Source organism: Reyranella sp. GW821-FHT14A01 (assembly GCF_058803965.1).
On sequence record NZ_JBXAPM010000007.1, the window covers coordinates 1 to 53,954 of the forward strand.

Sequence of the window (53,954 nt, forward strand, 5' to 3'; positions counted from 1 at the left end):
ATCGGTCAGCAGTTTGAATCACAGTCCTCTCGATTTGGGAATCCCTTCCGATTCAATCAGCCTCGGAAAGACTCTAGCGTTCCATGACAAGCATTTACCTCTCTTAACCCTCCGCCGTAACGGCACCCAAGTATCGTCTGCGAGCGAATCACCCATCATTGGAGAAACGAACCATGGCAAAGGCTCTGGAGCGCAAAGCGCTGATCTCAATCAGCAGCTACAACGGCGTCATCTATCCCGATGGCACAAGAACAGGCCTCTTCTTCACGGAAGGGCTGCACCCATTTGAAGTACTGACGCTGGCCGGCTTTGAAGTTGATCTCGCCACGGAAACTGGAACCTACGGTTTGGACGACCTCTCGCTCACGAGCCAATTCCTGGCAGGCGACGACAAGGCTGCGTTCGAAAACCCGAAGCACCCGTTCAATGTGAAGCTGAAGTCGCAATTGAAGAAGGCATCTGATCTGAAGAAAGGGGAATACGGTTTGTTCTTCGGTTCAGCCGGCCATGCCGCTCTCTGGGACTATCCGACCGCGCGAGGACTTCAGGCCATTGCAAGCGACGTTTGGGATCGGGGCGGCATCGTCGCGGCCGTCTGCCACGGACCAGTGCTCCTTCCGGGGGTTGTCGATTCCAAGACGGGCAAGTCGGTTATCGAAGGGAAATCCGTTACCGGGTTCACCATTGAAGGCGAGGTTGTCCTGGAGGTCTGGGATAAAATGAACTCGGACAAGATCCTTCCGGTCGTCGACGCAGTTACCAAAGCCGGAGCGCACTACAGCTCTCCTATGCACCCCTTTGACGATTACTCGATTACCGTGGGGCGCTTGGTCACCGGAGCCAATCCCGCCAGCGCACGCAGCGCGGCTGAAAGAGCCCTGTGGGCGTTCAACGATCTTCGCGAGTGGAAAGAGAGGAAGTTAACCATCGCCACTCCGTAGATGCATGGCGTGATGATCTCGTAACAGCTGGTGCTGAGCTCGAGTCCGCATTCGTCAACGGTTGAGCGACATGTTGCACGCCATCATCAAGACAGACGAGGGCCGAGACCGCCAACGCCTCGCGATGCACGTTGCTTGCGAGGATCCACGTGATTGGTTTGGCCGCCACTCGATGCCCTGGGCGGTCGTCCAGCGGCGACAGCCGAACTGGCGACGAACAGTCGCCAGAGCACGCAGGCGCTCAGCGTCCTATGGCGGCAGCTCACGACGGGCCAAGCTTTGCTTCCTCAGGTTGCGCCATTCTCCTGGAGCGGCGCTTATGACAGAAAGCGCCTGTTTTCCCGCTTGGAAAACTCTCATGGAAAACTCGTTCGTTCTCGAACGAGTTGAAGCAGCTAAGCCATTGGAAAGGAATGGTGCCCAGGGGCGGAGTCGAACCACCGACACTGCGATTTTCAGGCGGACGGCCGGGCCAATAGATTCAGCAGGTTAACCTGCGCGGGCCATGTCTAAAATCCTGTGGAAAACTGGCCAATTGTCTAAATCAAAGCGTCACCGCTTCTTGAAGCCGCCCATCGATTGAATGAGCGCCGCAGCCTGCTCTTCGGGTGTCATCTTGGCCAGTCGTGCCGCTGCTTCCCGCGCGGCGGCGCGCCTGGTCTCGGCCGTGCTCTTGGCCACTGGCGGAATAACGAGGCCGGGATCTATCGCGGCCTTGTGCTTGGCCTGCTCCGGCCCTGCTTGCTTGCGTGAAGTCATGGCCCTCTCCCCTGACGAGATCACCATACTCCAATTACACTTTTGGTTTGTACGAAATCAAACCAAACGCGAGATAGGCCACCCGTTGGAATGAGGCGGACCCGGATGCCAACCGATCCGACTATCCTCGTGTTGGCAAGGTGAGGCGGGTCCTACCGGTGGATGAAGGCGGGCCCGTCTCCATCAGCCACCATCTTGGGAGGATGCCAACCGACGAAGTCCAACGCCAGTGTGATCAATTAGGTTACATCGGCCGCTCCCGGACTAGCCATGGTGTAGACTGCATCGCAAGCCGCGGACGACCTGCGGTCCACTCACCCCGCCAATGCACAGAACCCGGCTCCTCACCCGGCCGGACCGGCGGTAGGACTCGCCTCGAGACAGAACCGGGTGGCGGGGCGAGATGCGCGCGGGCTAGGTCCTGGGCTGCGGACGCCCCCCTTTTTTTCAAGCTGCGGGCGTGTTTGAGACTCCGCTTCGAATCGGAGGAGATGTGTCACAGCGGATCAGCCATTCACGCGCACTAGCCAAATCATCAAAGGCCTGGTGCATCAGTTCTACTGCCCGTGACTGAATATTCGCTGTCACCATTCGTCCAGAATACTCTACTGGTCTCTTGCTCGCGGCGGCCCTCAATCCTGCCCTGAACGCTCGCGGCAGCCAATCCTTCAGGATCCATTCCTGATCCTGGTGATGGATCACCGACAAGACAGTGTCGTCCCCCAAGACCTTTTGCGCCCCATGCTCGGCCATCAACTCAAGCAGCTTCTCATGCACAAAGCGTAGCTGGAGGCTTGTGGCATAACGCTTCCAAACGACAACAATGCCGGGGATTCTCGCGTCGAAATTTACAGTACATATTGGGTTGTCGTGAATGTTCGCCGCGAGAAGATGGCCGTCACCCGACTCTTCGGTGAGGCGTCTCTCAAGCTCAACGAGAGAGACCGGTGTTTCCGGCAGAAGTTTCTCTCTGGTCGGCGAGGAGATACCACGGATCAGCTCGCCGATTACCCCAGCCGGGAAGGACTGTGGCAACTTCGGTACCCAACTGTCAGTGCTCTCGTAGCCGAGCGACCGCAGGATGTCCGGGTATCTCATCAGAAACGCATAACCGAGAGCTTTGGTGAACTCTCGCTTCCACTGGCCGACATCTCCCGATCTGACGTGCTTGTTGCCAAGGCGCAATAGGCCGCCGAAGAGACTGTTTCGCCAGAAGCACTGGCAGCAGATCTGAAGTTCCTTCTGATCGAAGCCCAGGAAAGTGGCGATCCGGCGCCAATGTGTCAGATCCACATCTTGCCGTAATTCCTCGTAGCGCGCCTCGAAACAATTGGCCCGGCCGTAGTGCCAGCTAAACATCTCGCGCAGCGTACCGGCCGTCGAATGCTCCAGCTCGAATATGTATTGATCAAGCTTTGTCGGCAACGCCCTCAGTCTGCGCTGGTAGGTGGAGTTGTCGTAGCCTGGGATCGGCTCGTGCAACCAGCGTTCATTCGACTTCTTATGGTAGTGCATTGCCGAGATCAGGACGTCGCGGGGATCGCGAATGATGTGAAGCACCCGCACATCGGGGCGATCGAGGAAGTGCTCGTACTCGCGGAAATCCGAATTGTAGTTGAGGAGTATGAATGGCTGTCTCGAGATCTCGTTGAGACGTCCATGCTGCGACTTGAAGTCGATATACTTGACGCCGAGGCCACGCGCGATGGCCTTGAATACGCCGTCCATCCAGACGGTGCCCGTCTTGTGGTGTGTGACGACGATCACGTTGTACTTCATTGCAAAGACTCTCGTGGAAGGATGGCACCTGGTATCGCCTCCGGTCGGAAGGAGGCTTTGCCTGTTCAGGACCGTGTTCGATTCACCTGCCTTTCAGCATCAAGAGCGAAATAGCCGCGGGAGAGAAGCCAAGCACATTTCGTTCCAGGCGCAGACATACCATTGAGCCCCGCGTTGACACGAGGAATCATCGTCATTCAACGCCATGCAGCGTTTGTTACGTCTATTGCATAGTGCGTGTGTGCAGCAAGGATCTCAATGAGCCCTGTGCCATTGGCACAAGCGACCGACCGCCATGTCTGCTACGGTTCTCACCACATGAGTGGCCGGAAGTTCTGTTGGCTCGCGAGCCATGTCTAATATGGGTCCTCGCCCTCGATCTCATGATTGAGGCCGAGCTCAATGTCATAGACCAGGTCGCCGATGGAATCCTCTACCGACAACATCGCAAGATCGACGTCCCGCGACGGCACGCCGTGCTTGTCGGCCAGCCGGTCCAAGGCGAGGCGCATTTCGGCTTTGGTATCGTCCCGATCGCGCAGCAGGGCATCGAGCCTGTCGCGGGGATCGGGCATGCTGACGAAGTTGCGGGCCCAAGCGGCAGGCAACGGAAGTTGCACACTCATGCCGCTCGCCCCTTGCGACGGTTCGTGTTCGCCGCCTTCTTGGTCCCCGCCGCCGTGGATTTCCTGCGCTCGACCGGGCCGTCGCCTTGGAGGCTCTTCTTAAGCGCGGCCATCAAGTCGATGACGTTCGTATCATCCGCCTCGCGCAGCTTGGCCGACTTGGCTGGCTTGCCCTTCTTCTTCTCCTCAATCAGGGCACGCAGGGCATCCTCGTAGCGGTCGGTGAATTCGGAGGGATCGAAGTTGCCGGACTGCTGAGCCACGATCTTCTCCGCGATGTCGAGCATCTGGGCATCTGGCTTGGGCAAATCGGGATGGCCGATCTCGTCGAGGGTGCGGACCTCCTCGGCGGTTCGCAGCGTCGTCAGCACCAGGCCGTCCTCCTCGATCTCGATGGCGCAGACCCGCTCGCGCGTGCTCATGACGAGGCGGCCGATCGCCACCATGGCCTTTTTCTTCATCGCCTCCCGAATGACGGCAAAAGCCTCAATGCCGGTCTTGCCATTCGGGACGAGGTGATAGGGCGAATCCCAGTAGAGCCGATCAATTGTCGTCCGCGGCACGAACTTCTCAATGTCGATAATGCGCGTCGATTCGAGCTTCACGCTCTCGAAGTCTTCCTTGTCGAGCAGGACGTACTCGTCCTTTGCGATCGCGAAGCCCTTCACAAGATCGCCGCGCGCCAGCTCTTCGCCGGTGCCGGCGTCGACGGTCTTCATCCGGATACGGTTGTTCGTCTTCGGATTTATCAGGTTAAAGCGGACTGTTTCCGCTTCAGTCGTTGCCGGCCAAAGCGCGACAGGACAAGTCACGAGGGAAAGGCGCAGGTGCCCTTCCCAGCTCGGTCTTGCAGCCATTTTTAACCCCTCTATGGCACCCAGGACCCTCCCGTGCCGCGGACTCAATGGCTCAACTGCACTGTTGTTGCGGTGCGGGCGGGCGGGCGAAGCGATTTCAATTAGCGGCGTGGCGTTCTAAGTTTGATCCCACCACGCGTAGCGTGCCGGAGAGCGTTTCGGTCTTCCGCGCTGGCCTCACTCCCTGAATCCGCCGTGATTCGGACGTGCAAAACACTCACAGCCCATGCACCATTGCTTTGGTCGCGCCGATGTGGCGCGGGCCGTTGTGGGGAAACTTCCATGTCCATCAAGTCGCTTTACGCCGCCCTCAGTGCGCTGCCGCTCCTCACCCTGTCGGCCACGCCGGTCCTGTCACAGGGCGCCATGACACCAGGCGGTGGCGCGATGGCCCCTCAACCTCGCACGGCGGCACCCGCGCCCGTGGTAGCGCCGCCTGCGCCAGTCGCTGCGCCGCAGATGCCTGTCGCGATCCCCAATGCTCCAGGTCCAGTGCCGGGTGATGCTGGCAAACTCACTGTTCGGAAAGCGGGCTCACCGCAGACCGAGTATCTGAAGACGCCGGACGCCAATAGTGGCGTTGTTGGTGGCTCCCCTCAGGCAACAGTCGGGCCCATCTCAGGCATCGAGGTTGGGCTTGAAGGTGATGTATACAACCGTGGCGTGACAAACCGCGATGGGACAGTGAATTTCAAGGATCTGAAGCCTGGAAATTATAGAGTCCAACTGCCGAAGCCTGCTCAGGGATACGACCCTGCGATTGGAGGCGTTGTTCAAATAACGACCTTCGTGAACGGCAAGGTGCAGTCGCGTGCCGAGTTCCCGGTCGGCAGCTCGGTCGGCACCTTTGCGGTCGCCAGCGCCAGGGACACCATCACTCTCAAGTTCGAGAGCATAGGCGGCTCAACACCAGTCAACGGCATCGGCGGTACGGGTGGCGGCCGTTAGACCGGCAATTCCCAGCCCAAGGCTAATGCCCGGGGGCTGAACACGGCGCCGCGGTCACCGATCCAGTCTCACGACTTGCGGGACCTCGGCTTCTTCGGCTGCAGGGCCGCCGTCCAGGTCACGCCTTCCATCCTCTTGAGCAACGCCTTCGCTGCGGCGGGGTCATTCCCGGTCTCGCCCAGCCATGTCGCCCACACGTCGAAATCTTCGAGGATGGCCGGCATGCGCGGATCTTCTTCCCGAGCCTTGATCGTGCGACGGATCAGCTCGTTGGCCGGCACGGTGACCATGACGCAGGCCCGCATCGGCATCGGCTGATCGGCGATCTCGAACCGGCGCCAGATGAAGGCGAAGCCGCGGGGCTGGCCGTCGCCCGGCGTGACGGTCCATTGCTGCACGGCCGTGGCGCCCGAGGCCTTGGTGACTTCCTCACCTTCGTTGAACGTCTCGAAAACGACGATACCGCGCTGGCCGTCGATGAAGGCATCCCGGAACGTTCGCAGCTCGTCGACCGTCTCGGCTCGGGCGTGCATTGGCCGGGGACGCCTCCAATCTTTGGGGTCCGGGAAACCCCATCGCATCGGCACGATACGGCGCTTACCGAGTTCGGCGTCCCAGATGATGACCGGCACCATGCCGTTCACCCTGTAGGTGTAGACCTCGCCGTCGCCGCCCCCCTCATCGCCGCCACCACCCTCGCCAGTCAGCGGCTGGGAGAAGTCGACTACCTGCTGCCATGTCGCCTGAGCAGTGAATTTTCCGCACATGCCGGGACGCTAGCGCGCCAGTATGCTGCTCGCCACCGACGAGCCAACGTGTGTGCTCCCGCCGAGGTGGGAGCACCGGATGCCAGGCCTGACCGATAGGGCTGGTTCAAAGTCGACCGGAAAAGGAATCGCGGAAGTCGAGGTACGAGGCGGGCCCGCCATGCGCAGTCAGGAGGAGCCTTGGAAGACCCGCCTCGCCCGCCGGCGCGATGGGAACGCGCAGGCAAGTTTCTGAATGCACTGACCTTTCGATAGTTCCCGTCCCGAGATCGTCGCGGCTTGTCTGGCACGTGCCGACGTTCTGAGCTGTTCAGAAGGCGGCCCCACGCCGGAATTGGGAGCCAGCGCGGGGCCTAACCGATGGCCATGAGTGTGGGTTGGCGAGCGGCTATTCGAAGTACACCTCGCCTATGGATTTTGGTCTGTGCAATTTCGAACCGTAGTGATGCTCTTAAGTGGTTTGTCCGGTTTAGGGCATTTTGATTCGACACGACACGCCTGCCGTGACCTGATGACCTGTCGGCATTCGCCGTCGGGCTGGGAGCCGCTGCAGCCTTAAACGAAGTGATCCTTGCGCGACCGAAGTCGCATCATCGGCCATACACGCCGGATTGGTCATGTCGCATGAACAGCCAAAGTCTCGCGGAGCATGCCGCACGCCTCTACGATCTATGCGAAGCATTACACTCGCGTATTGATGACGCCAGCCCGCATGAGGGTTTTCTCGCGGCTCTGGCTGACCTTGGGGAATACACTTCCGCTGGAGAAAGTACTTTTGTCGTCGGTTTCTTCAACCAGGCCCACTCGCTCGGGGAGATAGTCCAGTTTCGGCTCAGCGTGAGCATCAGGCTGCCAACGCCGCAAGCCCAAGACTCCCTGAGGCGTGCACTGCTCGAGTTAATGTCGTCGCTCGATAATCTCCGCCAAGCAATTCCCGTTAATCGCCGCAGACCTTGGACGCACTAAACGCCCGGAGAAGTGTCTGCTTGTAGACAGAGGCCAGAGGCATAATTTTGCAATAAAGGCCGTCCTATCAGCCGGAAACACGATGAGAAAAACGCCGTGGCCTGAAATCGAAGCCGGACAGGCTTCTTTCCACCTCTTGGTTGGCCGCCTGCATTCCAGTTTCGCGGACGGCCCGCAGGGCGAATTCGACGGTCCGCGATTACGCTTCGCCGCCGACCTGATGAAGCGATGCTGCCGGAAATCTGCCTTGCGGGGCGGCGTCGCTGTTCAATGCCGGCGTGACGGGCACCAGCCTCTTGTCCTAGTCGCCTTTGAGGAAGCCGCCGACTTCGTAAAGCTCGCAGCGCAGACTGGCAGCACGCCCCAGGTGGCCCCACCCTGGAAAGCGCAAAGCCACTTCATTCTGGATGAGGATCTGCACAGCCACCTTTTGGAGATAGGGGGGCCGCCGGATGAAAAAGGCTCGGGTCGCCGGCTTCGGGAAAAGCGGGCTGCAGAGCTTGAAGACAGAAGTCTTCGTTGGAAGATATCTGGGCGCGAGAGCAGAGACTAGACTACCACTGAGTGACCCACCAGAGACCGCGCGGCGCAGACGATTCTTACCGATCTGGAGGAGCCGCTACGTGTGAGGTTTCGCGAGGCATGGGCTCAACAGGGCGAATCTCGCAGTGACCAAGACAGACGGCAAGACCAAGGCCTTTGCCGAAAAGATGATCAAGGATCACACCGAGACCTCGACCGAACTCAAGGGTTTGGTGACGGGCGGCAAGGTGAGGGCGAACCTGCCCGGAGCTGGATTCCGCGCATCAGTCCAAAATCTACACGCTTAAAGGCTTGAGCGGGGCCAGCTTCACCAAGGAATACGACGACATGCAGGTCGCGGCGCACAAGGATGCCGTCTCCCTGTTTGAGCGCTATGCCAAGAGCGGCGAGAATGCCGACCTCAAGGCCTTCGCCGCCAAGACCCTCCCGCACCTCCAGATGCATCTAAAGATGGCGGAAGACCTTAAGAAACAGAGCCCCGACCGCAGCCGGTCTGGGCTCTCTGTACTCAAAAAGGCTACTTCTTCGTGCCCGAGCCCGGCTCGGCCTGCTTGGCGTGCTGCCCGGCCATCATGGTCTCCGGCAATACCTTCGCCAGCGCCACCTGCAGCTTGTTCTGCCAGCCGCTGACCACCCCGCTGTCGCCCGCCATCATCGCCTTGAAGCCGTTCTCCGCCACGTCGGCGGGATCGTCCTTTTCGGCCTGCCCTACCTTGGTGTCCATCATGTCGGCGCGTTCGAAGAACTCGGTCTCGGTGGCGCCGGGCATCAGGCAGGTCACCGTGACGCCGCGGCCTTGGACTTCCGCCCTCAACGCGTAGGCGAACATGTCGATGAAGGCCTTGGTGCCGTTGTAGACGGCCTGATAGGTACCCGGCATAAAGCCGGCGATCGAGCCGGTGATCAGGATGCGGCCGTTTCCGCGATTGGCCATCTCTCGCCCGATCTTATGCAGCAAATAGACCGTACCCGTGACGTTGGTGTCGATCACGTGCCGTATCTCGTCCCATTCCTGATCGAGGAAGGCCTTGCCCAGCCCATGACCCGCATTGGCCAGCAGCGCATCGACGGGCCGATCCCTGACAGCCGCCAGCAGCTTGTCGACGCCCTCTGGCGTAGAAAGATCGACCTGCAGCGCCTCAACGCTGCCGCCGGCCTGGCCCAAGGTGCGGGCAGCCTCGTCGATCCGCGGATCGTCGGCCGCAACCATCAAGTCGAAACCCTCGGCGGCGCATCGCTTGGCGAGTTCGAAGCCGATGCCGGAGGACGCGCCGGTGACGATGGCAAGCGGGCGCGCCGCGCGGTTCCGGTCCTTGGTGGACAGGCTCGTATCGAGTGTCTTTTCGCTCGTGTTCATGGTGTTCATGGCTTCAGGACCACCTTGATGCAGCCGTCCTTCTTGTCGCGGAACGTCTTATAGAGTTCCGGTCCCTCTTCGAGGGTCGCGGTGTGCGTGATCACGAAGGAAGGATCGATCTCGCCGCGTTCGATGCGCTCCAGCAGCTTCGGCAGATAGTGCTGCACGGGCGTCTGGGCCATGCGGAAAGTGAGTCCGCGGTTGATCGCAGACCCCATCGGGATGTTGTCGAGGAAGCCGCCGTAGACGCCGACGATCGAGACGATGCCGAAGTTGCGACAGCTCTGAATGGCCTGGCGCAGCACGTGTGGGCGGTCGGTGCCCATGAAGGTCGCGACCTTCACGCGGTCGACCAGCGAATCGAAGCTCGCGCGCGTCTCGGCCTCGGTGCCGACCGCGTCGATACAGGCATCTGCGCCGCGACCGTGCGTCAGGGCCTGGATGCGGTCGTAAACATCCTCGTTCATGAAATCGATGGTGATCGCCCCCGAGGCGGCCGCGAGCGCGAGCCGCTCCGGCACCGTGTCGATGGCTACGACTCGGGCCGCTCCCAGCAGAAACGCGCTCTTGATGGCGAATTGGCCCACCGGACCGCAGCCCCAGATGGCGATCGTGTCTCCAGGCTGGATGTCGCAGAAATCCGCGGCCATATAGCCGGTCGGGAAGATGTCGGACAGGAAAAGAACCTGCTCGTCGGTCAAACCGTTGGGGATTTTGATCGGTCCTACGTCGGCAAACGGCACGCGCAGATATTCCGCCTGACCGCCGGCATAACCGCCCAGCAGATGGGTATAGCCGAACAGGCCAGCCGGAGAGTGGCCCCAGAGCTTGGCCGCCTTGGCCTTGTCGGGATTGCTGCGCTCGCAGCCTGAGAAGTGGCCCTTCTTGCAGAAGAAGCAGTCGCCGCAGGCGATGGTAAACGGCACGACGACCCGGTCGCCGACCTTGAGCGCCTTGTTCTCCGTGCCCACTTCGACGACCTCGCCCATCGTCTCATGGCCGAGCACGTCGCCGCTCTCCATGCCGGGCATGATGCCGTTGAAGATGTGGAGATCGGAGCCGCAGATGGCGCAGGCGGTCACCTTGATGATGGCATCGCGGGGATGCTGGATCTTGGGATCGGGCACGCTCTCGCAGCGCATATCGTGCTTGCCGTGCCAGGTGAGTGCCTTCATGGGTATCTCCTAAGCTTTGGCAGAAGGTTCAGGTGCTGGCACCGCGCGGGCCGCGGGGCGTGCGGCCCTTCACATCCTCGTTCTGGCTCCGCGGGATGGCTGCGCCGCCATCGTCACGCGTCGTGTTCGGATTGGCCTTGCCGCGCTCCTGTTGCTGCGATGGCGAACCGCCGCCGCCGGGATTGAGGCGCTCATACTCACGCTCGGGTGACATTGAGGAAGTGCCGGGCGGCGAAACCTTGGGTTCAGTCGTCATCGGATCCTCATCTTCAAACGGCAGCTGCCGGGTACCGGCGTTGAGCAATGCCACTTTTGAGGATTAGTTGCCCGTTGTTAAAGAAAGAGATTTGCCGGCGAGTATTTGGAGAATGCCAATCGCTCGAGCTTCCACCTGGCCGCCATCGGCGGCCATACCTGCCGCGCCTTCCCAATGGCATCCGATATCCTGCATTATGCCCGCAGATGACTTGGGCTGCGGGGGACTCCTCATGAGGAGATGGTTCGCATTTATTCTTTGCCTAGGAGTCGCCGGAGCCGCGTGGTCACCCTCCATTGCCACGGCCCAAGAACGCATCGCCCGTATTGTCTATGTGACCGGTGGTGATCCGGCGACCCGAACCAAATGGTTGGATCAGTTCCGCAAGGGCATGCGCGAGCGCGGCGGACGCGAGGGCACGACCTACACTCTGGATGCCGTGGGCGCCAAGGGCAGGTTCACCGACCTGCCGGCATTGATGCGAACGGTTCTGGAGCGAAAGCCGGACGTTCTGCTGGTCTCCACCACCCCCGCTAGTCTCGCCGCCAAAGCGGCGACCACGACGGTACCGGTCGTCATCGTTGCAGTAGGTGATCCCACTGGCATCGGCCTCGTCGGCGACATGGCCCGTCCGGGTGGCAACGTCACCGGCCTCAGCAACGCGACTGTCGAGCTGCCGGGCAAACGGCTTCAACTGCTAGCGGAACTGGTTCCGAACCTGCGCCGGGTCGCCGTCCTGGTGAATCCCGACGACGGGAACGCTCAGCTGCAGATCGACCGGACACGTGAAGCCGCGGGACGGCTCGGTATCGAACTGGACCCGATTGCGGCAATCCGAAACGCGGACGAGATGGAGCCGGCCTATCGTTCGGCGATCGCGCGAGGCGCACAGGCCGCGGTGAGGCTGACCGATCCAGTGGCGACACAGCTGCGTCCGCGGACCATACAGCTCGCGTCAGCCTATCGTCTGCCGACCATCTATGCCTTTCGCGAGGACGTCGATGCCGGCGGACTGATCGCCTACGGCACGGACCAGGGCGCAAGTTATCGCCGGGCCGCTTACTTCGTGACCAAGATCCTGCGCGGCACGCCGCCGGGCATATTGCCGGTGGAGCATCCCACGACATTCGAACTTCTGGTGAACGTGAGGGCAGCCCGCGAACTCGGGCTGACGGTGCCCGACGCCATTCTCGCCCGCAGCGACGAGATCGTCGAATGACGGCGCCGTCGGCGGCCCGGCTGGACGCGGCGGCTGCCCCTTCGACGATCGTGCCGCCAGCCCGCCGCGTCCTCTTCCGTAAGTATTTTGCGGCGCTGTTCGTCGCCGTGCTGCTGCCACTTCTGGCGAGCGGCATCGTCGAAGCGTGGTTCGGCTATCGGGACCAGCGCGCAAGCCTCAACCAGCTGCTGCGAGTCGAAGCCGAATCGGCTGCCTCCAAGATCGAGGGATTCATCGATGGCATTCAAGGCCAGATGGGCTGGGTCGCCCAGCTGCCGTGGACGGCCGGACGCGACGAGCGTCACCGCCTGGATGCGCTACGCCTGCTGAAGCAGGTGCCCGCCATCAACGACATAGCCCTGCTGGATGCGAGCGGCCACGAACGTCTCTATGTATCGCGGCTCAATCTCGATCGCGTGGGCCAAGGTGACGACCGGTCCGGAGAACTCGCCTTCAGGGAGGCCCGGGCTTCAGGCACCTGGTACGGCCCGGTGACATACTTCCGCAACACCGAGCCGCACATGTCGATCGCTGTTTCCAGCACCCGGGCGGCAGACGGCGTTGCGGTCGCCGAGATCAACCTCAAGCACATATGGGACGTCATCTCAGCCATCCATGTCGGCGAAACGGGACGGGCTTTCGTGCTCGATGACCGTGGCCGGCTACTGGCCCATCCCGACATAAGCCTGGTGCTGCGCGGTGCCGACCATCCGGGCCTCGGGCCGCTACGGCAGCTCCGGGGCGATATCGTCGCGAGCGGCAGCCATGCCGCGATCGGCCGCAACAACGAGGGCTGGGTCATGGCCGCGATGGCGCCGATCGCGGATGTGAACTGGTCCCTCCTCGTGGAGATGCCGCTTTCAGAAGCCTTCGCGCCGATCTACGGTGCCCTTTGGCGCACGGCTATCCTGCTCGTGCTGGGCGCATGCCTCGCGGGAGCGTTGGCCTACGTGCTGGCGCATCGCGCCGTCGGACCGATCGCCCAATTGGGAATTGCCGCGGCGCATATCGGTGCCCGCAGGTTTGAACACCGCATCGCGATCTGCACTGGCGACGAGTTCGAGTTGCTCGGCAATACGTTCAATCGCATGGCGATGGAGCTTGCGGCGTCCCAGGAACATGCGGAGCGCATCGCCCGTCTGCGCCGCTTCCTGGCCCCGCAGGTCGCCGAACTCGTCGACCGCGTCGGCGACGACAGTGTGCTCGACGGCCAGCGGCGGGAGATCGTTGCCCTGTTCTGCGACCTGCGCGGCTTCACGGCATTTGCCGCCGCCTCCGGGCCCGAAACCATCATGGGTGTGCTCGGAGCCTATCATCGGGCGGTCGGCGCCATCATCGTCGAATTCGGGGCGACCCTGACCAGCTTTGCGGGCGATGGGATGATGGTGCTCGTGAACGCGCCCCTGCCCGTCGCAGATCCGGCGTTCCACGCCGTCCGCATGGCCGCACGCATGCAAGACGATGTGCAGGTACTGGTGACCCAGTGGCGGCGGGAGGGCCATGCGCTCGGCTTCGGCGTCGGCCTCGCGATGGGCGACGCCATCGTCGGGCGCATCGGCTACGAAGGCCGGCTCGACTACACGGCCATTGGCAATGCCGTGAATCTCGGCGCCAGGCTCTGTGCCTCGGCGGAGGATGGCCAGGTGCTGGTCGACGAAGCCATCGCGAAAGTGATCGGCGACCGTGAAAGACTCCATCCGCTAGAATCGCGACAAATGAAGGGCTTCAGTCGAGAAGTAAGAGTTTTTTGCCTCCAGCGCTGTGCCGATTAGCATTGACGGGTGACCCCTACCCACTCGCCGCTGCAAGCGTTCTTACGGGAGTTTACTCCATCGGCGCATGAGGACAGCGCTCTCTCGACTTTGCAGACCGAGTGTATGGAGCGCGCGGTCCTTTGTGACGTTCCTGTGTCATGGCAATTGTACTGCTCGACCGCGATGGGGTGGTCGTCGTCAACCGCCCCACCAACATCAAACGCTTAGACCAGCTCGAACTGATCCCTCGGGCCGCAGAAGCTATTGCTCGACTGAATGCCAATGGCTTTCTCGTAGTGATATGCACGAATCAGCAGGAGGTCGGACGGGGCGTGATGACTGATACGCAATTGGAGCAGGTGCACGACGGCCTCAGGCGAATGCTCAGCGATCAAGGTGCGCTCGTTGAGACAATCGTCTGCTCTGAAAGCAATCATAAGTCGCCCCGATTAAAACCGTCCGGTGCGATGCTTCGACAAGTCATGCATCGATATGGCGCAAATCCGGCAATGACTCCGTATATCGGGGACCAGGTCGTCGATCTCAAAGCTGCGTTCCACGCGGGCTGTAAGCGTATACTGGTGCGAACAGGCCTAGGGCGCAAGACACTGGCGAAGCCGCTTCCGCAATATGTTGAGCCAGTAGCTGTTTACGACGATCTCTTCGAGGCTGCGTCTCACATCGCGAGTTCGAGCCAATGACTGCACTACTTCATAAGGAGAGTCTTGAAGAGGAAGCCACCCACGCGACGGATGAGGCGCGTATGATTTTGCCGGGTGTTCAAGCGATAATGGGTTTTCAGCTCATCGCGGTCTTTAATCAGCGGTTCGAGGTGCTGTCGGACCTAGAGCAAGCGCTTCACCTCGTGGCCTTTTTTCTGGTGACATGCGCCATGGGGTTGATCATGGCCCCAGCAGCGTACCATCGGCAGATGGAAAGAGGTTGGGTCACTAGGCGTTTCGTGGACTTGACCTCGCGGTTGCTCACGCTTTCCTTGCCGCCTCTTATTCTGGGCCTGGGATGCGACGCCTTTATTTTGGTGAGACTGGCTGGCGGATCTATCGTTGTGGCATTGATGGGTCTTGCCGGAGTGCTTTCAGTCCTAATCGCTCTCTGGTTCATCATGCCGCGCCTCGTCGGAAAGCAACCGCCCGCAGAGCCATTACTCAAGCGCGAGAAGCGGGACCTTCGGAAGGCTACAGCAGAGGGTCATCGTGCGGAGTAAGCAAGCATACCCTACTAACAGTCCTATGCCCAATAGGCAGTGGGAGCTCCACGGTCATGCTGCCCGCCCCCCTTACGACGAATGGTATTCGCGGCCTTCTTCGCCTGAGCTGTCGTCGATTTGCGACGCTCTACCGTTTGGCTGCCGGTCGTCTGGATGCTGCATTGGGTGCTGTCCTGGCAATCTTCTGGCCCCATAACCAAGCCATCCTTCACCCGGGTCTAGCGCGCGAGACGCGCAGGCACCGCAGGAGTTCCTCGACATAAGGCACCACGCCCATCGCAACGACGCAAACTATGACGGCCGCCAGATATCCAGACGGAAGCGGCTGCTTTTTTGGTGCGAGAGAAATAGAGAGATGACCCTGCATCAGGTCGATGACGGAAGGCCAGTTAAGGATCGCCAGCCCGGCGAAGACCATGATGGGCGCCATCTCCAGGATGCTATGAACGTGCTGCTCCACCGGCAGGACGGCGCGTGTAGAGTTGGCCCAGCGAACGTCCCAGATCGCCGTCGCATGATGGAGCACGACGGCGACGACCATGGCGCCGATCACGAAAGCGTTTACCTCGAAGAATAGGCCGGCCAGCAGCGGCAAGCCAACCTCACTCAGTTGCGCAATATGAAGCACTGATTCTTTCGTGCCGCTGGTCGTCTCGATTTGCGAGGCGCGATGGCAAGCCCAGTCCGCGAGGCCGGCACAGAGCCACGCCGGTATGACCAAGTAAAGCAAAAATACTTGTAGAAGAGACTCTACATCCATGGATAACCGCGATCTTTGTCGGCGTTGGGGCAACGATTTCGGACTATGTCCGTTCCGCAAAAGTTTCTATCGGGAGCCCGACAATGCCACCCACGCGGAACGCCAGTGCCGAGCACACAGAATCTCTTTGGCTGAAAGACGCGCGGGACAAGCGGTTCTGGCCGATTGCCGCGCCGCCGCTCCAGACCGATCAGCGCTGCGATGTGGCAGTGGTCGGGGGAGGGATTGCCGGTCTGTCCGCTGCCTTCGAGCTTGCCGAGGCGGGAAAATCTGTCGTGCTGGTCGACCGCGGTCCGCTAGGTGGCGGCATGACCGGCCGGACTACGGCCCACTTGGCACCACCTTGCGACGATCTTCTTTCCGAACTGATCAGCCTGCGCGGCGAGGAGCTTGCGCGGTTGCATCATCGCAGTCACGCGGCGGCAGTCGACCGCATCGAGGAGATTACGCGTGAACACGCAATCGAATGTGGTTTTCGGAGGCTGGATGGCTTCCTCTTTCCCGCATTGGGAACGCCCGAAAAGGAGGCTAGCGAGCAGATCGACAAGGAGGTCGATGCGGCGAAGACGCTTGGCGTGGACGTAGAGCGCACGCGGGGCGTGCCGTTCAATGGGCTCGAGAGCCTCCCCGTCCTGCGGTACGGGCAGCAGGCGAGCTTTCATCCTCTGCAATATCTTGAGGGTCTTGCGCGTCTTACGACAGAGCGAGGCGCGAGGCTGCACGCGAATTCGCCCGTTACCAAGATCGATGAGGACAAAGACGAGGTGACCGTGACCCTTGAGAACGGCGTCCGCATCGCCGCGGCAGACGTGATCGTCGCGACAAACTCGCCGATTAATGATCTCGTGGCGATCCACAGCAAGACGGCACCCTATCGCACTTACGCCATGGCCTTTGACTTGCCGGCGGGTTCGCTGCCCGATGCGCTCTACTGGGACATGGAAGATCCTTACCACTATGTTCGCCTGCAACAGGTATCCGAAAGCGGGGGCTGGTGGCTAATAGCCGGCGGCGAGGACCATAAGTCGGGCGAGGCGGACAATGGCGAAGAACGCTTCGCGAAAATCGAGGCTTGGCTGAGGCCTCTCGTTCCCAATCTCGGAGCCGAGGTGGCGCGCTGGTCGGGGCAGGTTCTTGAGACAATCGACCGGTGCGGCTTTATCGGCCTCAACCCCGGCAACAGGCATATCTGGATCACGACCGGCGATTCCGGCCAGGGGATAACCCAAGGTGCACTGGCCGGCATCCTGCTGCGTAAGCTGCTCTTTGACGAAGAGACTCCGTGGGCAAAAGTCTATGAACCGGGCCGTACGCCACTCGCCGGTGCCGTAAATTACCTCGAAGAGAACATGACCGCGGTCAAGAACTTCACCGAATATCTCACGGGCGGCGATCTCGACTCCGAGGAGGAGCTGGAACCGGGCGAAGGAGGTATCATGCGCTCAGGGCTCCATAAGATCGCCGTTGCGCGGGACCTGGACGGAACATTGCATCGTGTTTCCGCGAGCTGCACGCATCTCGGGTGTATCGTGCACTGGAACAGCACCGAGCAATGCTGGGACTGCCCGTGTCACGGTTCGCAGTTTGCGCCCGATGGATCGGTGCTCAACGGGCCGGCGGTAAAGCCATTGAGCGCGCCGGGTTCGTAGTCGAAACACCGTTGAGGGTCGGGCCCGTCGGAGCCCGCGGACTCGTGAGATTGGCGCAGACGTGGCTGCTGAGATCGGTTGAGGCCCGCCGCAGGATTCGCTCGCGCAGCACCGGCTTCCCTTCCCTCTCGAGCCGAACCAGACGCTAGGAATGCCCGCGCCGGCCGAGCAGCGAGCCGCAAGGAAGTCGAGGCAGCGCGGCCGTGTGGGCGACGCCTGACATGCCCCTCGGGGTGCACTGGCCATTGGACAGATTTGAGTGCATCTGGAGATTAGCGACGTCGACGAGGGGAAAGAATGGTTGCACGTATTGGCCTTGCCTTAGGAAGCGGCTCCGCACGCGGATGGGCCCATATCGGCGTAATCGATTCCCTGATCGAAGCCGGGATCGTCCCCGACGTCATATGCGGCACATCGATAGGCGCGCTTGTCGGTGCAGCGCACGTAGCTGGACGGCTATCCGAGCTGCGGGAGTGGGCAGAAACGGCAACGTGGCGAAAAATAGTTAGATTGACCGACCTGCGGCTTTCTGGCGGTGGCCTGATCAGCGGCCGCCAGGTGGTAGCCTTTTTGCAAAAACTCGGTATCGATGGCCCTATCGAAGAGTATGCCACCCAGTATGCTGCCGTTGCCACCGACATGGCAACAGGCCGCGAGATCTGGCTGCAGGCCGGGCCAATTCATGAAGCGGTACGTGCCTCGATCGCCTTGCCGGGCATTCTCAGTCCGACTTGGCTGGGGGGCAAATGGCTACTCGACGGTGGTCTTGCCAACCCTGTTCCGGTTTCCGTATGCCGGGCTTTGGGGGCAGACGTGATAATCGCCGTAAATCTCAACGGCGAGCTGTTGGGGAGGCGCTACATCGAGCCTGAACCGGCCGCGGCGACCCAACAGTCGCGCATCTCCGCGGAGGTCATGCGGCGCATCATGGGGCAATTGCCGCTGCCTTTGCAGCGAAAAAAGGCCATGAGTTCCCCCGAAGCATCGAGGCGCGAGACGCCCCCATCTCCCGGTTATTTCGACGTGATGGCGACCGCAATAAACATCATGCAAGACCACATTACGCGGACGCGCCTTGCTGGCGAGCCGCCTCACGTGATGTTGGTGCCGCGATTGCGCAATATTGGATTGATGGAATTCAATCGCGCCGAGGAGGCGATCGCCGAAGGCCATGCTTGTATCCAGCAAGCTATCCCGACACTGAAGCGCTATATGCAATGACAATCGCTCGCACAGCCTCCTATCGCAGGTGTGCACGGCATATTCTGGGGCTCATGCGGCCTTACTCGAGTGCTCATGGGAACGAGCCGCGTCGGTAGCCCAGCCTTCCAGCACGACCACGGCCCGTTCGATTTCCCACAAATGAGACTCTGCGGCGGGGTCAGACTGGCGCTGCAGAACCAGGTGGACGTCAAATGCCCAGTTCATAAGGATCGAGCGCTTCTCGTCGAGCGACAGGTCGGGCCGAAGCACGATATCCATGGGAGAGTCGCCGGACCGGCGTGATGCCTTTTCCTCTCCCCGGTTGTCTTGCGCCATGGCTTCGCCGTAGCTCTGCTCAAGCCGTCCGAGTCCCAATTGCCGCAGCGTACCATCGGAAAAGGCGCGCTTGGCGACGTCGTGTTGTTCTGCGCGCGACTGTGCATCGTGATGGACGATCGTCCGCAGCCCCTGGCGCTCGGCAAAGGCCAAGGCGGAGTCGAGGGTGGGGAAGGTTAGCGCAACCTGACGCAGGGGATCTCGGCTGCCAGTCCAGCTCATTAAGGGGTCGAGGAATGGCGCGCTACGCGGGTCAAACTCCAGGCGCCACTCAGCCTTGGCTGGGGCCGCCCTCATGACCGAGCGGCAAGGCCGATAGATATGGGCCACAGCATCGGCCGGAAAGACGGCCCTGGTGAGCGGCGGTTGGCGCCGATTGTCATTTGCAGCCGCGCAACCGACGGTCGATCGAAAGGCATGTGTAGCGGAGCTTTTCATGATCTTCTCTTCCGAAGGTTTTAAGAGTTGCCGATGGAAGGCGGACCCTGTGACCGGACGGCCGCAGAGAGCTCGACGCGACCTGCCAGGACGGCAAGAAGTATGACCTTACGTTCGATCCCACCTACAAGGCTTTCTGACCAAGAAGCTGGACTAGTCCAAGAAGCGTGTGAATGGCCTGAATGGTACCCTTGAGGCCGTTTCTACCGGACCCTAGCTGACGCGTTGTTGCCTTTATGGAACGTGCCTGTAGCGGCGTAGGAGCCACAGAAGCCAAGGCTCCGTAAGTCGCGAGACGCTGGGCTACCCCGCCCGCCAATGGCGCAGTAACTCCTCCGTCGTCGTCGTCTCTACCTGCGTGGAGAAACGAGCGCGGAACAAATCCACCAATGCGTCGTGGGCACCATCGCTCGTGCTACACAGCGCGTCGGTCGGAAGGACTACGCGAAACCCCAGATCAATTGCCTGCATTACCGTCGCCAGCACGCAGACATCTGTTTCGCCACCGGTCACGACCAGCGTCGTGATGCCTCGTCGCTTGAGCGCCGCGGCGAAGCCCGCCCTACTGAAGACGGAGTTGGCCGGCTTATCGATCGTGCGGGCCGGCGGCACGTAGCGGGCCAAGGGCTCTACGAGCTCGAGCAGGTGAGGATCGATAGCCTCGCGCGTCATCTGCGGCCAGCTTTCGTAGTACTGTCGTCACGCCCCCGCTGCCTTCGCGGGATTCAGTGGCGGCATGAAACGGGAGAAAACCGTCCGGGCGGCGTGGCGCTCCGCAATCTCGATGACCGCGGGCAACACCCTTGGTAGCCAAGGCACCTGCCAGGCAGTTTCCTCGGCGAACAGTCGCTGCATGTCGACGCAGAGATGCATGGCCGTGCCGACCGCCAACGGGAAGTTATTGCGAGCCATGAGTATGTGAGGTGCGAGCGAGAAGACCTATAATCGACACAGTACGAACAGGTTCCATATGACTCTGTATTGGGCGCGAGCGCTGTTCCGTATATCAGCGCGCCCGCGCAACGTCCGCTCGGACACCCGTCGGACGGTAAGCAAGACGAATGAGGTTGGAGGCGGCGTCAGGCCGCCTTTTTCTCCGCCGGCAGTAGCACGATGGCATCGTCTGGCGCCGGTTTCTGCAGCTTCATCGCCTCCCCGGGATCGCTGTTGACGCCGCGGCGCGGCGACCGGACAACGAGCCCCTGAACTGAAAGACTCAGGGAAAAGCCCGCTTCGACATGCGCTTCGAAGCGGGCGTTATCCTCGGCTTGCAAGTTCGGGAGGTCCCTCGTCGAGGGCGTCTTGGAAATGGTCGACATCAGACGAGGTTGCACACCGATCTTCAGGGGAAAGAAAAGCCCGCTCCGAGGGGAAGCGGGCTCAAGTTACCCTGGTTGCGAGGCAGGGTTTGCGGTCTACACAGGGGATTGCGTTGGACCGAAGGAAACAACGGCGCTCGGACGCAAGTAGTTGCCTGAGGCGCGGTCACAACCTCAGTGGGCTGTTGCCAAGCCACCTAACCCACGCCTGCCCCGCCTCGCCTTTGATTCCCGCGTATACCTGGGGCTGGCCGATCTGCCGGGACGCGGATTGGAGAACCTCATACGCCTCCGCCAAGTCACCACAGAAGGGGAAGGGCCCCCATACGACGGGGCCGTTTTCCTTGAACAGCTGGATTGTAAGTTTCATCAACTCGATACGCGGCGCGGCCGGTAACGTTTTACCATCTACCCCCTTTTCGTCGATAGCCCTTTAGCGCTTGCTCAAGTCATCGCGCAGGCTTTGAGCGCAGGGTGCCGCAGCCGGCCATCGGCGCAGTTCCCGCGGCGGATCGCGGCCTTCACGTCGAGCTTCGCCTGCTGCAGAGAATCGAGCCGATCCTTTGGATCAGGGGTGCTGACCCATTACCTGGCCCAGCCGGCCGGCAATCGTAACTGTGTTCCCATGTGACCCCTCACGAACAGGGACTCAAGGGATCGGCGGGGCTGATGTTGCAGGTGCGGCGGGTGGCGCAGGCAATTTCAATTAGCGGCGCGGCGTTCTGTTTTCGTCTCACCAGCCCTAGGGAACCGGGCGTGTGGACTTGAGTTGCCCATCCGTTACCTAAGCCGACGACTATCTGCCATCACGAAAGCAAGCTAATCCAAACTATCATCGACGACGACATCGACCGGCTCATCTTCAGCCGGCTGTTTTGGTCCTGACGGAGACGACAATTGCCCCTTCTAGTCTCTATCCTTTTCGCGCTCGCCGTAGGAATGGGGGCCTTCAGCTACTGGGGCATTTACACGACGGCGGGGCGAAACTCGTTTGATGAGATGGACGCTCCGTATCCATTCTATGCGGGGATTCTCGCTGTCTTAATGCTCCTGCTAGTCGCGGCTTGGCTGATGCTGCGAAGTCGTAAGAATTAGCCAGCGCCGGGTCGACATGGTGGCTTGCGTGGCGCCGGCGCCAAAGCCAAGAGCGCAGCCGGACCGATCCAACCCAGCCAGCTGCCGCCTCGCCCATTGTCCTCGATACAGTTGGTCTGCTACGCCCCTCCGTAGAAATTGGAGAGTCGTCGTGCGCTGCTTCTTGATGATGAAGGGCCATATAGCTGCCGTGGAAATCCTGGCCCCGGGGCCGGATGAGAAGCTGATCGAGCAAGCGCACGCACACTTCGAACGCCGCACCAAAGAGGAGCGTTTCGACGGATTTGAGGTATGGGACCTGGCGCGCCGTGTCTATACGTGGCCCGAAGACCTGGGCGAGCCAAGGTCGCAATCTCTTCCCACCTGACTGCCGATGTTCGTCGCAAGCTCGGACAAACAAAAATCCCCGCACCGGTCACCGGGTGGGGCTTCGAGTAATGAGGCGAGTGCTGCGAACGGCTCCGCCGCGCCGGGCCGTCAAAACCAAGCCGCCTTTGTTCAGCGGCTCTTGCCGATGTTCACCCTCTTGATGGCGAATACGCCGCCGATCAGCAGGTCGCCATCCTCCAGCAGCGCGGTGATGCCGCCGTAGGCGTTCCACTTGCGGCTATCGTCGGGGAAGGGCCAGCGCGCCTTCGTCTCGCCGCTGTCCCAGTCGACGCCGACATATTCGTAGACGCCGTCCTGCTTGCTCGCGAGATAGATCATGCGGCTGGCGGCCGAGACGACCGGCACCATGACGTCAGTGTTGTCGACGTCGCGATTGATCCAGTTCTTCTCGAATGACCGGGTTGCGGTGTTCCAGGTGAACTTCTGGATACCGAGCGGCGCAGGCCGGGTGACGCCGGAGGTGAAGGCGTTGGCCCAGATGTCTGGCTCAGGCTTCGGATAGGCGCCATTCTGGACGACGACACCATAACCCAGCACTGAGAAGGAGGGCTCGATCGTCACCTTGGAGATGTCGGTCCGGATCTGGCCGGCGATGCGTCGCGATTTTGTGCCCGGCACCTGCCTGAAATCGTCCGGAATCCTGTCGCGCCAGAACGCCACGACCTGCGCGCCGTCGGGATCGCCGTCGGAGACCAGCACGAGCTTGTCGGGATCGTTGCCGAAGCCCATCAGGCTCGGCGTCGTGCCCGACCCGCCCGATACGGTGAGGGCGCCCGCGGCTTTGGCCTTCTCGGGACTCATCGTGTTGTAGGACGATTCCCAGCCGCCATCGGTCTCGGCGACGGAGAGCTTCGTGCCCGTCCAGACGACCTTCAGCATCCGCTTCGAGGTCACGACATAGATGCCCTGCTCGTCGGCACAGATGCTGTTCTCGACATCCTCGCCGGGCAGCGGCATCAGGCCCTTCAAGGCGAGGTCGCGATCGAGCAGGAAGAGCGCGCCGTGCGCGGCCACCATGACGTCGCCGGCGTAGCTCATCGTGATGCCGACGATGTGGGTGACGCCTGCCTTGAGGTCGGCGGGAACATCCGGCGCAAGGTCCTTGACCTTCGCGACGCGCAGCGGCCCGCGCGGCTGGTTGTCGTCGGTCGTCTTGACGACGACGAGCCCGCCAGCCGGCGCGTAGTGGAAGCCGTCCTTGTCGATCATGTTGTAGGTGCCGCCCGCTATCTGCAGCCGGTTAAAGCCGATCTCCTGCATCGGCTGAGACATTGCGAGGATTGTCGCTTCGTCCTTCGCGCGGTAGGCGGCGTCGGCCTTGTCGAGGGCGGCCTGCAGGGCGGCGGGCGTCGCCTTCGCGACATAGTCCTCATGGCCGGGATAGGGGATGAAGGAGATGAACTCGAAGGCGTCGCCGGTCGCCAGGATCTTGCGCACGCCATCGACGCCCGAGGCGATGACGATTCTTTCGCCGCCCACGTTCTTGATCGTCGGATGCGAGGTGAAGACGTTGGGCACCGTCTTCACATCGGTAGCCGACAGTTTGCGACCTGCGGTCGGTCCGGCGTGAGCGACCGCTTCGGTCGCCCCAGGATTGCTGTGGGAGATCGGAAAAGAACTCGTCGCCAGGAAGGGATTGGCGGGCGGCATGTTGGGGACCGCCGGCTGCGCCTGCGCCGTGATGGAAAGATTTGCCGGCGCAACCACGGCCATCGCCATCATCGATACGCTGGTACGCAGCAGGTCGCGGCGTGTGCTCATGCTGAACCTCTTTCCGGAAGGCCGAAGCCTGCCTCGTGCTCCCATCCACGGTGCTGCAGAAAGCCACTGGAGTCGAGACGTTAAGCCGCGGCGGATCTCTTGGCCGATCTGGACAAAGCACTGGAAACCATCCGAAACGAAGAAAGAGCCCGCCACCCCGAAGGGCAGCGGGCAAGTGCAGGAAGGAATCGCCCAAGACGGGCATGTCGGCTCCTGACCCAGACCCCGACGTCGGATGCGCCGAAGCGCAGATTGGTCAGCCGCTGTCGCGGGAGGTGTCGCGCACTGCGGCCGATCGCGCCCAGCCGGCGACGGGTGAATGGGGCGGCCGTACCAGCCGCGATCGCGGCGAGGACATCGTCCAGGTCGTGTTCGAGAAGGAAGCTGATGCCGTTCGCCTGGGCGACACGCTGGGCGCCATGCGCAGCGGCGGGCAAGGCCGGACATCTGCATTCGTCGCCACACTTCCCGGCGGTTTTTCGCCCCGTTACAGTTGGCGCATGAAGGTCGAAAGAGCCGCGATCCAGGATTACGCTGCGTATCTGAAGGACAAGGATCGCCCGCCGAGCAGGGGTGGCGTCACGCGTGCCTGGCACCAGCACTGGCTGACCATCGACGGGGAGAGATATTCGTTTCTGGCGCTTGGATCCCGGCGGTGGGTTTTCGCCAGCGACACCGTCAGTTTTGATTGGGATTGGGACCCGACGCAGCGCTGGCGCAACATCAAGCCTGGCACACTGCAAGCCTTCGACAAGAACGGGAAGCCGGTCGAGCGCGGTCTCCGCGGCAGCAAGCCATGGCGGACGGCAGACACCCGGCCGCCCGTCTCGCGTCGTGAATGGCGAGACTGATCGACACCATGGCCGACCCGATGCTGCAGGTCGTCGACCGCCGCCAGGGCCGGAAATCTGCCCGCCGAGAGGAGTCGGGCCGTGAGGCTCCGAGGGCGGGGATCACCGTATCGGCGCACCTGCCCCAGGCTCCCAGACCCGTGCTATGGTCGATCCGCTGCGAGCGGCACGGTTGGACGTGCAGCGGGGGACGCCCCGCCGCCAACGCAAGAAGGCAGCCGGCTCGACCCGGCCCGCAGCGTCGAACTACTCGATCCCCTTGGACTTCGGCCATGGACGATGACCTTCTGAAATTCCTCGGTGGCTTTGGCGCCGCCTGCGTGGCCGCTGGAGTCGTTCTTTACGTCGTCACCATCTTCTGAGCGCGCGTCGCTGGCCTGGAAAGTACCGCAAGGTGCCTTCGTCACGACGGGCAACCGTTGTCCATGCCGCTGCATACAGATCGCGGCGGTCACGGGCTCGGCGGACGGAACACCTTCAGCCTGGACCAGGAACCGGTCGTACGACACAGACCGCCGCGGCGTGACGAGCATGTGGTCATCAGCGATCCGATCACCCCGCGCGGCGGCGACCTTCATCAGTGAGGCAGATGCTGTGCCCGTCCTCGACTAGCAGCCAGCCGCGATCGACGGCGAGCTGCACCGCCTCCTGCGTGTCGCCGACAGCGGAGATCCCGGCCAGCGATCGCCACTCCATCGGCCGGCCTTCGGTCGCGGCATGGAGCGCGCGCATGATGTGCAGCGCGAGGGTCTCAGCTGCGGTAGGCTTGGACTTGGCCATGGCGCGCGGAGCATAGCGCCACGTCCGAAAACGAAGAAGCGCCCGCCCCGGGGTCATCGGGCGGGGCTGGCCGCAAGGAGTGTCGAGGCGGACTACATGTTCGTCTCCGGGCTGAACAACGGGTCACCTTGCGTGCGCTGGCCGGGGTCCCCATCGTGCCCCCATGCCGAGCCGCCGGCCGTTGTCCGTGAGGCAGACAGATCTCGCCGGATCGCCCTCGGCGGCAACGCGACCGTCTGCCCTGCCAGGGCATGGGTGCTGTCGGAGCAAAACTCAATCTGGCCTGCCCTGATGAAGTAGTGGCAGCATGCGGCCGGCGCCCGACCGCTATCGCGTTCCTGGCCAGCGTCGGGCCCGTTGTAGGTGATCTTGACGCTGGGCTGGAATGTCGGCCTGTCGACGTTGCCATCAAAAGACCAGACCGGGCCGCCGTCGGCCTCGGTGTTGATGTAGTGCATGCGCTCGCAGCCAGGGCACCAGTGCGCGTACATGCCGTCGCCGTTGCGCAGGACCGCGCTGACCTGTCCCATCATTCGAACCAATCGACCAGCGCGCTCATCCGCGCCGCGCATTCCTCGCCCTTCGCGGCGATGTCGATCATGGCCTCGCCGTTGTATGCGACGCCCTTCGCCGGATCCGGCTGCATCGGCCTATCGCACTTTCGCAGCAGTTCCGGCCCCGGCTTGACCTTTGTCACGACCGGCACCTCCTGCGGCGAGGATTGCAGACACGCCGTTGAGCATAGAGACATAAGCAGGATCGCGGCCGCACGGACCGCCGTTCGAGGCAGGGACAAGGCGGATCTCCGTTCTGGCTTGGGTGGCGACGAGGCCGACGCTGCGGACCTCTTCCGCGAGTTCCTTGATGCCGGCGTCGGACTTCGCCTTGGCCTCGCGTTCGACGCGCAGCGATTCGGTAGCCAGAGCGGTCTTGAACTGCTCGTGCTTCAACCTCTCGGCGTCTAGGGCGCGCTCGGCCACAGCGGTCTCGCGCTCGCTCAATGCAAGGCGCACGGTCTGCAGGCCCAGCAGCAGCGCCAGCGCGAAAGCCGCGATGCCGAGGCCGCTGGCGAGCGGGTTCCGGGCGAGGAAGGCGATCATGCTGCGGCCGCGCGGACGGCCGCAAAGGTCTTCGGGCCGGCAACGCCGTCCCCGAACAACCCGCGTGCCCGCTGGAATTCCGCGATGCTGTAGGCCTCCTGATCGAGGTCGATCGGCGGCAGGTCGAGCAGCGCGCGATTGCGGTCCCAATACTGGCGGCGATCGCTGAGCCCGGTGTAACCGCCGTTGATGACCTTGGTGATCGCCTTGAACCAGCCGCGGTCCGCCAGCAGGTTGAGGTCGATTTGACCGTTGCCCTGGGTCCAGAACCAGACCGCGGCGGCGGTACCGTAGCGCGGTTCGGTCAGCAGCAGCGGGTCGCGCTCGGCATCGATGCCAAGGGAGCGGCCGCAATTACGGTGGTTCGTCCGGCCGGTGATCTGTATCGGTCCGTGGCCCTTGAAGCGCGGGCCGTCGCCGGGCTGGACGTTGCCGAGATCCGCGCGGCCCTCGTACGCCCAGCCGTCGGCCAGTTCCTGCATGAACAGGTACTCTTTGCTCTCGTGGGCGACCTGGGCGAGGAACGCCGCGATGCGGTCGGGTGTCGTGATGCCACCCTTCTCCGTCGCCGGGCCGATGTACGGCAGGTGCGGGTCGAGACGGCTGCCGGCGAGCGGCATCGCCTTCCGGAGAAGCTGTTCCGTAAGCATATGAAGTCCTTTCCTTGAGGGAGTCGTCAGAGCAGCAGGATCAACAGCCCGACGGCGAGCGAGACTGCGACGAACGCCACCAGGACGCGGTTTCCGAAAGCGGCCATGGTGATGGCGCGCACCGAAACCAGCCCGGCGGCAAACACGACGAAGCAGGCGACCAGCAGGATGAGGTCGACACCCCGGTTGTCCCATTCGGTCCAGCTGAGCTTCACGGCAACCACCACGGAAAACAGCGCCGACAGCGCCGACCAAGCCACGGCACGATCCAGCATCACGCGCTTGGCGAGCGACGGTGACGGCTGCGGGAAGGCGACACGGAACCACGCCACCGCGGCGGCCATGATGTAGAGCGCGGCCGCCATGCCGGCGGCAGCCGCAACCAGTCGATCGATCATCGTTCCCCGCCCCCGTTGAGATCGTCGGCCATTCGCTGAACGCTGCGCTCGAAATCGTTGGCCAGGTCGGCGATGAAACCGGACGCCGTGGTGGCCATGACGGCCGCCGTGGCCAACGCCGCACCGAGACGCTGGCGCCGCAGGTTCGCTTCGAATTGCAGCGGTGTTGTCTGCTCGTCCTGGATCTGGGCCAGCCTCTGCTCGAGCTCGGCGATGCGACGGTCGGCGTCTTCGGACGGGCTCATGGCTTGAGCTCCAGCAGTTTTGCGAGCAACGGCTCCAGGCGTGCCAGGAGCTTGGCGTTCTCCTTCAACGCATCGGTCGCCGCGGTGAGGACGGTGTTCTGCTGATCGTCCATCTTGATGCGCTCGACCATTTGGGCGTTGAGTTCCTTGGCCTGAGCAACAGCATCGTGAAGCAGGCTCTCGACCTTCTCCTGCAGCTTCTCGCCGTGCTCCTTGAGCGCCTTCTTCTCGTCGATCTCCCGCTGCACCGCTGCACGACGATCCTCGCGCCGGTCCTTCAGCCACGAGCCGAAGCCCGTGGCCAAGAGCCCCAGGCCGCCACCAGCGACGAGCAACTGCATCAACCATTCCGGCACGGTTCCTCACTTCGCCGCGGCGAAACGGAAGACGGCGGCTTCAGCCCGCCACATCGCTCAGCCCCAGCCGCGATCGGCGACGAACTTGTATTTCCAGCTGCCCAACGTGAAGGCGCTGGCGGAGGGCGAATTGTAGGTTTGCCCCAGGAAGCCGGCGTTCATCATTTCAACCACAAGATTGGTTGTGCCGACCGTGTTCTGCGAGCCATTAGTGCCGAATACGCTGGACCCGCGAATCTGGCGGCCGACCGGCCAGACCTTGTCGATCGTCGTGCATTCCATGACGTAATCGGCATCGCGCGGCTGGCAGCCGATGTTGTGCGAGGCGGTGACGAGCACGCCCGAACTGGGGAGCGTCGCGGTCCACGCCGATTCGAACCGCCCGTTGAAGGCATAGGTGACGGTCGAGATCACGGTGCTGCCGTCGGTCGCGGCTTCGCCGATGAACACCGCATTGGTCTGCGGTGCCGAGGCGCCGTTGCCGAGATGGCCCTTCATCTCGGCGATGTTGAAGGTGAACTGGCCGGCGGTGACGGCGGGCGTGCCGCCCCACTGATAGATCGGCGGCAACAGGGTCTTGCCCGGCGTCAGCGTGCCGTCGGCGTTGACGACGACGTAGATGAAGTTCGGGGTCGCAGCGGCGCGGCTGGCCGTCAGGCTCGACCAGGTGAAGTTGCTGGCGGTGTAGCCCACCAGGTCGTTGGGCCGGCCGTTCGCAGCGAGCCAGCCGTTGGCGGCGGCAACGGCCAGCGTGACACCGCCGAGATCGGTGGTGAGATTGAGCGACACGCTCGAGGCCGGCAGGATGTTGGGCAGACCGGAGGAATCGACCCGGCCGGCTGCCACGGTCTGGCGCCGACCGGCCCAGTTCGGGGCCTGCGCCGGCACGTAGGAACTGGCCCAGGTCTCGCGCGCCGCATCCCAGCGCATCGACACCGGCACCTTGCCCGGAACCGTGAGGGTCACACCATCGGCGCCGCCGTCGATCCCGTCGCCGGCATCAGGCGTGAAGATGAGACCGTTGGCGATGTCGAGGCCGACATGCGACGTCGTGAATCCGTCCTTCACCGTGCTGCCGGCCGGCAGGGTCACGGTGCGGGCGGCCGCGGTCGTGTTGAAGGAGAAGCAGACCCCGATGTCGGAGGCGGCCACGGCCTTGTTGGCGGCGCCGACCGCCACCGACGGGCGGCGGCTGTCGGGGAAGTAGGCATCCTTGACGGCGTCGTAGTAGCCGATTCGCGTGTCCGCGGCAGGCCCGGTGACCAGCGTGTCGAACCAGCCCACCGCCAGACCGAGTGTGTCGTCCCACCAGCGCGCGCCGGCGCGCAGCAGCGCGTGACGCGATCCCGCCAGCCAGCCCGTGACGGCACCTTCGTGGACCTCGGCCGACGCGGGCACATAGACTGTCAGCGGCAGGTCGTCGACCGTCCAGGACACCGGTGCATCGCCGTTCGTCGACTTCCAGACCCCGCGCGCCAGGGTGGCCGGCGAGCCCGGCGTGTAGACGCCACCACGGTTGAATTCGACCTTGGTGTTCTTGTTGTTGCGCACGACGTAGGCCGGCTTGTCACCCGAACCATACGAGGCATCGAACGGGAAATAATCGCCCTTCGCACCATCGAGAGAATAGGGACCGGTCCCCGTCGTGTTGCTGACCTCGACGGTTTCTTCGGCAAACGTCCGCGCCATGTCGGCCTCTCTGTCAGATCGGTTCGGTAAGGGTGAGCGAGGTCCGCCAGGTCTGATCGGCGCCGTCCCACCAGGGCTGAGCCTCGAACTGCGCCTGGTCGGCGAACAGCGCCTGAAGCGTGTAGAGGTGGGCGTCCTTCCGCAGGGCACCGGGATCGAGCGCGAAGACGAAGTCGCGCGCCAGACCGCAATAGCGCTGTAGCTCGAACAGCGACCCGGCCAGCTCGTCGTGATTGACTGCCGAGAGCGGCAGAGTCAGGCGGCGCGAGGCCGGGCCGCGCGGGTCGGTATAGGTGCGGGCGAACGGTGTCCGGCTCTGCACGTCCGGCGACTGCAGGCCGATCGCCGGATTGACGTCGACGTTGAAGCGCGGTTGGAAGGACCGCCCAAACAGCAGCCGGCTGAGGTCGAAATAGCTCAGCAGCGCGCCGGGATCGGCAAACTCGATGCGCCAGTACTTGTAGGCCGCCGTGTTGGTCCAGCGCAGGAGACCGATGAAGACCGGCCAGTCGAGGACGACCGGCTTTTCGCCACCCTGCCACGGGCTCTGCCAGCCGGTATCGAGCGCAGGCGCCGACAGAAGCGCGTCGGCCGTTTCGGCGGCGTAGATCCTGACGACGGTCGAAGGGCCGAAGTTCGGCGCGATGAAGGTGGCCGTGTCGCAGGACTCGCCCTGCTCCAGCGTGATGTTGAGGTACTGGCCGGTCTTGCCGGTCGTCCGCCACTTCTTCGCCGGCTGGATGTCGGCCAGGAACGAAGCCCGGAGGCCGCTGACTTCGGTGCTCGCGACCACCGTGGCCCGGTCGATCGTGCGCGACGAAAGGAAGAGGCAGTTCTGCCGCGCCGCGACCGGTGCCAGGTACGGGTCCCCCGCCCCGATCGGCTGCACGCTGTACGGGGCGGGGCTCGTCGGCATGCTGCTTCAGGCCCAGACGACCGGCGGATCGTCGAGCTCGCGGCGCACGCCGGCCGCCTCGATCGCGTCCATGGTCGCTTGGTAACCGGCCCAGTCCATGTTGAGGCGCAGCATCGACCAGTAGCCCGGTTCCGGGACGCCGGGCGTCACCTCGACACCGTCGCCGTCGACGACCGGCGGCGTCGCCCAGGGCGGCTGCATCGGCGCATGCATGGCATAGTTCTGGTTCCCGGCGGGAATGCGGCCCGACGGCGGGAAGTCGACACCCAGGGCCGCCGCGGCGGCACGCGCCGTTTCCTCATCGGGGTGCTGGCAGTAGATCGCGGGTGACCACATGGCTGTGCCCTCCTCTAGGCGGCGAGCAGCGGCAGCTTGGCATCGCTTGCCGTGCGCCGCGTCTCGATGGTGCGGATGGTTGAGTTCCAGTAGTTGCCGGCCGAACTGCGACCCACGCGGGCGGCCGTCACGCCTAGCGGGTTCTGCCCGGAGAGATCAGTTACGATCGCGCCGCCGTTGAGAGAGCCCGCGAAGTTGTTGTTGGCCCACCGGACGGCGACGGCGAAGTCGGTATCGTTGGCCACGGCGCCGAGATCGAGGTCGCACTGGTCGACGCCGCCCACGGTCGCGATGGCATGCAGCCTGCCATCGGTGCCGTAGCGAAGAGTGCGGCGGTTGTTGCCCGACCCGTCGTCGGCCTGGAAGGCGACATTGACCGCACCGCCCGACATCTTGCGCGGCGTGCGGCCCTTCACGATCCAGCACTGGTCGGTCAGGACATTCGCATTCGTGATCAGCGCCACGTCTGCGGCGCGGGCGACGGTCGCGCTCGTCGTCGGGATGTGGCTGGCCGCAGCGTCGCCGGCCTGCAGATCTGCGCCCCACAGATGCAGGCCGCTGGTGCCGTCGCCGGTGTAGTTCACGATGTTGTCGCCTGTCCCCAGCCCGATCCGCATGGAGGCGGTTCCTGTCGCCGTCGCCTGTGCGATCACCGTGCAGCGGTAGATGCCGTTGCCGACGTCCTGGATGAACGCCGCCACGGCTCCGGGGCCGAGCGTGCCGAGCGCCCCGGCGCCGGCCGTCACGTTGAAGTAGGACCGCGCCGTCGCACCGAAGCTGGTGACCAGCCAGATGTAGAGCCACACACGCTCGCCGGCCTTCGCGAACACGGAGGCTGCGTAGTATTGACCGCTCGTGACCGAGAAGGATCCATTCTCGATGTAGTGGTTGTTGCTGGCCGCCGTGTTCTCGACCAACTTGTCCATGCTGGTCGTGCCGTCCGGCGCCACCGCCGTATCCGCGCTCACCGTGGCGCGGGTCAGCGGCCAGATCGAGCCGTTGCTGAACTCCGCCGACCGCAGCACGAGATTGGTCCTCGCCTCCTCGATCAGCAGCCCGCGCGCGGCCAGCGTCGCCGGATTGTACTGGAAGCGCGGCACGTCGGTCGTCTCCGGCACCAGAACGCCGGAGCTGTTGTAGCGCCAGCGCGTCGAAGCGGCGGCAAACGACACCGTGGGCAACAACATTCCGGTCGTGAAGTCGTTGGCCGTGTAGAGATAGGGCAGCGAGGCCCGGATCATCTCCGACGGCTTCATCTTCTTCGACGCGGACGCGCTCATGTCCGACACGAGCAGGAAGTCGGCCGCGGGATCGAGGTCGCCGGCGGCGAGTTCGGCAAGCTGGGAAACCTTCTGGTCGGCCATCGTTCACTCCATGATGATGGAATCGCCGGCTTCGGTGACGATCCGGTCGGTGCCGTTCTGGGCGGCGAGATAGGTCTTGATCCGGGCGACGAACATCGTCGCCAGGCGCGAGGCCAGCGAGCGCATCAGTCCCTCACCTGCTCGGTGGTGACCTGCACCGTGACATCACCGGCACTGGCGAAGGTCGGCGTGCCGCGCGCGACCAGTACGGCATAGGCCGTGCGACCGACCAGAGTGAGGCGCTTGTAGAGGTTGGTGCGGCCGATCAGTACGCCGCCGGTGCCGACCGGCGAGATGTCCACCAGGGGGATGAAGCCCAGCAGCTTTGACCGATCGGAGTCGTGAAGATTGAAGGTCTGCCGATCGGTCACGGTACCAGTGAGGTCGGCGTTGAAGAGCACCAGATCATAGGGTTGCTGCTGTCCGGCCTTGTCGATGATCAGGGCATCGACGATGGCGCACCTGAGTTCTGATCCGTAGGCGGCGATCCCCTCCACAATACTTGGGAGTACGATCTTGCTGCCCACGGCCATGCCGGCGGTATAGGCGCCGGCGGTGACGGTCAGGTCGACGCTTATTCTCATGAGGGCTGCTCCTTCAGTAGTTCTGCGCCACCATCGCGGCGAAGAAGTTGACCCCGTCGATCGACCAGACCACGGCCAGGTCGCGCTTGCCGTTCGTGGTGGTGAGGACAGGCGCGCCGTTGATCCAGGTCCACGGCCAGACCTGCGAGTAGCCGGTACCGTTGGCGGTGAACTCGATCGTGAAGCTGTGGCCGAAACCAGCAACCTCGTTCTGGATGTCGATCGAGGTGATGTTCCCGTTGATCGGGAGCGTGAAGACGCCGCCCAGCTGCAGGTTGAGGGCCACCACGCCGCCCACGATCGCCGCCGGCATGACGACCTCGCGCACGCCCCGGGCCGCGACCGGGCCGGGGAAGCTGAAGAGGCCGTTATTGTCGGCCGTGACGCTCTTCGACGCGGGCGCGACGCAGGTGATGGTCTTGGTCCCGGCCGAGAAGGCGATCTTGGCACCGGTGGTCGAGATCAGCGGCACGGCAGCGCGCGTGATGGTGCCGTCGCCCACGATGGTGCAGAGCGTGACCTCGACCTCGTTGGCGGTATGGTGACGGACGCAGCCCCAGAACGTGTCGCCGGCGACGGCGCCCTGGTCGGCGAAGCCGATGCAACCGGCCGGCACCGCGCCGAGCGCCAATGCCGCAGTCCCCGTCGAGCTCGTCAGCTGCTGGGCGAGATCGAATATCCTGTGCGCCATCTCATCCCCACCAGTCGAAGATCACTTCATCGGCGCCCTGCGCATCGAGGCCCACGGCCAGCAGTGGCAGCGCCGCGCCGGCCGCCAGCCGGTCGAAGCCGGTCAGGGTCGCCACGGAGCCCAGCAGGTCGGCATAGGGATCGACCTTCATCGGCCACTGCCAGCGCTTGCGGGGCACGTCGAGGATGCCCTGTTGCCGGGCCGCCTCGATCGCGGCATCGTCCTCGTTCCAGAACCCGGAGTTGGCGACGATCGCGGTGCGCGCGGTTGGATAGAGCGTCGCCACCGCCGGCGAGGCCGAGGTGGCGTAGCGGGCTTCCTTGCCCAGGATCTCGGCGGTGGCGTCGTCGACCGCCGGCGCCAGATCGCTGCGTCCCTGCGGCGCCCCATTCGTCCGCCAGGCCATGTTGGTGCCGGCGCGCGGGACACCGACACCGACCACACGGGGTTCACCCATCCCCTCTTCCCGGTACGCGATCGACAGCGACGATCCGGTCTTCGGGGATTCGACGAAGCCCACCGTCAGCAGACCATCGGGCCGCAGACGCCACCAGCCCAGGATGCCGGCCATGACGAGGTCGAGGGCATCGGCCTTGCTGATCTCCTCGCCGAAGTACCAGCCGACCGGGGCCGCGTGCCGGATCTCCAGCCGGTTGAATCCGGTCATGTCGATGTCGGCGGTGTCGTCGAGCCGATTGGCGCCGCGGGTCGTGGCGATGCGGCGCGCGATCGCGGCGCGGGTCGTTGGTCCGGGATGCCCGTAGGCGGTATCGGCGTCCCCGATGACATCGACGCGGACGCCGTACTGAAGATCGATGTTCGGTCGCACCAGTGAGTTCGCGAGGCAGGTGCCGACCTCGCCCGACGGAATCGCCGCCGCCGCCAGTTCCTCGTAGGTCGGATAGTCGTCGTGGATCGGCAGCACGACGCCGCCGTGCTTGAACGCCAGCAGCGCTTGTGACGCGCCCAGGCTCCACTGGAAGATCTGGTCGGCCGCGCTCAGCAGGACGGGCTCATTGTTGAAGCTGTAGCCCAGCGCCCACGGCTTCCAGCGGCCGGCGAGATCGGCCTCGCCCTCGAGGCCGCCGGTGCCCTTGTAGTATTCGCTGTGCAGAGGTCCCTGCAGCTGCCAGCCGAGATCGCGCAGGGCGAAGCGCTTGGCGTCGAGCGCCGGCACCAGCCCAGAGGTGGTGAAGCGCGCCACCGTCTCCCAAGTCTTGAGCGGCGTCTCTCGCCGCCCGCGCTTCAGGGTCAACCGGGCCCCGTCCCAGACATAGTCGAGCAACCAGTCCAACTCGCCCGCCGGATCGATGATCTCGATCTCGCCCACCGTGGGTCGGCTGCGGGTCAGCGGGTCGACGCCATCGAACAGTGACGAGGCGAAGTTCGGCGACGCCGGCAGTCCGCCGTGGATGTAGATCGCGGCGGGCGTGTCGTCGTTATCGGTCGAGCGGCCCGCCGTGGCGGCGGGATAGATCACGACCTTGCCGCCCTTCCAGCCCCAGGAGCCGCCTTCGGGATAGACCATGTCGCCGAGCGGACCGAACAGGCCAAGCGACGGGCCGCTGGCGGGATCTACCGGCTCGGCGACCAGCAGCAGGTCCTTGTCGCGATAGGCGCCGAAGTCGAGTGGGTCGACGCCATAGGCGAGCGGCCATGGCTGACCCGGCCCGCCGATCTGGCCGAGCGGCGGGAAAAACTCGGCGTATTCCGTCTGCGCCATGTCAGGCGGCCTGCGTCGTCACGTAGCGCGAGAGCACGGCGGTCATCTTCGACAGCTGAGCGCGAAGCTCGGCATTGTCTTTCTGCGAGATATCGAAGGCCGCCATGAGCTGCTGCATCTGGGCGCCGTTGGCGGAGGCAGCCGACGTCCCACCCTCCGACGGCGCCGGCTGTACCGGCTGGCCCGCCCGGGCGGCCAGCTCCGTGAAGTCCGCCAAGACCTGGTCGCGAACAGCGTTGTAATTCGCATCACCGGCATTGAAGGACTTCGAGTACTCGGCAAACGCGGTGCCCTCTCCCGCGATTCGCTGATAGGCCGAAATGTCGCCGGCAAAGGCCTGCGCCCGGGTGGCCTGGTAGGTCGCCTCAAGGCCTGCAAGCGTGCCGCGCGGATCGAGGTTGGCCAGATCGCCGCCCGGGGTCAGTCGCTTGATGGCATCCTGGATCTGCGAGATCGAGCCACCGAGAAGCTGGTCCTTGAGATCGGCTTCCCGGCGCATCAGGGCTTCGGTGATGCGGGCCTGGTCGACGACGACATCGGTGTGCGCCTTGATGTACTCGATGTTCTCCAGGATCGAGGCCTTCTCGTCCGCCCAGGCGCGGAGACCGGCCGCGACAGGATCGATCAGATTGTCGATGTAATCCTGGCCGAGCCGTTCCGTCTGCTTCTTCTGCTCTGCCGCGACGGGCTCCAGGGCGAGACCGAGCTTCTTGGCGGTGTCGGTCATGTCGCCGAACTGCTTCTCCAGCGCATCGAACTGCGCCTTGATGGTCAGGGTGCCCTTGCCGAGGCGCTCGTAGACGTCCTCGACGAAGACGATGCTTTCCGCGGTCTCTTTGATGCCCATTGCCGCGGCACGCATGTGCTCCAGGGCGGTCTTCATCGTGGCCGTGATCTCGCCGGTGGCGCCCGACAGGATGGACCGGATCGCCACCTGGGCCGCGCCGGTGTCCATCATGTCGTCCATATTCATGCGCCAGGCTTCGCGATTGCCGTTGGGATCGACCAACGCGGTATCGCGGCTTGTGTAAGACCAGTCCTTGCCCTGGGCAGTCCAGCTGTTGAGGTTCAATCCCCAGACCCTCGACGGATCCTTCACGCCGCCCATGAGATCGAAGATCGAATCGATGCCCGTCGTGGTGCCGCGCAGCGCGCTCTCCGACTGGCCGGAATTCGCTCCCGCTCCCCAGGCGCCGCCGGTCGTGTACCAGCCACCATCGCCATAGCGCAGATTGGCATTCGTCGAGCTGTGGGTGCGGGTGTCGGGCTCGCCGAACAGGCTCGGGATGATGCTCGACAGGATGCTGATGATCGGACCGGCGACCTGGCCGATGCCGGGGATCAGGGAGACGCCGGCGCCGATCAGCGAACCGATGCCGCCGATGGTCTTGCCGGTGTTACCGTTCGCCGTGGCGAGCTGATAGATGCCCATGCCGGCGCCGGCGAGCGCACCGAGGCCCTGCCCCCAGGTGGTGCCGCCGAGCCAGCCGCCGCCGGCACCAGTCGCGCCAGTGGGGGCCGCCATGGCGGCCGGGGAGCTGCCTTGCAGCGGGCCTCCGAAGCCGCCGATCGGTGACTTCAGCCAGTTCCCGATGCCACTGAAGGTGTCGCCGAACCAGCCCATGCTGCCGGTGCCGGGCATGCTGATGCCATTCGAGTTTGCAGCGGTGGGCGTGCCGCCCCAAGCCGCCCCACCCACACCCTGAGGGACGATGCCGAGCGATTGGCCCGCCTGGAAAATCGGCGCGATCAGCGGGCGGATAATGGCCGCGGCTGCGATGTCGGCGAAAGTCCTCAGGAAGATGTTCTTCAGCGAAGTCGCAGCGTCCGCGCCGTTGAGCGTGGCCCCGGTGAAGATGCCGTAGAAAGTGTCGGCCCCGAAGGTCTGCACATTGTCGAAGGCGTTCATCCACGTACGCTTCGTGGCATCGGCGGCGTCGCGGGCCTGATTGAGCGCCACATCGGCTCGGGCTTGATCCCCCGCCAGGGCGACCTGTCGCTGGGCATTGGCATCGGATTCGATATCGACGCCCTTCGCGGCGAGCTCGTTCCGCTTCTGGAACATCGCGAGCTGTGCGGCATAGTCGGCGTTGCCCGAACGGACCAACGCCGTTTGCTCGGTCGTCAGGGCAAGCTGCCGCTCCATCGCGGCTGCGCCTTCGGCGAGGTCGCGGGTCTGATCGGCTACGGCCTTGTCGCGCATCGCTCGTTCGATATCGGCCCTGGCCCCCGGGCCGGCAGCAAGCTGGGCGCGCTTGATGTCGTAATCGAGCTGGATCGACTTCTGCTTGGCGACATCACCCGCCGCCGCCGCCAACTTGGTGGTGAGATCGATCTCCTCGCGCAGACCCTGCAGGGTGGTAGCATCGGTCAGTCGTTGCCGGGCGTCGAAGACTTCCATTTGAAGCTTGCCGGTACCGTTGTCGGCCCGGGCCGCAGTAGCCTCGGCCTCGGCCCGGCGCATGGCATAGGCGCCCTGCTCGACCATCTTCATTTGGGCCGCGATGCCCGCCAGTGCATCGGTGTACTGCTTCGAGGCGTTGACACCGCCCATGAGGCTCTGGTTGGTCAGGACACTGCGAACGGCGCTCGTGTACGCCTCGATCTCCCTTTCCCATCCCTCGGTGTTCTTGCCGACATAGGCCGCAATGAAGGCGAGCTTTGCGGTTTCAACCTGCGCTTCTATCAGCGCGGTTTTGCCGAGACGCGTGGCGACAAGCGTGCGATTGGAAGCATCCGCCTCCATCTCCTTCGCCTTGACTATATCTGCCAGCTTCTCCTGCTGCTCCGCCAACGCCGCGGTCTCGGCGTCCTGCCGATTGGCACCCGCCTGCATAAGATCGTAAATGCGAGACTGTCGAGCCATCCCGGCTTCCGACGGATCGTTGGCTCGCCATTCGGCGCGGCGCGAGATATCGTTGATCGATCGCAGCGCCGGATCGATGTTCGCCGCCTGTTCGCGGGCTCGCTCCAGGCTACGGGTCAGGATATCGATCTGGCGGGCGGCTTCCTCGGCGCTGAAGGTGGTCGCCCCCTTCTGGAGGGCGGCCAGCGCGTTCTCCATCGTGTCGATGCTCTGACTGGACGCGCGCACTTGCTGGTTCAGAGGCGAGAATTTCTCAGCGATCGCGGCCGCGGAAAGGACGAGCTCGTCGCCGGCCTTGGCCGCATCGCGGACCGAGGTCGCCCACTGCTGGATATCCTGCCCTGCGATGTCGTTTTGCGCGGCATAGTAGTCGCGCTGAGCCACCATCGCCCCCGCTCGGGCGCCCGGCGACAGCCCCGGGGCGCCGAGGCCGATGGGAGCTAGGCCGCCTCCAGCGGCAGAGGTCCGTGCAGAGACCTGTTGCGCCGTCTCCGGAGCAGATGCTTCGCGAAGGGCTTTCGCCCCGCGTGCGGCCAATTCGAGGACCGCGCGATACTGGTTCACGATCGGGATCGAGTCGACGAGGCCCTTCAGCACGGCACCGATATCCGTCGCCATGCTGCTGAAGATGCTGCCGACCGACTTCGGCATTCTGGCGAACTCTTCGTTCACGGCGCCGGCGCGCTGGACTAGGCCATCCATGACCTGTCGGTTGGTGAGCGTCCCTTCCTGGGCCATGAGACGGAGCTGGGTGACCGAGACGCCCAAGCCGGCCGCGATCTGGTCCGCGATCTGAGGAACATTCGTCAGGACCTTTCTCAGGTCCTCGGCTCCGACGACGCTTTTCCTAAGCATGTCGGCAACAGCGCCGCCAGCGGCGTTGGACTCGTCTTCGTTGGCGCCGGCAATCTGCGTCAGCTTCTCGACGCTGGTCGCGATGCTCTGGATTTCCGTGCGGCTGGCACCGAGACCTTGGGTGGCGCGGGCAAAGGAGACGAAGGCCGCCGTGGCGACGTCGACGGCAACACCCGTCTCGGCCGCTGCCTTGCGGATGTCCTGATAGGCTGCCGCGGCTTCGCGCTGACTGCCCAGAAGCGTCGTGAAGCGTCGCTGCTGTTCCCGGACGTCGTCCTGCGACTCCGCCATGCTGTTGAGGCCGTAGAGACCGGCGCCGGCCGCTGCCGTGGCCAGCCCGCCATATAGCAACGGCTTTGGGATCGCGCGCATCATGTTGCCCACGCCGCCGTACAGCATCGAGATCTGCGGACCTTGCTGGGCGGCAACTACCAACGGGTTCATGCCGCCGATCAGCGAGACGCCGACATCCTGGAGCTGGTAGCCCAACATCACCCGCTGCTGAGCATTGAGTCCGACCTGACCGGGTCTGCCCATGTAGCCCGTTGCGGCGCCAGCCGACGCCGCCACCCGGGCATTGGCGGCCGAAATCTGGGTCGCTGCGGTGTTCGCCGCCGCAGCCGTGCCGAAGTACAGCGCCCTGATGCTGGCGGTTGACGCCGCGACAGAGGCCATGAGTTCGCGACTACTCGCGCGAGTGGCCTCGAGCATGCTCTGCTGCGCCGCCCGGGCGTAGCCCTCAGCCGACCGGCGCGCGATCGCATAGGCGTCAGCCTCGTGCCTTGCCGCCGCGGTGACCGCAGTTTCAACGGTCCGGATCGCCGCTACGCGCGCCTGCGCGTCGGCTGTGACCTGCGCCGTCGCCCGGCGATACGCGGCAGCCAAAGACTCATCATATTGGGTCGCGCGTCGGATCGATTCTGACTGCTTATCCGTCGCCGAAGTGGTGGTCGCGGTCGCGGCGCCGAGACCTCGCTGGGCATCGGTCGCGCCGCGCGTCGCCGCGTCGACCTTCACGGCGGCGGACGCCATCCGGTCCAGCGCCCGCTCGGATTCCGTGAGCGGGGTGCTGTCGATCGCAAAGCCGAGAGCGGCGAGATCTTCCATGTTATGGCCCTCCCCGCTCTCGCTTTACGGTCCGAGACCGCTTCGCCGTGTTCTTGACACTGTCCTTGGCGGCTTGGGCCGCTTCGGCTTCCGTCGCCTCACGCCCGCGGGCCATCTCGCGGCAGAAGATGTCGTCGATGTCCTCGACGATCTCGACTTCCCACGGCAAGAGCCGGACACCACCGCGACGCAGGAAGGCGTCGATGTCGGGCCACTCAATCTTGTCGAAGCCAGCGAAGCCCATGGACTTGCGGCGACGGAGCCGCATGTACGCCCGCCAGACGTAGGCGAGCGCTCTCGGGAACGGCGGCACCCACAACTCGGCCCGCAGTTCGGCGACGATCTTCGTGGCCTGTTCGACCTTGTGGCCCCTGGCGAGATAGGCCTCAGCCCTCTCAAGCCGGGTTTCGAAGCGATCCCGGCGAGAGCGGCCTTCTACAACGACGTCTAGGCGGAAGCTTCGTTCTGCGAAGGCCCGGATTTGCTCTCCGAGCCCTTCGTAAAAGACTGCTCGTTACCCAGGAATTCCCAGCACTGGATGTAGATGCCGCCGGGGCCGTGGTTGTCCGGATTGCTGAGGATCTTCCGCGCGGCCTCCGCGCTGAACTCGAGGACGTTGCCGGCGACCTTAACCGGCGTCCAGCCGACCAGTCGGGCCAGCAGTTGTTCGATCTTCTCGTTCAGATCCTCGGCCGGGGTCAGCGCCTCGACCTTCACCTTCCTGCCGTTGTGCCGCTTCTGCTCGCGATCGGCGTCGGTGGCCAGGCGCTCCCGGTTCATACGTTCGTTGAAGGCCACGGTCTTGGGATGGCCAGGGCCCGCCCAGATCCACTTCCAAGTGGTCGGCTTCCCGTTGATGTGGACCGTCATGCTGGCGGTATCCGCCGCTCCGAGATCCGCCAGGTCCTTGAGTTCGAATGCTTCGTTCGTGTCCATGTTCTAGTCCTACGCCGGGATGCCGGGTGGGGACCGCCGCCCCCGGCGGAACGGCGGCCCCCTTCTCTCGCGAGAGAGGTCGATCAGGAGCCGGCGAGGCCCACAGGCAGCGAGTCGGCCGGGGTGCCGGTGCCGGCGCTGTTGACGCCGGCCACTCGGCAACGGATCGCATCGCCGGCCTGGCCGGCCGCGATGGTGAAGGTCTTGCTGGTTGCACCGCTGATGTCGGCGAAGGTGCCGTTGCCGTCGGTGTCCTTGCGCCACTGGTAGGTGAAGCTTGTCGGAGCGTTGCTCCAGACACCCTCGTCGGCCGTGAGGACCGAGCCCTGCACCATGCTGGTGCCGATGATCGACGGGCGGACAGAGTTCACCGGGACCGACAGGGCCGCCGAGCCGACCTCGAGGACCGTCTGCACGCCGATGGCGAAGGTGCGGCGCGTGACGGTGTTGCCGTCGCCGAGGCCGGTACGCTTCGTGTTCACCAAGCCCGCGTAGTACAGGATGGAGTCGGAGAACGATGGCGTCTTGGCATCGTTCATCTCCATCTTGAAGGCGTACTGGTAGTTGGTCTTCTCCGCCGCGATGAGTTCGTCCTGGCCGTCGTCGAGCGGGTCGCGGCCGACCGTGATGGTCTGGTCGCCGGCGTCGCGGGCACCCTTGAGCTTGCGGACGCGCTGGCGACCGATGGAGACGAACGGGATCGTCTGTGCGGCGTCACCGATCTCGCCGAGGTTCTCGGTCTCGCCGACCTCGACCCAGTCGTTGATGGCCTCGAAGGCCGCCAGCGCGTCCTCTTCCGCCATGTCCGCGATGGCGAAGGCATCGACCGGCGTCGGCGAGATGAAGAGCCTCACCTCGTTCTTGTTGATCGTCATCGGGGGATTTCCCTTTCAGGCAAAGAAAAACCCCCGTCTTTACGGGGGCTGTTAGCCCGGTCGTGCCGGGAATTCAGGTGAAGGCGTAGAAGCGGATCGATATAGGGAGACGGATCCTGTCGCCGGCCTGCAGCGGCGGACTGAGTGAGGGCTCGCCCTCGATCTTGACCTTGATACCGTCGAGGTTGAGAGGCGTCCCGCGCTTGAAGTGAGCCGCCACGGCGCCGGCGATGTTTGTTGGCGTCACGATGCCGGAATTTGTCGGCGCTATGACCGTGACCTGGAAGATGCCCCTGTGCTCGGTCGCGCTATTGTTTGGAATGCCGCGATTGACCTTGCGGTTCCACAGCATGTCGACCTTGAGATAAGTCGTTGGCGGTGGATCGAAGGCGAAGTCCGGCCATGCGATGGGCAGCGGCGGGTCGAGGGTGAGATCGTTCAGGCGGTTCCGAAGTGCCTTGTAGATGACGGTTTCGACCATGTCGGGCATCTGCTAGCTTCCCGCTGCTGGCGTGGGGCCATCGTTGACAGGAGACGACGTTGCCCGACTTGCCGGTCCCACATTCCGAACCGCTGAACGACTGGGAGGTGCAGGATGTCCTGCACCGGATGGCATTTGATCTTCAGTCTCTGAAGGGCCAGACCCGACGCGGCGAGACCGCGCTGCGCGCCGCCAACCGATCGCTGATGCTCTTCATCGCCGCGCTCATTGCGGCGAACGACCCCGAGCAGTCGCCCTCGCCTCCCTGACCGCTTCGGCGACGTGATGAGGCCAGTTCTGGGCTGAGAGCCTAACCATCGCCGCTGGGTTCTGGAACTTCGTTCCATACTCTACGTAACGGGCGTACGCCGCCCCGAACGATCCGTAGATCGTGTCACCGACGGTGGCGCTCGATATAGCCAGGCCGAAGTCCCCTGATGCTAGATAAGCAAGGAAGTCCGCCGCCGGCGCATACGAGCCCTTCTTGGCATCTTTCGGTGGGCGCGCATCGGGCCGGATCTGCTGCGGACCGGTGAGTGAGGCCTCCAGGGTATTCGCGAGGAAGCCAGTATCCCTCGGGGTGCGCGCGAGCACGTCTTCGAACATCCGCTGAGCCGCCCCCTGAAACACGGCAAGCTGCCGAGCCTTCGTCCGCTTCGTCCAGGCACCCACCTGCGCCGCGAGAGACTGGATCGCCATGGTTCACCTCAATCCGGCGAAGAAGTTTCGCTTGTAGATGAGCCGACACCGGCAGCCCGCGATCTCCTTGATGTCGCCGCTGGGATCGCCTGGGTACATCAGCCCGTTCGAAAAGCGCTGCTGCAGCTTCACCTTCTCGCCATTCATGTGGCGGTGTGTATGGCGGGTTCGGAGATCGCGCACCGCTACCCACCCCTTCTCGACCTGGTTTACCGAGAACCCGCCCTTCTCCGCAGCTTGCTCCCATGCCTGATGGCGAGAGGCATTGATGGCCGCCATTGTTTCGGTCCGGCCGATGATCTCGCCACGGAGGGCCAACAGCCGGTCGGCGTATCGCCCCGTCATACGCGCGACGGTCTCCGTATCGATCGCCTTCCCTTCCTTGATCGCTCGCTTCACTTCACCGTCGAACCGACGGTCACGGCGCTCACGCTCCAAGTAGCGCTTCAACTGAGCCGCGTCGCCTGACATCAACTCACGCCGGGCGTTTGCAACGTATTGGGCCTGCACGCTTGAAAGACCGATGAGACCACCTTCCCTCCGGCCGGTGGCCCGGTTCGTCCGGCCTACAACGTCGAGCGCCGTGGTCCGCGGGTTGTCGCCTCGCACCATGCCCTCGGTCAGAGCCGATCGAATGACTGTTCGCTGATCCTCCGTGATCTCGGTGATGGCGCTCGAAGAATGCTCAGCCAGCCAATTCTCGGCAGCCGGCATGCGGACATCGAAACGGAACACGATCGCGGCGCCCCCCCGTTCACGGGAAGCCGGTATCGTTGCGGCCGTCGCAGCCCCGCCCTCGACGAATGCCTGCCGGATGGCAGTATCCAGCGGCTGGAACGCCGCGGTTTCGATGTGCGTCGCGCGAACGGCCCCTTCGATGTCGCCGCTTTCGAGCGCCTTGATGATCTCGGCGAGGCGGACGCGATCGACGATGTCCCGGATAGACTCGATGAAGGCGGCCCGCATGTCCGGCGGCCATTTCTCCAGCAGCTCGTCGATGCGCTGCTGCTGGGTCTGCCGTGCCATCAGGCCGTCGCCCTGAGGGTCCAGGTCGCCTTGGCCGGATCGGCCGATACCGCGGGCTGCCCCGACGTGTCTCCGGGCACGACCGTGAACGTCTCACCGCGAAGCGTGATCCGGTCGCCTGGCTGGGGTTCGGTGGCCAGTGTCGCGGCGAGGACCAGGATCTTCCGGTCACTGGACCGGACCAGCCCACCGGCCAAGTACCGGGTTCCCCACTCCTCATGGATCGCCTTACAGGGATAGGTCGTCGTCGTCGTTGTGCCGGGCTCTCCGGGCTCCTCCGGATCAGGCGTGAAGGTGTCCCGGGTCAATGTGGCGTCATAGAAGATGTCGGCGAGCTCTTCGCCCAGCACCTCGGCAATATCATCGAGCGGTGACGACATCAGACCACCAGGATGGCTGGCAGCGGCGTGACAGGGCTGATCAGAGGGGCGAGCAAGCCTTCAATCCGCGTTGACATCGGGATCGCCCCGATGATGGCCGACATGCTGGCATTGTCGGCATATTCGAGCTCGACGCTGCCCGCCTTCATGCGCTTCAACCGCTTGTTCTCCGTGCTGACGGTGGCAAGGCTGCCGGGTTTCGTCAGCTCGAGCAGCGCGGCCTCGTAGGACGCCTGGATGACGCGGGTTGGAATGACATCCGCCGCGATCGGATTGCCGACGCGATCCGCGGCGCCGGTGCGCGGCCAGGCTCGCTCCTGCTCGAGGCCACCAGTTGGATTGCCCGGGAAGCGATCGACGTAGGTGCCGTCGATATAGAGGCTGCCACGTGCACGTGCCGCCGGAATCGATCCTGCGGGGATAGTGTACCCGTTCGCGGTCATGTAGGCGGTGAAGCCGTCATCGGTACCGTAGCCGACCATGGCGACCTCGCTGAATAAGGGGGCGCGGCAGTCTCCCGCCGCGCCGGTTGGTCAGGCCTTCGTCGAGGCCTTGACGTACTCGGCCTGCTCTTCGGCCGACATGGCGTTGAACGCTTCGGCGTCGGCCTTGGAGAGCTTCTCCAGGATTTCCTTGCCGTCGGCGTCCAGCACGGAGTAGCTGCCGCCGCCCCGGTGCTTGGCTTCGAGCTTGGTCGGCGCGACCGATTGCTTCCGCAACGCCTCAGCTTCGGTACGGGCCGCATCGAGCTGCTTGGTGAGACCATCGTTCTCGTCCCGCGCCGCCCGCAGATCAGCGGTCAGCCGTTCGATTTCGGCGGTCATGTTCCCGAAACGGAGGCGCATCTGCTCCATGTCGTCTCGGGAGACGGTGACGCTCTCGCTCAGACCGGACGCCCGATCCTCTGCCAGTGGCGCTTCCACCGGCGAACCATTGAGAACCAGGAACGGCAGCCGGCCGGCCCGTTCTGCCTCGGCGTACGACAACGCGAGGTCGTCGCGGGTCTCGCCCGGCTTCAGCCAGACGAGCCCCTTGGTGGTGTGGACGCCCTGTCGGGCGCCCGAATTGTTCGTGATCTGCATCTGCGGACCTCCCTTACGCCGGCGGTGCCGTCACCTCGTCGCCATAAGCCATGGCGCCGGGGAGACGGATCTCGGTGCCGCCGGTACGCGCGATGACGCCCTGCTCGAAGGCCATGACGGTCTTCTGGCGGGGCTGCAGCACGCGCCGCGGCATCGGGAGGTGGAAGCGCACGACCTCGGGGTCGCGGCGGTACACGATCATGCGGCCGCCGCCATCCTGCGAGGCCGTCGCAAGCTCGCGCAGCGGCCGGATATCGAGCGGCAGGCCGGTCTCGGCGGTGTAGATGTTGTTCTTGCGGAAGAAGTCCAGCAAGGTCATCACGCCGTCGCCGGCGCCGAGGCGGCGGGTATTGAGGAGACGGAAAGCCTCGGGCGGCAGCCGGAGGCTGTCGATCCACTCGATCTCCAGCGTGGCGGTGCGAACGCTGGCGATCAGGTCGTTGATGTCCCGCAGGATCTGCTCGTTGGTCTTGTCCTTCCAGAACGTCGACGTGCCGGTGCCGTCGTTGGCGACATCGACTCGGGAGACCGCCGAGCTGTTGACGAGACCCTTCCAGTTCTTCTCGGCCGAGCCGCTCATGGCGATGCCGTTGAGCAGGCGCTCGATCGCCTGAGACGACGCCATCGCCTTGGTGTCCGACATCGGGATGCCGTACATCGCGGCCTGGTTGACCTCCTCGAGGTTCCATTCCCAGCCAGCACCGATCATGGCGAAGTCATGCGCGGCCTGGTCGCGGGTGGCCGAGCTGAAGGGCAGATCGTTGGCCGCACCGGAAATGAACTTCGCCTCGCCGGCGATGTCCACGGTGAAGAACATCGTGCCGATCGCCCAGGCGTTACCCTCGGTGATGACCGGAACATGTTCCCCGTAATTGAACGTCGGGTAGCGGCGCGTGTAGATGCGCTGCTCGACGTTCCTCCCCTGCTGGATGACGAAGGGGAAAGCGGCCTGCGCGTCGGCGAAGGCCTGCGCCCCCATGTGGGGGCGGACGATGGCGTTCATGGCTGATGATCCTTTCCCGATCAGCGGCTCTTGAGGGAGATTTCGACGATGTCGCCGTCACCGCCCGACGTGTCGAACACCGCATTCGGAATGCGGATGTGCGTCACCGTCGAGGTGTAGCGCTTGGTCGCCGGGTTCCAGTAGACATCGCTGCCGTCGACGACCGAGGCGCCCGCGGTGACGTACATCTGGCCGTGGGTCATGAACCCGCCCGTGAAGTACTGCGGGAAACGGTCCGGCGTGGTGTTCTGCGCCGGCACAGCCGGATGCAGCACGGCGAGGCCCAGAAACTGGGCGTTCGCGGTGTAGGCGACGTCGATGTAGTAGGTGTCGCCCGCCGTCATGGTGCCGGCGTTGGAGATCGTGAATGTCGTGATGCCCGGGATGGTCGTGTTCGCCGAGGCAACGACACCATCACCGACCACGAGGCCATCGGGGTCGTAGACGATGTAGGGCGCGGTCGCCGAAGTCGCCTGCAGAACGGCGGTATACCGGCCCTGCTTAGCGCCGGCAGTGATCGTCGGGCTTGCGGTGATGACGCCGGTGCCGACATTGCCCGCCGAGGCCGAGCCCGTGCCGGTGGCGGCGAAGGTGCCCCCGGCAACGACACCGTGATCACCAGCACCGCGGTAGGCCGGCTGGCCGAACTCGATGCCGGCCGCCGATTCGACGGTGCGGCTGATGATGTTCGCCAGCTCGCTGTTCGCGACCTGGCCGGGAAGCCCCTTGGCAGGACGCTCGCCGTAAACGGTCTGGTAGGTAGCCATGTCAGCGCCTCCTTACTTGGCTTCCGCCGGCAGGTGAGCAGAGGTCATCTGCTTCACCATTGCGGCGTAGGCATCGGTGACGGCCTGGTCGGTGGTCGGGCTGGCGCCATGGGCGATGGCGTCGCGGACAGGATCGGAGCCTCCGCCGGCCTTCTTGGACGCTTCCTCGGCCAGGATGTCGAAGCGGGCGTCGATGTAGGCCTGCGGCTTGTCCTTGATCGCCGCATCGCCCAGTGCAGCCGTGACGGCCGCCTTCTTGATATCGGCGTCGGATAGGCCCTCGGTCTTGAGGTCCTTGGCGATCGCCTTCGCGACGGTGATGAGGTTGGCGCGGCTGGCGACCAGCTTGTCGAGCGCGGCGGCGTCGAGCACTTTGCCCTTCAGGGCGTCGATCTCGGCGTCCTTCTTGGCGAGGTCGGCATCCTTGGCGGCAAGCGCCTTGGCATGATCGGCCTTCAGCGTGGTCACCGTCGTCTCGTGGGTCTTCTCGAGATCGGTGAACTTAGCCGCCGACGACTTGAGGTCGTTCGTCAGCTTCGTGATCGCCTGGGCGCCCGCTTCGGTCGTCGAGACCTGGAGCCCATCGACCAGCACTGTGCGCAGATCCATTGGTATGGTCCTTTCATCTGCTGTCTGGGTGGTGACAGGGCTCGCGCCCCACTTCCCCGCATCGTCTCCGATGCGAGCCTTGGAACCAGCCCGCGCCGCATCGACGATCGCGAGGTGGTTGATCTTGATCTTGCGCTGGGAGGCGTCGAACGCCTGACCATCAGCGGTGGTGCCGGGCGTCCAATCGAGCTCGCAGGTGTAGCCGGCCGAAAGCTCGCGCTTGCCGCCCTCGACCTGCTTGATCCCCTTCGCGTCCTTCAGGATCAGCGGTAGCAGCACCCACTCGCCGTCCTTCTTCGCCAGGGTGCTGACCTCGCCAACAGCGAGGTCCTTCCAGTTCTCTGCCGTCACCGCGTGCTTGGGGTGGTCGAGCGTAATCGGGGCGTGGGTGAAGGACTGCAGACTGTCAGCCGAGAAGACCTCGTCCGGAGCGCGATACACCCGCACCGTCGCCAGATCGGCCCGTCCGACCTCGGCCCCGGTGTAGATCTGGATGCCGGTGCGCACGGCGCGCGCCTCGGCGACCAGGTAGCCGTCCTCAGTCCGGCGCGTCCCCGCGACGGTCACAGCGTCGGTGAATTTCATGGCTATTCCTCGGAGAGGCCGGATTGCCAGTCTTCTTTGACTTCTTCGAAGATCTCAGGCCCCAGCTCGATCTTGCCGCGGTAGGGCTCGATCACTCTGAGATCGAGGTCGGCGGCCTTGTACGAGATCGTGATGTGCGGCTGGTACTCGGGATGATCCCACGACGCGCCGGCCTCGCGGATCGCCATGTGGCGCCACTGCAGGTCGCTGGACGAGAACAGCAGGACCGTGGCCTCGCCGAACCGCTCCATCATGCGAGGGCCGCCCGGATTGACCGTCAGATTGCCCTTGCCCTCGCCGAACGACCAAGCCTCGCCAACCTCCATCCAATCCAGCGGCGTCCGGCTGAAGGCGATGGTGACGTGCATATCGTCGGCGGGCAGCGTGGTCGTGAAGCCCTGCCCCTTGGCCCAAGCGATGATTTCGTCGGCATTTAGAACGTCGCGGCGCACATAGAGCGTGCGAGGCGCCGCATCGGCCGAAGGTTGCCGACGCCCTGAAAGTGCCGCCTCTTCGTCTTCCTCGTCAGGTTCCTCGACCTTGAGCCCGTACTTCTCGATCGCCGCTTCCAGGCCTGACAGCGAGCCGTCCTCGATCAGTTCGTTCGCCAGCGCTTCGCCCACGACTTCAACGGGCAGCAATGATGGTGATGTGCCGCCAGACCCGACGATCGCGCGCGCACCGTCCGCCTTGGTCTTGAAGACGTCAGCTTTTTCCTTCTCCGACATTCCCCAGAGCGGAGACCAGGCGTAATGGATGTCGGGATCGCGCGCGCCCAGTGAGGAACGAATCAAACACTCGTCGAGGCGAGCCATTGCCGGGCCGATGCTGATTTCCTGCATCGAAGAGATCCGGTCATAGTAGTTGCGAAGGTCGGATTCGCCGGTCGCATTCATGCCCGCCGGCGACTGGCCTAGAAGACGAGTGGCCGGGATATCGGCGGCGCCGGAAACGATCTGCAGAAACCGATCCAGAACATCAGGAAGCGTCGCGAAAGAGGCCGACTTGCTCTCATATTCCTCTTCCTTGTCAAGCATCAGAGTGCCGTTGATACCCTTCCCCTGCATGGCAAGGGAGTAGCGGTCGAGGATCTTGCGTTTGTAGCTCTCGTCAGCCAGCGAGTTCATGAAGTCCGGAATACGGATAATGTCGATCTTGGCCTCGTAAACCAGACTGGCGATGTTCGCCGCCGTGCTGTCGGCCTGCTTGATGGCATCCAGAGTCGTCTGGAGGACGCTGTCGCCCCAACCCTGATATGCCGCTACCCCCAGATCTTCGTCGGGCTGCTCGTTGCCCTGAAAAATCACGAGGCGAGACGGATGGATCCTGACCTGCGTACCGTCGGCCGCGCTCAGGGTGTAGAAGGCCGGCTGGCCATACCACTCCGACCCGGCGTCACGATCGATCTCCCCTGACTGAAGATGGCGCCGCGTAAGCACCGTTAGGTACTTGAGGCCCCCCTTCCCGACCTTCTCGATATTGAGCGGTTCTTCGGGATTGCTGTCACCGGTCCCGATCATCAGTGCGGCGCCCCCCCAGAGGCGCGCCTTGATCAGTGCCTTGAGAACCTTCCCCTTGACGTTGAGACGCTTCTCTTCAGCCTCAATGGGGCCAATTTGGCCGTCGCGGTCCTTGGTGCCCTTGCCGCCCTGTCCGCTGCCCTTGGCTTGCCAATCTCGCCAGGCGCGCACCGAATCGAAGGCCGGGATATCGACGATCTTACGAGGTAGCCAGGCCGTCTTGTAGGCCGCCACGATCTGCTCATCGCTGAGCGGGATCAGGCTGTAGAAGCCCGAGGCCGCCTTATCCCGATCGGTCCCCATGCGGGAGACCAGATTGATGAGGCTGTCGCCGACGAAGCGGGCAAACTGGGCGACACCTGCCATATCCGCTCCTAGAGATTGGCCAAGGTAAACGTGCTCGCACTCAGCAGCGCGTTGAAGGCCCGGCTTGTGCTATCGGCGTCGTCGTCGTGCGCGGCGTCAGGAAAGCCCTCGAGCGAGGTGAACCAGTCCTCGTTCCACGGGCCTCGAAGCACCAACACGTTGCCGGCCTCTGCCTGGGCGCTGAACGGGCTGAAGCGCGTGACTTTGTCCCCCGATTCCGGCGTCGCCTTCACGCTGAAGCCGGACAGCATCTTGGTCAGGCTCTGCACCTGGCTCTTACCTGCCTGCCCCGGATCCTGCGGCAGCGAAATCTTCACGTCCTTGCCGTCCGCGGTCGCAGTGTTCTTGATCAGCATCTCGACGCCCGAGGGCGATTTCCGATCGCGGACGTGGTGGGCGACGATGTAGCGGCCGTCGGGAAGCTTCCCGATCTTCGTTCCGGCGGTCCAGTCGGGGTCGTTGCTCTCGGTCTTCGGGGTGGCGCCCAAGTCCCAACCCCGCATCCATTTTGCACCGGCAGGGACGGCGTCAACGACGGTGCACCAGCCGCGCTGGAACATCAGCCCCGCTGCCGGCCGGATCTTCCAGTTGCCGCCCAGCAGACGCTCCCGCTCGACTGTCGGAAGCGCCATCAAAGTCGCCAGATAGCCCGGATCGGCCGCCATCAGCAGCTTGTTGTCCGACAGCTTCGCCGGAATGAACGTCACTGATTTCGGGGGAATCGGGTTCCCCTCGGTATCGAGGTAGCTCGCCAAGTCTTCCGGTCGGTCCGCCCAAACAATCTTGTCGCCGATTCGGACAAACCATCGCAGCACACCGGAGCGTTCCGGGATCGCGAAGCCGGTGTCAGGATTGATCCACCAAGAGATGAATTCCGCGACCCAGCTGTCGGCGTCGGGATTGCAGGTCGCCCGAACATACGGGCGAATTCCACTCATCGATCGATTGCGTGAGAGCAGGTACCAGAATTGCTTGGCAGTGAAGTGCGTTAGCTCATCCCAGCATTGAAGCGGGATCTGAGAACCCTGCCAGTCTAGGACGTTCTTCTCGTGCTCGAGGTGGGCAAATGAAACGGTCGCGCCGCCGGGGAACTTCCATTCGAGGTCAGGGGCACTTCGTGGCTTCGCCCCCAGTAGTGGGAACAGCTTCTCGCTCTCATCCCAGAGGCCACCCTCGTTCCGCACCTGGACGAGCGTGCGGCGGAAGAAGACGGCACCGAACTCCCTGTTGCTGATGTGCCTCAGCGGCTCCATCAGGAGCGCCCAAGTCTTTCCGCCGCCAGCCGCACCGCCATAGATCGCTATATCGGCCGGCGAGGCTAGAAATGTCGTCTGCGGTCCTGCTTGCGGCCGGATGATGGTGGGAGGAGGGCCAGACTGCATCTCGCCGCCTGCAGGCCCGCCGTAGGCAACGGTCTGGCGCCTCCCCGTCCTAGCCCCTCCCATTGTCCGGCAACTGGAAGAACGTCACCTGCGACTGCGGCAGGTCCTTCCCGTCCTTGCCGGTGTGCTCGACCCGACGGCGATCGGTGTAGTGGTCGCCCATCTCCTTGGCGGCCTGTTCCATTAGCGCAGCCGCGAGCACCATGTTGCCGTGTGTCTCTGCCTTCTCGGCCATGCGCTGCAGGGCTCGAAGCCGGACAGCCCGATGGCTCACCGCGATCTTGCTGGTGTCATCTAGGAAGGTCTTCCGGGTCTCTTCGAATAGGGCGCTCCACTTGGCCGAAAGGTTCGCGCCAGCCTTCTTATGGGGGTCATAACCCTCCACTGCCTGGCGCGTGATCGTCTCGCCGAACTCGCGCTTGACCGCCGCAACAACCGCGGACGGCGTGTCGAAGCAGGCAAGGCTCTGGACGATGAAGGTCTTCACGCCCTCACTGAGCTTGCCTTTGGCCATGGGGATGTCAGGCTCCGGTCAGGAGGAAGCGTAGTGCGCGTCAAATTTAGGGTCCCGGCTCAATGCACGACCCCGATGGGCGACGTCATCGAACGGGGAACTTACTCGGGCATGCGCAGGGAGCGTCTGGACGTGAATGCACGCGATGGCCACGCCGAACTGGTCTACATTCTCGAGCGCCCATTTCCCGAGTTTTCTGCTGATATCACGTCATTGGTGAAGAGCGGCGCAATTACTGTCCACTAGGCCGCCTTGAGACGGCAGGTGCCGCAGGCCTGAGCGATGGGGGCCGGCCCAATCTCTGGCGGCCGGCTAGCGGCGTCGACCATCGCCCTCACGCCGGCAGCATCGGTGCCATAGCGGCGGACTACGCCAACGAACTCCTCGACGTCGTGTCCACGCATGGCGAAAGAGGGAGCCCCATCTTTCCGGAACTTCGGAGCACCGAAAGGGTCTCTTTCTTGTCCGCAGTGGTAGAGTTCATGTTCAACGAGAGCCATGAACTCGGCGTCTGAGCATTCAGCACAGTGCCCGGCGTCGAAGGTCAAGACGAAGTCGGGGACGCCGCCGAACCAGCCGAGCAACTGGTGCTCAATCCGAGCACGCATCCACCTCCCGGCCGGCGGTAGACCCATTTCGGCTTGGCCGATGATGCGGCGACCGGCGCGGGCATTCGGGACATTCGTCCAGAGCACCCCGATCGTGGCGTACTCGAGGTGTTGGTGATCCTCGTTCCTAAGGGAGGCGTCCTCGGTGATGAAGGCGGCACGGGCCCAAGCGATCAGATCAGGCGCCGGGGCGAAGAGCGGGCCCTCCGTCGGGGCCAAGACAGTTTCAGGCGGGCGGGGCCTATCCAGCATCAGCTAGGTCTCCCGCAGCTTATTGATGCGGCCCGCCCATCCGAACGCGGCTGGGACCTTGCGGTCCATATCCGAGAGGGGCGTCGCTTTCCGGGCTTTCGCCGCCGCACCAATAAAAACGCCCGCTCGGTTTCCCGGCGGGCGCAGTTCTGGTAGCCCCAATGTCAAGCATCCCAGACCGGAAGTCAAGGCGCTTGGTTACCCGTGGCAAGGAGCGAGTATGACACCCAAA

Annotated in this window: 60 protein-coding genes and 1 pseudogene (1 of these 61 running past the window's edge); 16 read left to right on the forward strand and 45 right to left on the reverse strand. The window is 63.8% G+C overall.

Annotated features, from left to right (window positions below):
* Nucleotides 1–173: 173 nt before the first annotated feature.
* The gene (locus AC1ROX_RS13070; RefSeq protein WP_493126162.1) at nucleotides 174–941 is read left to right on the forward strand and encodes a type 1 glutamine amidotransferase family protein; all 768 of its coding nucleotides are present in this window, start codon (nucleotides 174–176) and stop codon (nucleotides 939–941) included.
* 552 nt (nucleotides 942–1,493) lie between these two features.
* On the opposite strand, the gene AC1ROX_RS13075 is transcribed toward AC1ROX_RS13070, so the two are convergent.
* From AC1ROX_RS13075 to ku, 4 genes are all read right to left on the reverse strand, one after another.
* The gene (locus AC1ROX_RS13075) at nucleotides 1,494–1,727 is read right to left on the reverse strand and encodes a hypothetical protein (protein WP_493126164.1); all 234 of its coding nucleotides are present in this window, start codon (nucleotides 1,725–1,727) and stop codon (nucleotides 1,494–1,496) included.
* Nucleotides 1,728–2,147: 420 nt separating this feature from the next.
* Nucleotides 2,148–3,479: a sulfotransferase domain-containing protein gene (locus tag AC1ROX_RS13080; protein ID WP_493126166.1), complete on the reverse strand. Its 1,332-nt coding sequence runs from the start codon at nucleotides 3,477–3,479 to the stop codon at nucleotides 2,148–2,150.
* A gap of 356 nt (nucleotides 3,480–3,835) precedes the next feature.
* A complete protein-coding gene (locus tag AC1ROX_RS13085; RefSeq protein WP_493126168.1) occupies nucleotides 3,836–4,105 on the reverse strand; it encodes a hypothetical protein in 270 nt (89 codons plus the stop codon).
* On the reverse strand, nucleotides 4,102–4,962 hold the full coding sequence (gene ku, locus AC1ROX_RS13090; RefSeq protein WP_493126170.1) for a non-homologous end joining protein Ku: 861 nt from the start codon (nucleotides 4,960–4,962) through the stop codon (nucleotides 4,102–4,104). Before ku ends, AC1ROX_RS13085 begins: the two co-directional genes overlap by 4 nt.
* Nucleotides 4,963–5,244: 282 nt before the next feature.
* Here ku and AC1ROX_RS13095 point away from each other — a divergent pair, with 282 nt between their 5' ends.
* A complete protein-coding gene (locus AC1ROX_RS13095) occupies nucleotides 5,245–5,910 on the forward strand; it encodes a hypothetical protein (RefSeq protein WP_493126172.1) in 666 nt (221 codons plus the stop codon).
* A 68-nt stretch (nucleotides 5,911–5,978) separates the two neighbouring features.
* Here AC1ROX_RS13095 and AC1ROX_RS13100 read toward each other — a convergent pair whose 3' ends face one another.
* Nucleotides 5,979–6,677, reverse strand: coding sequence for an SOS response-associated peptidase family protein (locus AC1ROX_RS13100; RefSeq protein ID WP_493126174.1), 699 nt, complete (start codon nucleotides 6,675–6,677; stop codon nucleotides 5,979–5,981).
* A gap of 1,048 nt (nucleotides 6,678–7,725) precedes the next feature.
* Between AC1ROX_RS13100 and AC1ROX_RS13105 the strand changes: the two genes are divergently transcribed.
* The 3 genes from AC1ROX_RS13105 (at nucleotide 7,726) to AC1ROX_RS13115 (ending at nucleotide 8,816) form a co-directional block, all read left to right on the forward strand.
* Entirely contained in the window at nucleotides 7,726–8,196 is a 471-nt protein-coding gene (locus AC1ROX_RS13105) for a hypothetical protein (protein WP_493126176.1), read from the forward strand.
* A 115-nt stretch (nucleotides 8,197–8,311) separates the two neighbouring features.
* Nucleotides 8,312–8,473: a DUF4142 domain-containing protein gene (locus AC1ROX_RS13110; protein ID WP_493126178.1), complete on the forward strand. Its 162-nt coding sequence runs from the start codon at nucleotides 8,312–8,314 to the stop codon at nucleotides 8,471–8,473.
* Between the two features lie 4 nt (nucleotides 8,474–8,477).
* Complete coding sequence (locus AC1ROX_RS13115) at nucleotides 8,478–8,816, forward strand: DUF4142 domain-containing protein (protein ID WP_493126180.1); 339 nt, start codon at nucleotides 8,478–8,480, stop codon at nucleotides 8,814–8,816.
* On the opposite strand, the gene AC1ROX_RS13120 is transcribed toward AC1ROX_RS13115, so the two are convergent.
* From AC1ROX_RS13120 to AC1ROX_RS13130, 3 genes are read right to left on the reverse strand one after another with little or no spacing between them, the layout of a single operon-like run.
* Entirely contained in the window at nucleotides 8,704–9,543 is an 840-nt protein-coding gene (locus AC1ROX_RS13120) for an SDR family NAD(P)-dependent oxidoreductase (RefSeq protein WP_493126182.1), read from the reverse strand. The genes AC1ROX_RS13115 and AC1ROX_RS13120 overlap by 113 nt on opposite strands.
* A gap of 5 nt (nucleotides 9,544–9,548) precedes the next feature.
* A complete protein-coding gene (locus tag AC1ROX_RS13125; RefSeq protein ID WP_493126184.1) occupies nucleotides 9,549–10,718 on the reverse strand; it encodes a zinc-dependent alcohol dehydrogenase in 1,170 nt (389 codons plus the stop codon).
* A 28-nt stretch (nucleotides 10,719–10,746) separates the two neighbouring features.
* Complete coding sequence (locus tag AC1ROX_RS13130; RefSeq protein ID WP_493126186.1) at nucleotides 10,747–10,974, reverse strand: hypothetical protein; 228 nt, start codon at nucleotides 10,972–10,974, stop codon at nucleotides 10,747–10,749.
* A gap of 232 nt (nucleotides 10,975–11,206) precedes the next feature.
* Between AC1ROX_RS13130 and AC1ROX_RS13135 the strand changes: the two genes are divergently transcribed.
* The 4 genes from AC1ROX_RS13135 (at nucleotide 11,207) to AC1ROX_RS13150 (ending at nucleotide 15,172) form a co-directional block, all read left to right on the forward strand.
* Entirely contained in the window at nucleotides 11,207–12,193 is a 987-nt protein-coding gene (locus tag AC1ROX_RS13135; protein WP_493126188.1) for an ABC transporter substrate-binding protein, read from the forward strand.
* Nucleotides 12,190–13,965, forward strand: a complete 1,776-nt coding sequence (locus tag AC1ROX_RS13140) for a cache domain-containing protein (RefSeq protein ID WP_493126190.1) — start codon at nucleotides 12,190–12,192, stop codon at nucleotides 13,963–13,965. The genes AC1ROX_RS13135 and AC1ROX_RS13140 overlap by 4 nt, the downstream gene beginning before the upstream one ends.
* Nucleotides 13,966–14,105: 140 nt before the next feature.
* Nucleotides 14,106–14,648 (forward strand): D-glycero-alpha-D-manno-heptose-1,7-bisphosphate 7-phosphatase, encoded by a 543-nt coding sequence (locus tag AC1ROX_RS13145; protein WP_493126192.1) that lies wholly within the window; start codon nucleotides 14,106–14,108, stop codon nucleotides 14,646–14,648.
* Nucleotides 14,645–15,172: a DUF6328 family protein gene (locus AC1ROX_RS13150; protein WP_493126194.1), complete on the forward strand. Its 528-nt coding sequence runs from the start codon at nucleotides 14,645–14,647 to the stop codon at nucleotides 15,170–15,172. Before AC1ROX_RS13145 ends, AC1ROX_RS13150 begins: the two co-directional genes overlap by 4 nt.
* A 211-nt stretch (nucleotides 15,173–15,383) precedes the next feature.
* On the opposite strand, the gene AC1ROX_RS13155 is transcribed toward AC1ROX_RS13150, so the two are convergent.
* Nucleotides 15,384–15,935, reverse strand: coding sequence for a diguanylate cyclase (locus tag AC1ROX_RS13155; RefSeq protein ID WP_493126196.1), 552 nt, complete (start codon nucleotides 15,933–15,935; stop codon nucleotides 15,384–15,386).
* 83 nt (nucleotides 15,936–16,018) lie between these two features.
* On the opposite strand from AC1ROX_RS13155, the gene AC1ROX_RS13160 reads away from it, so the two are divergent.
* Nucleotides 16,019–17,584 (forward strand): FAD-dependent oxidoreductase, encoded by a 1,566-nt coding sequence (locus tag AC1ROX_RS13160; RefSeq protein ID WP_493126200.1) that lies wholly within the window; start codon nucleotides 16,019–16,021, stop codon nucleotides 17,582–17,584.
* A gap of 297 nt (nucleotides 17,585–17,881) precedes the next feature.
* Nucleotides 17,882–18,805 carry a patatin-like phospholipase family protein gene (locus AC1ROX_RS13165; protein WP_493126202.1) on the forward strand — a complete coding sequence of 308 codons (924 nt, stop codon included), beginning with the start codon at nucleotides 17,882–17,884 and terminating at the stop codon, nucleotides 18,803–18,805.
* Nucleotides 18,806–18,856: 51 nt separating this feature from the next.
* Here AC1ROX_RS13165 and AC1ROX_RS13170 read toward each other — a convergent pair whose 3' ends face one another.
* The 3 genes and pseudogenes from AC1ROX_RS13170 to AC1ROX_RS13180 form a co-directional block, all read right to left on the reverse strand.
* Nucleotides 18,857–19,561, reverse strand: a complete 705-nt coding sequence (locus tag AC1ROX_RS13170) for an NADH dehydrogenase ubiquinone Fe-S protein 4 (RefSeq protein WP_493126204.1) — start codon at nucleotides 19,559–19,561, stop codon at nucleotides 18,857–18,859.
* Nucleotides 19,562–19,864: 303 nt separating this feature from the next.
* Nucleotides 19,865–20,239, reverse strand: a pseudogene (locus AC1ROX_RS13175) (cysteine hydrolase family protein); the annotation flags it as partial.
* Nucleotides 20,240–20,640: 401 nt separating this feature from the next.
* Nucleotides 20,641–20,880 carry a hypothetical protein gene (locus AC1ROX_RS13180; protein ID WP_493126206.1) on the reverse strand — a complete coding sequence of 80 codons (240 nt, stop codon included), beginning with the start codon at nucleotides 20,878–20,880 and terminating at the stop codon, nucleotides 20,641–20,643.
* Nucleotides 20,881–22,126: 1,246 nt separating this feature from the next.
* Between AC1ROX_RS13180 and AC1ROX_RS13185 the strand changes: the two genes are divergently transcribed.
* Nucleotides 22,127–22,342 (forward strand): hypothetical protein, encoded by a 216-nt coding sequence (locus AC1ROX_RS13185; RefSeq protein WP_493126208.1) that lies wholly within the window; start codon nucleotides 22,127–22,129, stop codon nucleotides 22,340–22,342.
* A gap of 131 nt (nucleotides 22,343–22,473) precedes the next feature.
* On the opposite strand, the gene AC1ROX_RS13190 is transcribed toward AC1ROX_RS13185, so the two are convergent.
* Entirely contained in the window at nucleotides 22,474–24,126 is a 1,653-nt protein-coding gene (locus AC1ROX_RS13190) for a hypothetical protein (protein WP_493126210.1), read from the reverse strand.
* Nucleotides 24,127–24,329: 203 nt separating this feature from the next.
* Between AC1ROX_RS13190 and AC1ROX_RS13195 the strand changes: the two genes are divergently transcribed.
* Nucleotides 24,330–24,977 carry a hypothetical protein gene (locus AC1ROX_RS13195; protein ID WP_493126211.1) on the forward strand — a complete coding sequence of 216 codons (648 nt, stop codon included), beginning with the start codon at nucleotides 24,330–24,332 and terminating at the stop codon, nucleotides 24,975–24,977.
* A gap of 552 nt (nucleotides 24,978–25,529) precedes the next feature.
* On the opposite strand, the gene AC1ROX_RS13200 is transcribed toward AC1ROX_RS13195, so the two are convergent.
* From AC1ROX_RS13200 to AC1ROX_RS13295, 20 genes are all read right to left on the reverse strand, one after another.
* Nucleotides 25,530–25,757 (reverse strand): hypothetical protein, encoded by a 228-nt coding sequence (locus tag AC1ROX_RS13200; protein WP_493126213.1) that lies wholly within the window; start codon nucleotides 25,755–25,757, stop codon nucleotides 25,530–25,532.
* Nucleotides 25,758–25,849: 92 nt separating this feature from the next.
* Nucleotides 25,850–26,290, reverse strand: a complete 441-nt coding sequence (locus AC1ROX_RS13205; protein WP_493126215.1) for a ubiquitination-like system serine protease family protein — start codon at nucleotides 26,288–26,290, stop codon at nucleotides 25,850–25,852.
* Nucleotides 26,291–26,407: 117 nt separating this feature from the next.
* Nucleotides 26,408–26,857, reverse strand: a complete 450-nt coding sequence (locus AC1ROX_RS13210) for a hypothetical protein (protein ID WP_493126217.1) — start codon at nucleotides 26,855–26,857, stop codon at nucleotides 26,408–26,410.
* A complete protein-coding gene (locus AC1ROX_RS13215; RefSeq protein ID WP_493126219.1) occupies nucleotides 26,854–27,507 on the reverse strand; it encodes a glycoside hydrolase family 19 protein in 654 nt (217 codons plus the stop codon). Before AC1ROX_RS13215 ends, AC1ROX_RS13210 begins: the two co-directional genes overlap by 4 nt.
* A 26-nt stretch (nucleotides 27,508–27,533) precedes the next feature.
* On the reverse strand, nucleotides 27,534–27,905 hold the full coding sequence (locus AC1ROX_RS13220) for a hypothetical protein (protein WP_493126221.1): 372 nt from the start codon (nucleotides 27,903–27,905) through the stop codon (nucleotides 27,534–27,536).
* Nucleotides 27,902–28,150 carry a hypothetical protein gene (locus tag AC1ROX_RS13225; RefSeq protein ID WP_493126223.1) on the reverse strand — a complete coding sequence of 83 codons (249 nt, stop codon included), beginning with the start codon at nucleotides 28,148–28,150 and terminating at the stop codon, nucleotides 27,902–27,904. Before AC1ROX_RS13225 ends, AC1ROX_RS13220 begins: the two co-directional genes overlap by 4 nt.
* Entirely contained in the window at nucleotides 28,147–28,491 is a 345-nt protein-coding gene (locus AC1ROX_RS13230) for a hypothetical protein (RefSeq protein WP_493126226.1), read from the reverse strand. Before AC1ROX_RS13230 ends, AC1ROX_RS13225 begins: the two co-directional genes overlap by 4 nt.
* 72 nt (nucleotides 28,492–28,563) lie before the next feature.
* Entirely contained in the window at nucleotides 28,564–30,195 is a 1,632-nt protein-coding gene (locus AC1ROX_RS13235; protein WP_493126228.1) for a hypothetical protein, read from the reverse strand.
* Between the two features lie 13 nt (nucleotides 30,196–30,208).
* Nucleotides 30,209–31,111: a hypothetical protein gene (locus AC1ROX_RS13240; protein ID WP_493126230.1), complete on the reverse strand. Its 903-nt coding sequence runs from the start codon at nucleotides 31,109–31,111 to the stop codon at nucleotides 30,209–30,211.
* Nucleotides 31,112–31,117: 6 nt separating this feature from the next.
* Nucleotides 31,118–31,447, reverse strand: coding sequence for a hypothetical protein (locus AC1ROX_RS13245; RefSeq protein WP_493126232.1), 330 nt, complete (start codon nucleotides 31,445–31,447; stop codon nucleotides 31,118–31,120).
* A gap of 14 nt (nucleotides 31,448–31,461) precedes the next feature.
* Entirely contained in the window at nucleotides 31,462–32,811 is a 1,350-nt protein-coding gene (locus AC1ROX_RS13250; RefSeq protein ID WP_493126234.1) for a phage head spike fiber domain-containing protein, read from the reverse strand.
* Nucleotides 32,812–32,814: 3 nt separating this feature from the next.
* Complete coding sequence (locus tag AC1ROX_RS13255; protein ID WP_493126236.1) at nucleotides 32,815–32,937, reverse strand: hypothetical protein; 123 nt, start codon at nucleotides 32,935–32,937, stop codon at nucleotides 32,815–32,817.
* Nucleotides 32,937–33,395 carry a hypothetical protein gene (locus AC1ROX_RS13260; RefSeq protein ID WP_493126238.1) on the reverse strand — a complete coding sequence of 153 codons (459 nt, stop codon included), beginning with the start codon at nucleotides 33,393–33,395 and terminating at the stop codon, nucleotides 32,937–32,939. The genes AC1ROX_RS13255 and AC1ROX_RS13260 overlap by 1 nt, the downstream gene beginning before the upstream one ends.
* A 13-nt stretch (nucleotides 33,396–33,408) precedes the next feature.
* Nucleotides 33,409–34,086: a hypothetical protein gene (locus AC1ROX_RS13265; RefSeq protein WP_493126240.1), complete on the reverse strand. Its 678-nt coding sequence runs from the start codon at nucleotides 34,084–34,086 to the stop codon at nucleotides 33,409–33,411.
* A gap of 1 nt (nucleotide 34,087) precedes the next feature.
* Complete coding sequence (locus tag AC1ROX_RS13270) at nucleotides 34,088–35,809, reverse strand: hypothetical protein (protein ID WP_493126242.1); 1,722 nt, start codon at nucleotides 35,807–35,809, stop codon at nucleotides 34,088–34,090.
* Between the two features lies 1 nt (nucleotide 35,810).
* A complete protein-coding gene (locus AC1ROX_RS13275) occupies nucleotides 35,811–40,637 on the reverse strand; it encodes a tape measure protein (RefSeq protein WP_493126244.1) in 4,827 nt (1,608 codons plus the stop codon).
* A gap of 1 nt (nucleotide 40,638) precedes the next feature.
* The gene (locus tag AC1ROX_RS13280) at nucleotides 40,639–40,950 is read right to left on the reverse strand and encodes a phage tail assembly chaperone (protein WP_493126246.1); all 312 of its coding nucleotides are present in this window, start codon (nucleotides 40,948–40,950) and stop codon (nucleotides 40,639–40,641) included.
* Nucleotides 40,951–41,084: 134 nt separating this feature from the next.
* Nucleotides 41,085–41,573: a hypothetical protein gene (locus AC1ROX_RS13285; protein WP_493126248.1), complete on the reverse strand. Its 489-nt coding sequence runs from the start codon at nucleotides 41,571–41,573 to the stop codon at nucleotides 41,085–41,087.
* Nucleotides 41,574–41,656: 83 nt separating this feature from the next.
* A complete protein-coding gene (locus tag AC1ROX_RS13290) occupies nucleotides 41,657–42,448 on the reverse strand; it encodes a hypothetical protein (RefSeq protein WP_493126250.1) in 792 nt (263 codons plus the stop codon).
* A 73-nt stretch (nucleotides 42,449–42,521) separates the two neighbouring features.
* Nucleotides 42,522–42,938, reverse strand: a complete 417-nt coding sequence (locus tag AC1ROX_RS13295; protein WP_493126252.1) for a DUF4128 domain-containing protein — start codon at nucleotides 42,936–42,938, stop codon at nucleotides 42,522–42,524.
* Nucleotides 42,939–42,988: 50 nt separating this feature from the next.
* Here AC1ROX_RS13295 and AC1ROX_RS13300 point away from each other — a divergent pair, with 50 nt between their 5' ends.
* Nucleotides 42,989–43,198: a hypothetical protein gene (locus tag AC1ROX_RS13300; protein ID WP_493126254.1), complete on the forward strand. Its 210-nt coding sequence runs from the start codon at nucleotides 42,989–42,991 to the stop codon at nucleotides 43,196–43,198.
* On the opposite strand, the gene AC1ROX_RS13305 is transcribed toward AC1ROX_RS13300, so the two are convergent.
* From AC1ROX_RS13305 to AC1ROX_RS13355, 11 genes are read right to left on the reverse strand one after another with little or no spacing between them, the layout of a single operon-like run.
* The gene (locus AC1ROX_RS13305; protein WP_493126256.1) at nucleotides 43,155–43,628 is read right to left on the reverse strand and encodes a hypothetical protein; all 474 of its coding nucleotides are present in this window, start codon (nucleotides 43,626–43,628) and stop codon (nucleotides 43,155–43,157) included. The two genes, AC1ROX_RS13300 and AC1ROX_RS13305, sit on opposite strands and share 44 nt — an antisense overlap.
* 3 nt (nucleotides 43,629–43,631) lie before the next feature.
* Nucleotides 43,632–44,654, reverse strand: coding sequence for a phage minor head protein (locus AC1ROX_RS13310; RefSeq protein ID WP_493126258.1), 1,023 nt, complete (start codon nucleotides 44,652–44,654; stop codon nucleotides 43,632–43,634).
* Nucleotides 44,654–45,034: a head-tail joining protein gene (locus AC1ROX_RS13315; protein WP_493126260.1), complete on the reverse strand. Its 381-nt coding sequence runs from the start codon at nucleotides 45,032–45,034 to the stop codon at nucleotides 44,654–44,656. Before AC1ROX_RS13315 ends, AC1ROX_RS13310 begins: the two co-directional genes overlap by 1 nt.
* Nucleotides 45,034–45,516: a DnaT-like ssDNA-binding protein gene (locus AC1ROX_RS13320; RefSeq protein ID WP_493126262.1), complete on the reverse strand. Its 483-nt coding sequence runs from the start codon at nucleotides 45,514–45,516 to the stop codon at nucleotides 45,034–45,036. The genes AC1ROX_RS13315 and AC1ROX_RS13320 overlap by 1 nt, the downstream gene beginning before the upstream one ends.
* A gap of 51 nt (nucleotides 45,517–45,567) precedes the next feature.
* Entirely contained in the window at nucleotides 45,568–46,116 is a 549-nt protein-coding gene (locus tag AC1ROX_RS13325; RefSeq protein ID WP_493126264.1) for a hypothetical protein, read from the reverse strand.
* A gap of 13 nt (nucleotides 46,117–46,129) precedes the next feature.
* Nucleotides 46,130–47,119 carry a DUF2184 domain-containing protein gene (locus AC1ROX_RS13330; protein ID WP_493126266.1) on the reverse strand — a complete coding sequence of 330 codons (990 nt, stop codon included), beginning with the start codon at nucleotides 47,117–47,119 and terminating at the stop codon, nucleotides 46,130–46,132.
* A gap of 20 nt (nucleotides 47,120–47,139) precedes the next feature.
* Nucleotides 47,140–47,886 (reverse strand): structural cement protein Gp24, encoded by a 747-nt coding sequence (locus tag AC1ROX_RS13335; protein WP_493126268.1) that lies wholly within the window; start codon nucleotides 47,884–47,886, stop codon nucleotides 47,140–47,142.
* A gap of 12 nt (nucleotides 47,887–47,898) precedes the next feature.
* Complete coding sequence (locus AC1ROX_RS13340; protein WP_493126270.1) at nucleotides 47,899–49,080, reverse strand: DUF2213 domain-containing protein; 1,182 nt, start codon at nucleotides 49,078–49,080, stop codon at nucleotides 47,899–47,901.
* Between the two features lie 2 nt (nucleotides 49,081–49,082).
* Nucleotides 49,083–50,966, reverse strand: coding sequence for an anti-CBASS protein Acb1 family protein (locus AC1ROX_RS13345; RefSeq protein ID WP_493126272.1), 1,884 nt, complete (start codon nucleotides 50,964–50,966; stop codon nucleotides 49,083–49,085).
* Between the two features lie 8 nt (nucleotides 50,967–50,974).
* Nucleotides 50,975–52,348, reverse strand: a complete 1,374-nt coding sequence (gene terL / locus AC1ROX_RS13350) for a phage terminase large subunit (RefSeq protein ID WP_493126274.1) — start codon at nucleotides 52,346–52,348, stop codon at nucleotides 50,975–50,977.
* A gap of 49 nt (nucleotides 52,349–52,397) precedes the next feature.
* A complete protein-coding gene (locus AC1ROX_RS13355; protein WP_493126276.1) occupies nucleotides 52,398–52,862 on the reverse strand; it encodes a DUF2280 domain-containing protein in 465 nt (154 codons plus the stop codon).
* Between the two features lie 75 nt (nucleotides 52,863–52,937).
* On the opposite strand from AC1ROX_RS13355, the gene AC1ROX_RS13360 reads away from it, so the two are divergent.
* Nucleotides 52,938–53,108, forward strand: coding sequence for a hypothetical protein (locus tag AC1ROX_RS13360; RefSeq protein ID WP_493126278.1), 171 nt, complete (start codon nucleotides 52,938–52,940; stop codon nucleotides 53,106–53,108).
* Here the strand turns inward: AC1ROX_RS13360 and AC1ROX_RS13365 are convergent.
* The gene (locus AC1ROX_RS13365; RefSeq protein ID WP_493126280.1) at nucleotides 53,105–53,722 is read right to left on the reverse strand and encodes a putative metallopeptidase; all 618 of its coding nucleotides are present in this window, start codon (nucleotides 53,720–53,722) and stop codon (nucleotides 53,105–53,107) included. The genes AC1ROX_RS13360 and AC1ROX_RS13365 overlap by 4 nt on opposite strands.
* A gap of 220 nt (nucleotides 53,723–53,942) precedes the next feature.
* On the opposite strand from AC1ROX_RS13365, the gene AC1ROX_RS13370 reads away from it, so the two are divergent.
* On the forward strand, nucleotides 53,943–53,954 hold the 5' portion of the coding sequence (locus tag AC1ROX_RS13370) for a Crp/Fnr family transcriptional regulator (RefSeq protein WP_493126282.1). 690 nt of this gene lie beyond the right edge of the window; the window shows 12 of its 702 coding nt (coding positions 1–12); the start codon lies at nucleotides 53,943–53,945; the stop codon falls past the right edge of the window.

Coding starts and splice junctions, on each gene's coding strand:
- AC1ROX_RS13250 (WP_493126234.1), bottom strand. CDS start 32,811: ATGGCCGACCAGAAGGTTTCCCAGCTTGCCGAACTCGCCGCCGGCGAC.
- AC1ROX_RS13130 (WP_493126186.1), bottom strand. CDS start 10,974: ATGACGACTGAACCCAAGGTTTCGCCGCCCGGCACTTCCTCAATGTCA.
- AC1ROX_RS13315 (WP_493126260.1), bottom strand. CDS start 45,034: ATGTCGTCACCGCTCGATGATATTGCCGAGGTGCTGGGCGAAGAGCTC.
- AC1ROX_RS13070 (WP_493126162.1), top strand. CDS start 174: ATGGCAAAGGCTCTGGAGCGCAAAGCGCTGATCTCAATCAGCAGCTAC.
- AC1ROX_RS13290 (WP_493126250.1), bottom strand. CDS start 42,448: ATGACGATCAACAAGAACGAGGTGAGGCTCTTCATCTCGCCGACGCCG.
- ku (WP_493126170.1), bottom strand. CDS start 4,962: ATGGCTGCAAGACCGAGCTGGGAAGGGCACCTGCGCCTTTCCCTCGTG.
- AC1ROX_RS13225 (WP_493126223.1), bottom strand. CDS start 28,150: ATGAGCCCGTCCGAAGACGCCGACCGTCGCATCGCCGAGCTCGAGCAG.
- AC1ROX_RS13245 (WP_493126232.1), bottom strand. CDS start 31,447: ATGTGGTCACCCGCGATCTACTGCCAGCACCCCGATGAGGAAACGGCG.
- AC1ROX_RS13220 (WP_493126221.1), bottom strand. CDS start 27,905: ATGATCGATCGACTGGTTGCGGCTGCCGCCGGCATGGCGGCCGCGCTC.
- AC1ROX_RS13165 (WP_493126202.1), top strand. CDS start 17,882: ATGGTTGCACGTATTGGCCTTGCCTTAGGAAGCGGCTCCGCACGCGGA.
- AC1ROX_RS13125 (WP_493126184.1), bottom strand. CDS start 10,718: ATGAAGGCACTCACCTGGCACGGCAAGCACGATATGCGCTGCGAGAGC.
- AC1ROX_RS13365 (WP_493126280.1), bottom strand. CDS start 53,722: ATGCTGGATAGGCCCCGCCCGCCTGAAACTGTCTTGGCCCCGACGGAG.
- AC1ROX_RS13195 (WP_493126211.1), top strand. CDS start 24,330: ATGTCGGCTCCTGACCCAGACCCCGACGTCGGATGCGCCGAAGCGCAG.
- AC1ROX_RS13330 (WP_493126266.1), bottom strand. CDS start 47,119: ATGAACGCCATCGTCCGCCCCCACATGGGGGCGCAGGCCTTCGCCGAC.
- AC1ROX_RS13205 (WP_493126215.1), bottom strand. CDS start 26,290: ATGATGGGACAGGTCAGCGCGGTCCTGCGCAACGGCGACGGCATGTAC.
- AC1ROX_RS13135 (WP_493126188.1), top strand. CDS start 11,207: ATGAGGAGATGGTTCGCATTTATTCTTTGCCTAGGAGTCGCCGGAGCC.
- terL (WP_493126274.1), bottom strand. CDS start 52,348: ATGCAGTCTGGCCCTCCTCCCACCATCATCCGGCCGCAAGCAGGACCG.
- AC1ROX_RS13345 (WP_493126272.1), bottom strand. CDS start 50,966: ATGGCAGGTGTCGCCCAGTTTGCCCGCTTCGTCGGCGACAGCCTCATC.
- AC1ROX_RS13255 (WP_493126236.1), bottom strand. CDS start 32,937: ATGCGCTCGCTGGCCTCGCGCCTGGCGACGATGTTCGTCGCCCGGATC.
- AC1ROX_RS13295 (WP_493126252.1), bottom strand. CDS start 42,938: ATGCCCGACATGGTCGAAACCGTCATCTACAAGGCACTTCGGAACCGC.
- AC1ROX_RS13335 (WP_493126268.1), bottom strand. CDS start 47,886: ATGGCTACCTACCAGACCGTTTACGGCGAGCGTCCTGCCAAGGGGCTT.
- AC1ROX_RS13260 (WP_493126238.1), bottom strand. CDS start 33,395: ATGAGAATAAGCGTCGACCTGACCGTCACCGCCGGCGCCTATACCGCC.
- AC1ROX_RS13170 (WP_493126204.1), bottom strand. CDS start 19,561: ATGAAAAGCTCCGCTACACATGCCTTTCGATCGACCGTCGGTTGCGCG.
- AC1ROX_RS13095 (WP_493126172.1), top strand. CDS start 5,245: ATGTCCATCAAGTCGCTTTACGCCGCCCTCAGTGCGCTGCCGCTCCTC.
- AC1ROX_RS13140 (WP_493126190.1), top strand. CDS start 12,190: ATGACGGCGCCGTCGGCGGCCCGGCTGGACGCGGCGGCTGCCCCTTCG.
- AC1ROX_RS13235 (WP_493126228.1), bottom strand. CDS start 30,195: ATGGCGCGGACGTTTGCCGAAGAAACCGTCGAGGTCAGCAACACGACG.
- AC1ROX_RS13265 (WP_493126240.1), bottom strand. CDS start 34,086: ATGGCGCACAGGATATTCGATCTCGCCCAGCAGCTGACGAGCTCGACG.
- AC1ROX_RS13230 (WP_493126226.1), bottom strand. CDS start 28,491: ATGCAGTTGCTCGTCGCTGGTGGCGGCCTGGGGCTCTTGGCCACGGGC.
- AC1ROX_RS13085 (WP_493126168.1), bottom strand. CDS start 4,105: ATGAGTGTGCAACTTCCGTTGCCTGCCGCTTGGGCCCGCAACTTCGTC.
- AC1ROX_RS13155 (WP_493126196.1), bottom strand. CDS start 15,935: ATGGATGTAGAGTCTCTTCTACAAGTATTTTTGCTTTACTTGGTCATA.
- AC1ROX_RS13200 (WP_493126213.1), bottom strand. CDS start 25,757: ATGGCCAAGTCCAAGCCTACCGCAGCTGAGACCCTCGCGCTGCACATC.
- AC1ROX_RS13320 (WP_493126262.1), bottom strand. CDS start 45,516: ATGGTCGGCTACGGTACCGATGACGGCTTCACCGCCTACATGACCGCG.
- AC1ROX_RS13145 (WP_493126192.1), top strand. CDS start 14,106: ATGGCAATTGTACTGCTCGACCGCGATGGGGTGGTCGTCGTCAACCGC.
- AC1ROX_RS13285 (WP_493126248.1), bottom strand. CDS start 41,573: ATGGACACGAACGAAGCATTCGAACTCAAGGACCTGGCGGATCTCGGA.
- AC1ROX_RS13210 (WP_493126217.1), bottom strand. CDS start 26,857: ATGATCGCCTTCCTCGCCCGGAACCCGCTCGCCAGCGGCCTCGGCATC.
- AC1ROX_RS13120 (WP_493126182.1), bottom strand. CDS start 9,543: ATGAACACGAGCGAAAAGACACTCGATACGAGCCTGTCCACCAAGGAC.
- AC1ROX_RS13310 (WP_493126258.1), bottom strand. CDS start 44,654: ATGGCACGGCAGACCCAGCAGCAGCGCATCGACGAGCTGCTGGAGAAA.
- AC1ROX_RS13150 (WP_493126194.1), top strand. CDS start 14,645: ATGACTGCACTACTTCATAAGGAGAGTCTTGAAGAGGAAGCCACCCAC.
- AC1ROX_RS13100 (WP_493126174.1), bottom strand. CDS start 6,677: ATGTGCGGAAAATTCACTGCTCAGGCGACATGGCAGCAGGTAGTCGAC.
- AC1ROX_RS13215 (WP_493126219.1), bottom strand. CDS start 27,507: ATGCTTACGGAACAGCTTCTCCGGAAGGCGATGCCGCTCGCCGGCAGC.
- AC1ROX_RS13160 (WP_493126200.1), top strand. CDS start 16,019: ATGCCACCCACGCGGAACGCCAGTGCCGAGCACACAGAATCTCTTTGG.
- AC1ROX_RS13355 (WP_493126276.1), bottom strand. CDS start 52,862: ATGGCCAAAGGCAAGCTCAGTGAGGGCGTGAAGACCTTCATCGTCCAG.
- AC1ROX_RS13075 (WP_493126164.1), bottom strand. CDS start 1,727: ATGGTGATCTCGTCAGGGGAGAGGGCCATGACTTCACGCAAGCAAGCA.
- AC1ROX_RS13240 (WP_493126230.1), bottom strand. CDS start 31,111: ATGCCGACGAGCCCCGCCCCGTACAGCGTGCAGCCGATCGGGGCGGGG.
- AC1ROX_RS13275 (WP_493126244.1), bottom strand. CDS start 40,637: ATGGAAGATCTCGCCGCTCTCGGCTTTGCGATCGACAGCACCCCGCTC.
- AC1ROX_RS13180 (WP_493126206.1), bottom strand. CDS start 20,880: ATGTCGACCATTTCCAAGACGCCCTCGACGAGGGACCTCCCGAACTTG.
- AC1ROX_RS13105 (WP_493126176.1), top strand. CDS start 7,726: ATGAGAAAAACGCCGTGGCCTGAAATCGAAGCCGGACAGGCTTCTTTC.
- AC1ROX_RS13340 (WP_493126270.1), bottom strand. CDS start 49,080: ATGAAATTCACCGACGCTGTGACCGTCGCGGGGACGCGCCGGACTGAG.
- AC1ROX_RS13325 (WP_493126264.1), bottom strand. CDS start 46,116: ATGCAGATCACGAACAATTCGGGCGCCCGACAGGGCGTCCACACCACC.
- AC1ROX_RS13190 (WP_493126210.1), bottom strand. CDS start 24,126: ATGAGCACACGCCGCGACCTGCTGCGTACCAGCGTATCGATGATGGCG.
- AC1ROX_RS13360 (WP_493126278.1), top strand. CDS start 52,938: ATGGGCGACGTCATCGAACGGGGAACTTACTCGGGCATGCGCAGGGAG.
- AC1ROX_RS13080 (WP_493126166.1), bottom strand. CDS start 3,479: ATGAAGTACAACGTGATCGTCGTCACACACCACAAGACGGGCACCGTC.
- AC1ROX_RS13305 (WP_493126256.1), bottom strand. CDS start 43,628: ATGGCGATCCAGTCTCTCGCGGCGCAGGTGGGTGCCTGGACGAAGCGG.
- AC1ROX_RS13270 (WP_493126242.1), bottom strand. CDS start 35,809: ATGGCGCAGACGGAATACGCCGAGTTTTTCCCGCCGCTCGGCCAGATC.